This window comes from Asanoa sp. NPDC049475, assembly GCF_040676915.1.
GTDB lineage: Bacteria > Actinomycetota > Actinomycetes > Mycobacteriales > Micromonosporaceae > Asanoa.
Genome location: NZ_JBFAPY010000002.1, coordinates 221,943 through 277,140 on the forward strand (window position 1 = coordinate 221,943; position 55,198 = coordinate 277,140).

Consider the following 55,198-nt stretch of genomic DNA (forward strand, 5'->3'; position numbering starts at 1 on the left):
CCTCGCCGGCGCCTTCGCCGACTGAACGGGTTGCTTCGCCCGCGCCCTCGCCGACCGACTTGGTCGCCTCGCCGGCGCCGCCGCCGACTTCCTTGACCGCGCCGCCCGCGCCGCCGCCGACTTCCTTGACCGCCTCGCCCGTGCCGCCGCCGACATCGCGGACCGCGTCGCCCGCGCCGCCGCCGACGTCCTTGACCGCGTCGCCCGCGCCGCCGCCGACGTCCTTGACCGCTTCGCCGGCGCCGCCGCCGACGTCACGTACCGCGTCGCCCGCGCCGCCGCCGACGTCCTTGACCGCGCCGCCCGCGCCGCCGCCGATCTCCTTGACCGCCTCGCCGGCGCCCTTGCCCGTGTCCGTCACCGCCGACTCCACGCCGCGGCCGGTTCCTTCGAGGGCTTGGCCCGCGCCCTCCACCAGGGGCGTGATGATCTCCGGGTGGGCTTCGATCGTGCCGAGCACGCTGTCGATGATGTGCGCGACGTTCTCCAGCCTGACCTTCAGCTGCGCCTGCGCTCCCACGCCCTGGATCAGCACCTTCACCTCTTGGATCGAGGCTTCCACGCCGACGCTGAGCTTCAACAGGCTCAGCACCTCCGCGTTCAGCGAGACCCGCGCCCGCAGGTCCGCCACGGTGATCTCGATCTTGTCCACTTGGATCTGAGGTACGTCGAGGAAGACGTCCTCCTCGCTGCTGACGGGCACCTGGGGACGCCCACCGCCGTGGCCGTTCTGGTCATGGCCGTTGAGAGCAGACTGATTCGCCCCGTCTTCTGCCATGATTTCAGCATTCCACTCCCGGCTGCCTCCGCCCACCCCCGCCGCCAGCTAGAAACCGGTGATGCAGACGGGGCGCCACCTCGATTCAAATCTCGTGCGCTTCGAGGGCGTCGTACCCGTGGCGCCGTAGTCGGCCCGGCGATCGACCGCCATGTTGCCGCGCTCGCCGGCGGTCGCAATAGCTACGGCTGAGATGGCCGAGGCCGGCGAAGTCGGCCGCGCGACCGACCGCCATGTTGCCGCGGCGCCGGCGCTCGCAATAGCTACGGCAGAGATGTCCAAGGTCGGCGAAGTCGACCCTGCGGTCGCGTGCCTCGGCCAGAGGGCGATCGCGGTCGCGACCGAACCGGACGGCTTGATGTCGTCGCTGGCGGCGGCGTGCTTACGCATGACCCGCTTGTGCCGTCGAGCAGCGTGCGAACGTCCGGCGTCCAGTCTGCCCGTAGCTATTGCGACGCTGTCGCCTGAACGGCCCCATGCCGGCGACGCGACCGACGACGAGCAGCTTCAGGGCACCGGCGGCGGCCACCTACGTGGGGTTGCCCTTCAGCGAGGGTGCGCCGACCAGACGGGCCGCTTTCGCGAGAACGCGGCAGGGCGAGGGCAGCTCGAGATCGAGTGCCGCTCGCCCTGTCGCTGTGCTACCGGTGATCAGCTCTTGAAGGCATCCTTGATTTTCTCGCCGGCCTGCTTGACGTTGGCCTTCGCCTTGTCGACCCGGCCTTCAGTCTCGAGGTCTTTGTCGTCAGTGGCCTTGCCGGCTTCCTTCTTCACTTTGCCAACTACTTCTTCGGCCTTGTTGTTGATCTTGTCTTCGAGACCCATGTCTAGCCCTCCGATTCGTCGACGCCCCGCGGCCGAGTCGCCCAAGGCAGATGTCACAGCAATGGCTGGCAAGCCCGTGCGGGCTCGCCCTGGTGTTTGGTCGAAGGCTCGGTTGTGACCTCGAGGTGGCCGCGGATCCGGCACAGCAGGCGATCCGCCTCGACCGTGTGGGATATGTCGGAGCCGTTGCGATGGATGACCTCGGCCAACGCGAAGGCCTCTCGCTGAAGCTTGGCCGGCGCGGAATGCTCAGGAGCGGCAGGCCGATGGCGTACCGCGTCGCTGGGCTGGCCGAGCGGGTTGCTTGACGACGGCGGAACAACGGGTTGCATCCTGCGCCAACCTTCCGATGTGGATACGGCCTGCCCCTGTCCAATCGCTTCAAGCCCAGTATGACCGATATAATGCGTCATATGGTACGAAAGACGGCACACACTCCTAGCAACGGTCGTCGAACGCGTGCAGGGTGAAGCCGTACAACCCGCCCGAGCCGGCCACGTAGAGAAAGTCCCCGTCGACCGCACACGCGTTGAGCTGGCCGGCGGTCGGGAAGAGCCCGACGGCGGGGACCGTGGCGATCCAGGTCTCGTCGGGTGCGATGGCGAGGGTCTGGACCCGGTGTTCGTAACCGGTGTCCAGGGTGGTCAGCAGCCGCCCGGCGCACAGATCCCAGACCTGTACGGTCGGATCACCGGGCGCGCCCGTCGACAGCCATCCGCCACGCTCGGCGATCGCCGGGTCAGCCGGCGCCCAACCTGTGGCGGCCGCATTGATCCGCCCCCCCGGGCTTGCCGCTGACCGGATCCCAGACGGCCACCGCGAAGGTGCGTCGCGACCCGAAGCGAGTCGCCGGGTCGCCGTACGCGGCGGTGACGATCCACCCGTACCGCTGAACGGCTGCCGAAGGGGTGGTTCCCTGCCGGGCCAGGCTCGACAGTCCACGATCGGCTCACGTCTTGGCGGCCCAGGTGGCCTTGGCCAGGATCCGATGAGTGACCCGTCGGGACCGGGGTACCACCGAGGCATGCGCCTACCGACCTGGGTCAAGACCGCGGCCGTGGTGACGGTGGCGGCAGCCGCACCGACGGTGGCCACGGATCCGTCCTCCGCGTGGTACCGCGACCTGCGTAAGCCATCGTGGCAACCACCGCCGGCGGCGTTTCCGGCTGTGTGGACCCCGCTCTACGGCCTCATCGCCGTCGCCGGAGCCCGCGTGCTGGATCGAAGCGAGGGCGGGGCACGCAGGTCGTTCGCGTGGGCGTACGGCATCAATCTGACCCTCAACGCCGGTTGGAGCTTCGTGTTCTTCGGGGCGCGCAAGCCGGCCGCGGCCCTGGTGGAGATCGGTGCGCTCAACGTGTCCAACGCCCTGCTGCTGCGGTCGGCCTTCCGGACCGACCGTCTCGCCGGGGCCGCGCTGGCGCCGTACGCCGCCTGGACGCTGTTCGCCACTGCCCTCACCACCGCCATCGTCCGGCTCAACAAATGACCTCCGCGTGCATCCGTTGATCCCCCTTCCGGCGAAGTCATCAGTGACGTCGCGCGAAAGGGGTCCGAAGATGATCAGCGCTCAGGCAGGCATGGCAGTCATCGATGTCGACGGCGTCTTCATCGGCACCGTCGCCAAGATCGTCGGGGCCGCCGCTCCACAAGGGCTCGTCGTGACCGCGTGGCGCGGTGACCGGACGGGGTGGCGGTGGATTCCGCTCGGCGCGGCCCACCGCGTCCAGGACGAAGCGGTGCGGCTCAGCATTCAGGACCAGATGCTCAGTCCGTTCACCGAAAGCGGGCATGCGTTGGCGCCACCTGACCCTTCAGCGGTCGAGGGTGAGGACGCCGTTGTCGGTGATGTCCACGACGTCCGGGTCCGCGCGTAGCGCTCGAATCTGAGCGTCGGTCATCGCGGCGCCGAAGGTGCTGATGAAGTCGAAGACGTGGCTGGGGGATACCCCGGCTCGTGCGGCGACGGTGAGTGGATCACTGCTTGGCCGAACGCTGACGAGATACTCACCTTCGACGCGCTGAACACGAGGTAGTCGTGGCTGGTGTCGCGCTCGACGATCGTGCTCCGCCGGCCCGGCCGGGTGCGCGTTCACCGGTGAGGTATGGCAGCACGAGGGGCGTGGTGTCGCTCGGCAGCGCGGTGAGGATGCCGGCAAGCGTCGGGCTTACGCGCAACGTGCCCTGCGCCCAACTCATGGCACGTCCGACGTCGTTGACGGCTCCGCCGAGCAGTGAGCGGCGCGCGTCGACGCGGTAGTTCCACAGGCCGAAGGGCAGAGGATCGGCTGGGCCGTCGAGCAGCACCCGCAGCGCGCCGCTGGCGGCGGTCGCGGCGGTGAGGACGGTGGCGTCGGAGGCCCCGGCTCGACCGTCGACGGGACGTACGCTACCAAGGCCGACGCGATCGCGGGCGGTCGTACCCGCATCAGGGCGGCCGCGCCGTCGAGCAGCCGAAGCCAGAGTGGTGAACGAGCCGCTCAGCCGGTCCTTGTCGTGACCGGCGGGACATCGCATGCGACCCCGCGGGACGCGTCCACGCCGTCGGGCAGTTTGTAGAAGCCGGGTGAGACGTCGAGTTGGATGATTGCGGTGACCGGGCCGTAGCCCCTTGCCGGCGCTGTCCGGTCCGGTCACCCTGATCGGGTCGGCCGCTGCTACGGGAACCACGTCCCCGGGCGCCCGTGGCCGTCAGCAGGGGGCGAAGCGGTCGATGCTCCCGTCGTAGATGTCGACGCCGCCCTGACCGTCGGCGCAGTCGTCGGGTCCACTCGATCCACCGTGGAAGTCGTCGCCGTCGCCGCCAAGGCCGCCGAACATCGTGTCGTCGTTCACCCCGCCGTGGAGTTCGTCGGCGCCGTCCGACTGGTTGTTCGAGTTGGCCGGGTTGTCTCCCCACATCCAGTCCTCGCCGTCGCCGCCCCACAGCGTGTCCGCGCCGGCCTCGCCCCACAGGCTGTCGCCGTCGAGGCCGCCGAAGATCTCGTCGTCGCCGGCTCCGCTGTAGATCCAGTCGTTGCCACGCAGGCCGCAAATGACGTCCCCGAGCGCGGAGCCCTCAATGCGGTCGGAGAAAACGGTGCCGACCACGATCACGTCGGCTACCAGCGGCACCTGGTAACCCGACCCGCCCATGCCGAAGCTGCCCAGCGGGCCTGGGTCGCCGCTGTGGTCATCGAGCCGTGCTGCCTGGACCCAGGTGCCGGAGTAGCTGCCGCACCCCGGTGGGACCAGCACCAGCGCGTTGGCTGACGCCGGCGCGGCCGACAGGGCGATGGCCCCACCTAGAACGGCGGCTGCGGCCGCTCCTACCATCCGGCGCCAACGTACGGCGTGGAGATTGACTGCGGTCATGCGTCTCAAAGTGTTCTCCTTCGGATACGTGGGTGTGGAAAGGCCTCCCATCGATCAGACTGGCTGGCTGAGATTGGCCGAACGTGCAGAAATCGTTGAATCGGCCGGTCAGACGCCCATTACCGGTCGTGTCACCCTTCCGGCCTGAACCGATTGCTCAGCGACCGAGTCTGACGCGGATCTGGTCGGCGCCGGGGTGGTCGAGTTGATCCAGGATCCGCAAGGCCCGTCGCCAGGCGTGACGGGCGGCTTCGAGGTCACCCGCGGCGTGCTGGCAGTCGCCGAGGTGGGTGAGCACCTCGGCCTCAGCGTGGCGGCCTCCGAGGCCCCGGAACAGGTCCAGGGCCTTCTGGAAGCAGGTGACGGCCTCCTCGTGACGGCCGAGGTGGTGGTGCGCATAGCCGAGGCTGTCCCACGCCTCGGCTTCCCCGAAATGGTTGTCGAGCTCGCGGTAGACGGCCACCGCCTGCCGACAGCAGTCCAGCGTCCGCTCGTAGTCGCCGAGTTGGGCGTGGTACCAGCCGATGTTGTTCAGCGCGCTGGCCTGCCCGGACCGGTCCTCGGCGTGGACGTAGAGGTCGAGTGCCCGCAGGGCGTTGCTGAGCGCTTCGTCGAAGAGTCCCTGGCGTCCCAGCAACCAGCCGATGTTGATGCGCGTGTGGGCCTGGCCGGCGTGGTCGCCGAGATCGCAGAAGAGGCTCAGCGCGTGCCGCAGATGGGTGTGCGCGGCTTCGTACTCGCCCATCCGGGAGGACGCGATCGCGAGGCCGCGGTGCGCGATGGCCTGTCCCTTCCGGTGCGCCAGCCGCAGCGTGGCGTCGAGCGCGGCCCGTTGGGTGGCAACCTGCGTGTGCCAGTCTCCGCGCCGCTCCAGAAAGTTGGCGAGGCTCCAGGCCAGTTGCCAGGTGTGCGTGTCGAATCCGTTGTCCGAGGCCTGGTCGATGGCGGCGAGCAGGACGGGCTGTTCGTCGGTGAGCCAGGCCATCGACTGCTCCAGATCGGCGAGGCCCTCGGGTGCCACCCCATCCTCGGCCGGATCGGGGGTGATAACCAGTACCCGGTGCGGGTTGAGCAGCAACGCGGCGGCATGTGCGGTGTGCAGGTAATGGTCCAGCGCCCGCTGTATCGCGGCCCGCCGCTCCTCAGCCGTTTCGACTACGTGTGCCTGCTCGGCCGTGTAGAGGCGGACCAGGTCGTGCATCCTGTATCGCCCGGGGCTGTTTTCCTGCAACAGGTGCCTGGTGATGAGTTGCCGTAGGACCGTGCGGGTCCCCGCGACGGTGAGCGCGACCAAACTAGCCGCGGCGGGCAGGCTGATGTCCGGACCCGGGGCGAGAGCGAGCAGCCGGAGCGCGCGCGCCGCGGCGGCCGGCAATGCCTGGTACGAACAGTCCAGGACCGCGCGTACGTTGACCGCCAGTTCGCCGGCGTCCAACGCGTCCAGTCGGGTGGACGCGTCCCGCAGCTCGCCGGCCAGCGTGGCCAGCGACAGGTCCACGTGGATGGCGGCGCGGGCGGCGACGATGCCCAACGCCAGTGGGAGTCCCGCGCAACTGTCCAGGATGGCGGTCACCGCGTCCGGTTCGTCGGCCACCCGCGGCGTGCCGAGTTGCTCGGTGAGCACCATGCGGGCGTCGCCGTCGGGCAGCACGTCCAGTGCCAGTGGGCGGGCACCGTGCGCTGCGAGCAGGCCGGCAAGGTGGTGGCGGCTGGTGACAAGCACGGTGCAGGCGCCGCTGCCAGGCAGCAACCTAAGCACGTGGGTGCTGTCGCGTGCGTTGTCCAGCACGATCAGCATTCGCCGGTCGGCGACCAGACTGCGGTAGAGCGCGGCTTGGGCATCCGGATCGGCGGGGATCCGGGTGGACGGCACGCCGAGCGCGTCGAGGAACCCGCGCAGAGCCACAGCCGGGTCCACCACTTCACGGTCCGGGTCGAATCCGCCCAGGTTCACGTAGAGCTGCCCGTCGGGGAATCGGTGGAGGTTGTCGTGCGCCCATCGCAGGGCCAGCCAGGTCTTCCCCACGCCGGCGGCGCCCCCGATCGCCGAGATGGCCACAGTGCCGCCGGCGTCCGGCTGGGCTTCCAGCACAGCGCCGAGCGCGGCGAGCTCGCGGACCCGGCCGACGAACGAACGTGGTGGTGCGGGTAGCTGACGGGGCACCTGCGCCACCAATCGAGAATCGGACGCGGCGGCCGGCACGACCGGCTGGATCAGGGCCGGGTCGCCGGCGAGCAGCCGCTGATGCAGGTGCGCCAACGGCGGGCTCGGGTCCGCACCCAACTCCTCGGCCAACGTCAGACGCACCTGTCGGTAGGCGCCAAGGGCGTCAGCTTGCCGGCCGCAGCGGTACAGGGCAAGCATGAGCTGGCCCGCCAGGCGTTCATCCAGCGGATGTGCGGCGGCTCGAACGGACAGCTCATCCAGCAGCCGAGTGTGTTCACCACGGCTGAGCGCGAGATCGTTGCGATCCAGCTCGGCCTCTAGCCGTTGCCGTTTCAGAGCGTCGCGCTCGCTGTTCAACCACGGCGTGTCCAAGGTCGCGAACGGCTCGCCGCGCCACAGCCCGAGCGCCTCCTCGAAGAGCGCCACGCCAGTGTCACCGCCGGCCGCGCGCGCCTGAGCGACCAGACGGCGGAACCGGTGCATGTCTACCGCCATTGGGTCGACCGTCAGGACGTAGCCGCCTGGGCGCCTCGCGATGTCGACGTTGGCGGCGGCGGCAAGGACTCCCCGGAGCCGAGACAGATAGCTGCGCAGCGTGCCCACGGCCCGTTGCGGAGGACGGTCAGCCCAGACCCGATCCACCAGCTTGTCAATCGGCACGACGCCGTCGGGCTCCACCAGCAATGCCACCAGCACGCACTGCTGCCGAAGATGGCCAATGTCGACAAGGGCGCCGTCGACGCATACCTCGACATTTCCGAGCACCCGAAAACGCACCGTCATCTTCACCACCGCCTCGGCTCACGGTCGCGCGACAGCCACAGCGTCCACTTCGATCATGCGGCGGTGAGAAAGGACGCGTGGCGCATCAGATTACGGCAGCGTCGGCACTTAGGACCAGGCAAAGGACGGTGTCCAGTTCGCGAATCCCGTGGCCTGCTCCGCGTGCGCGGCGTAACCAAGGGTCAGGTGGGTTATGCGACGTCGCGGCGCACTCCGACCGTGAGGGCCAAGCCGACGAAGGCCGCGGCGTAGGTGGCCAGCACCACGGCCGCTGCCCACTGGCCCAGCCCGACCTCACCAGCCATCGGTACGCGCCCCAGCGCCCTGGCGGCGGTGAACGGCAGCCACCTTGCCGCCTCGTCCCCGATGAGCTGGCCGACGGCGGTCTCGACCAAGGCGATCCAGACGAGGGCCCCCGCTACCGCGGTGGCGAGGTTGCGGACCAGCGCGCCGATCCCGACGCCGATGGCGCCGAACGCCGCATTCCAGGCAACCGCGCCGGCGAGCGTGCGCCACAGCTCGTCATCGCCGATCCAGCCGGAGGTACCGCCGAGCAGCGCAGTCGTCGTGACCAGGGCGGTCACCGTGCCCACCACGCCGAAGGCCAGTCCGGCGAGGGTGTGGACGGCAAGCTTGGCGGTGAGGATCCGGCCGCGCTGGGGGGTCCCGAGGTACGTGTCGGTGATGGTCTTGTGCCGGTACTCGCCGGCCACCGCGACGATGCCCAGGACGAGCGGCAGGAGAGCGGCGAGGCCGACGTGGGCGGCGGCGGTGCTGACCAGCTCGGTCTCCTCGCCAGGATCGGCGGTGGCCAGCGGACCGGCGACGCCGACGACGACCAGGACCTGAGCGGTGAGCAGCAGGACCCAGGGGCCGCGGACCGTGCGCAGTTTCAACAGCTCGGTGGCGACGAGGCTCATGCGGGCGCTCCGGTCAGACGAAGGAAGGCGGCCTCGAGCCCGCCCGTCTCGTGGGCGAGATCGCTGATGGGGCCGTCGAACATCAGCTGGCCGTGGTGGGCGACCAGAACGTGGTCCACGGTTTGCGCGACCTCAGCCAGGACGTGGCTGGAGACCAGGACAGTGCGACCCTGCCCGGCGAGACCGCGCAGCAGCTCCCGCAGCCACGCCATGCCAGCCGGGTCCAGCCCGTTCGAGGGCTCGTCGAGAATCAGAACCGGCGGATCGCCGAGCAAGGCGGTCGCGAGTCCGAGGCGTTGCCGCATGCCGAGGGAGTAGCCGCCGACGCGGCGATCGGCGGCGTCGGTCAGGCCGGCTTGGTCGAGGACTTCGTCGACGCGGGCTGTGCGCAGCCCGGCGTCGCGTGCGGCCACGCGCAGGTGGTCGCGGCCCCGGCGGCCGGGGTGGAAGCCGGTGGATTCGAGGACGGCGCCGACCGTGCGGCGCGGGTGGCTGAGCTGCGCGTAAGCCTGACCCCGGATCAGCGGCTTCCCGGATGTCGGTGCGACAAGGCCGAGCAGCATTCGCAGGGTCGTTGTCTTGCCGGCGCCGTTGGGGCCGAGGAAGGCGGTCACCCGGCCCGGAGGCAGGTCGAAGGTCATGTCCCGGACGGCCTCGACGGCGCCGAATCGTTTGCCGAGGCCGCGTACGGAGATGTCAGGTGCTGTCACGTCCTCACAGTGGCGTCGCGCGGGTACCGGGCGCATCGCCCAGCCATGGCATCTTCGGCCTACCGCGAGCGCGGTACGCGGAGTAGGTCAGACGCATGACGCCGTGAACCGCGTCGGGTCATACCGTGTTGGCATGCGCGAACTCAGGATTCAGGGCGTCGGCGCATGGACACGGGCGGACGTCGCGGTAGCGGTTGTCGTCTACGTCGTCACGGTCGTCACCACCGTCGCAAGCGAAGGCCGCTGGGACGTGGGCACGGTGACCATCGCGGCGGTGGCCTGCGGAATGCTGGCGCTGCGCCGGGCGCACCCCTTCCTGACCCTGGTCATCACCGCGGTGGCCGCCGAGGCGTACCTCATCCTGATGCATGGTGGTGTGGGCGTCCTCGTTCTGGCGGCACCGCTGATCGCGCTCTACACGGTGGCCGAGTCGACCTCCAGCGGCCGTGCCTTGACGATCGGCATCCTCGGGGTCGCGGCGTTCCTCAGCGTCCACGAGCTGGTCAAGCCAACCGCCTGGCTCGGTGCCGAAAACCTCGCCCTCGCCGCGTTCGGAGGCGTCGCCCTCGCCGCCGGGCACGCCTCCCGCAGCCGCCGCGCCTACCTCGCGGAGCTAGAAGCGCGCGCCGCGCACGCTGAAGCGGATCGTGACGCCGAGGCCGCCCGCCGGGTCACCGAGGAACGGTTGCGGATCGCGCGAGACCTGCACGACGACATCGGTCAGTACCTCGCGCTCATCCATGTGCAGGCCAAGGTCGCCGACCACCTCCTGGACGCCGAACCCGGCCCGGCCCGAGAGGCGATCGGCCATGTACGCGAGGCCAGCCGAACCGCCCTGGCCGAGTTGAGCGACACCGTCGCCCTGCTCCGTCGCCCGGACGAACCAGCTGTCGCTCCCGCTGTGCTTCTCGACGATCTGTTGGCTCGGTTTCGCCGAGCCGGCCTCCGCATCACCGCGCGGCTGGACGGAGCGATCGAGCTCGTGCCGGCGGCAACGGGGCGCACGGCGTACCGGGTGCTCCAGGAGTCTCTGACGAACGTCTGCCGGCACGCGGGTCCGACCGACGTCGACGTTGCGGTCACCTGCTCGACCAGCCAACTGAGCATCACGGTCGAGAATCGGGCGGGACCATCCGCACCGACACGACTCACCGATGCGGGCCACGGACTGATCGGGATGCGAGAGCGGATCACCGCCGTCGGTGGCCGTTTTTCCGCCGGCCCGCTCAGCGATGGCGGCTTCCGGGTCAGCGCGGACCTTCCGATGGACATGGCATGACGATCCGGGTGCTGCTGGCTGACGACCAGCCCCTCGTACGGGCGGGCTTCGCCATGTTCATCAACGCGACGCCGGACATGACCATTGTCGGCGAGGCAGCCAACGGCCGGCACGCGGTCGCACTTGCCCGCTCGACACGTCCGGACGTTGTCGTGATGGACATCCAGATGCCCGAGCTCGACGGACTCGCGGCAACCGCGGAGATCACCGCCGACCCCGAACTGGGTGGCACCCACGTGCTGATCCTGACCACGTTCGACGTCGACCAGAACGTGTTCCAATCGCTGCGGGCCGGCGCCAGCGGATTCCTCGGCAAGACCGCGGAGACGACCGACCTCCTGCGCGCCATCCGCATCGTGCACCGCGGCGAGCAGCTGCTCTCGCCTGTCGCGACGCGTGCGCTCGTGAGTCGATTTCTTGGACAACCCGAACCCGCCACGGTCGTTGACCGCAGGTTGGATGCCTTGACCGACCGCGAGCGGGAGATCCTGACGATGGTGGGCCTCGGTCTATCCAACGAGGACATCGCCTCCCGGCTCGTCCTGAGTCATCACACCGTGAAGACACACGTCAACCGCGCGATGACCAAGCTCGGCGCGCACGACCGCGCGCAACTCGTCATCCACGCCTATGAAGCCGGCCTCGTGCGGCCGGCGAAAGGCCAGCCCCGCTAGGGAACCCCGCCGCTTTGCCGAGGGCGGATCGATCGAGGGACGACCGCCGGCGTGGTCAATGCCGGCCGGTGGTCGTCCCTCGACACGGTGTTGTCCGCGCCGCCGCACGGCCAAGCCCACAGCGCGGGTCGAAGGCGGCGGGCTTCACCGATGAGCGTCGGGAGCTAGGCACCCCGCTGTCCGGCGAGCCATTCGTCGAAGGTGGTCGGTGCGATGCGGGTCGGCTCGCCCGGGAGCAGGACGGTGCCCGCCATCGAGGGACCGAAGACGGCGGACCAGGTCGGCACGAGTCTCACCGTGTGGCCGCGTGCTTCGTAAGTGCGTCGGGCCATGTCGACGAGGTCCTGCGTTTCCGGGCCGGCGACGTCGGCGTAGCGGCCCCGCGGCTCGCCGACGGCGATCTCGGCGAGGATGTCGGCGACGTCGTCGGGTGCGATCGGCTGCACGAGCAGCGGCGCGATGGTCGCGACGCCGTCGTGTTCGGTCCAGCTCGCGACCGTCGCGGCGAAGTCGTGGAACTGTGTGGCCGGGACGATCGTCCACGGCAACGGACCCGCGGCCACGAGGCGCTCCTGCTCGCATTTGCCGGCGTAGTGCGCGTTGTCGTGGATCCGGTCGGCCCCGGCGATCGAGAGCAGCACGTGGTGCCGGACGCCGGCCCGCTTCCCGGCGGTGAGCAGGTTCCGGGTGGCGGTGCCGAGATAGGCCACCGTGTCGTCCCGGCCGGCGGCCGCCATGCTGGTGGCGTCGATGACCGCGTCGACGCCGGTGAGGGCCTCGTCCAGCCCGTCACCGGTCAACAGGTCCACGCCCAGGGAACGACTGATGCGCACGACCTCGTGCCCGCCTCGTTCGAGGGCGGCGACGGTGCGTGCGCCGATGTTCCCGGTCGCCCCGGCGACTGCGATTCGCATAATGATCTTTCCTCTCGCTCGCTACGGGCCGAAGGTATCTCGGACTTACTAGATCCGCAATATCTGCGATAGGATGGCCCGTGTGAAGCTGCCCGCGAGCACCGAATGGCTGTTGCACTGCGCCGCGACCCTGGCGCAGCTCGAACCGGGCGCTACCGCGTCGGCGGCGCAGCTCGCGCAGTACTACGACCTTCCGGCGGCCTATCTGGCCAAGCAGCTGCAGAACCTGGTCAAGGCCGGGGTGCTGATGGCGACGACCGGCCCGCGCGGCGGGTTCCGGCTCGGGCGACAGGCCTCCGAGATCACGCTGCTGCAGATCGTGGAGGCGGTCGACGGCGCCTCGCCGCCATACGAGTGCCGTGAGATCCGCCAGCAAGGACGCGGCGCGCTCGCGCCTGAGGACTGCCGGGACGCCTGTGTCCTGGCCCAGAAGATGGCCGAGGCCCACGACGCGTGGCGGCGCAGTCTGGCCGGCGTGTCGCTCGCGGACATCATCGCCACGCTTCCCCCGACCGCGCCGGCCCGCACGCGCTCCCGGCTCGCATCCACGCCGGGTCCGACGCGGGAGCACCGATCGTCCGAGCCGAAGGCCGCCGACCCGCCGCAAGCGCGATAGGCCGTCAAGCGCCGATCGCGTCGCACCGCCTTCACAGTGTGCGCAGCGCGTCGGTGGGCGACAGGCGGGCCGCGCGCATGGCTGGATACAGGCCCGCGCATCCCCCGATCACCGCGGCGGCCAACAGACCCGCCGCGACGGCGTACGCGGGCACCAGCGTCTGCCATCCCCGTGCCGTCGCCATCGCGAAGGTGATCGCCGCGCCCAACGCGCTCCCGGCGACACCTCCGGCGGCTCCGAGCACCACCGACTCGACCAGGAACTGCGCGCCGACGTGGCCGCGGGTGGCGCCCAGAGCTCGGCGCAGGCCGATCTCGCGTCGCCGTTCCAGCACGGAGATGACCAGCACGTTGGCGACGCCGATGCCACCGACCAGCAGCGCCACGGCGCCGAGGCCGAGCAGCAGGACCGTCGCTCCGCCGGTCACCGCGAGGCGGGCGGTGAGCGCCTCAGAGGGCCGGCTCACCGCGACCTCCTCCGGATGCGCCGGGTGAGCGGCCCGGGCCAGCAGGCCGGCGACCTCGTCGGTGCGGTCGGTCTCGGCCCGTACGAAGATTCGCGTCGGACTGCCCTGGTAGCCGAACTCGGTGGTCGCCACGCCGGCCCCGATGAGCGCCGCGGTGTCGAGCTCGGGGGCCAGGTCGACCGGCGCGAGCACGCCGACCACCGTGAACCAACGGCCTCCGAGGTAGACCTGCGGACGGTCGGTGACGTCGGCGATGCCGAGCACCGTCGCCGCGTAGTTGCCGAGCACGACGGCCGGATAGCGGCTCACCGCCGAATCCAGGAAACGACCGTGCAGCAGCCTGCCATCCAAAGTGGAGAGCAAGGCAGGGTCGGCGACCCGGACCGACAAGCCGCCGGTGCGTCCACCGGGGATCCGGTCGGTGCGATAGACCCGCACCGGCAGCGTCGCGGTCGCGGCAGCGGACAGCACCCCGTCGGTGCGCGCCACCCCCGCCCCGGCGGTGACCGGCAGCGAGGCTTCCGCACCGCTGGTGGTCTTGCCGGTGGCGACGGTGAGCAGGTTGGTGCCGACCCGGTCGATCTCCGCGAGCACGTCGGCCTGGCTGGACCGGGTCACGCCGAGCACCGCGACCATGGCCGCGATGCCGATGGCGATGCCCAGCACCGACAGCGCCGCCCGGCCGGGTCGCGACCGCAGGCCCACCGTGCTGACCGGCAGGAGGTCGGCCAGCCGCAAGCGAGATTTCACAACGCGCTCCCCGTGTCCAGGACGACCAGGCCGTCGCGCAGCTCGACGCGGCGGGTCATGGCCGCCGCGACCTGCTCGTCGTGGGTGATCACCACGATCGTGACGCCGTCGGCGTTGAGCTCCCGGAGCAGGTCGATCACACCCTTGCCGGCGACCGAGTCGAGGTTGCCGGTCGGCTCGTCGGCCAGCACCACCGCGGGCCGGCCGACCAGGGCGCGGGCGATCGCGACCCGTTGCCGTTCGCCGCCGGACAGGTGCGCGACCGGGAAGTCCGCGCGGTGCGCCAGGCCGACCCGTTCCAGAGCGGTCCGGGCCGCGCGCCGCCGTTCGACGGCGCGTACACCCCGGTAGATCAGCCCGGTCGCCACGTTCTCGGTGGCGGTGAGTCGATCCAGCAGGACGAACTGCTGGAAGACCACACCCAGCTGGTGTGCGCGTACGCCGGAGAGCTGCCGGTCGCGGAGCTTCTCGACCGGGTGACCGGCGATCCGCACCGACCCGGTGGACGGACGGTCCAGCCCGGCGGCGAGGTTGAGCAGGGTCGTCTTGCCGGATCCGGACGGGCCGAGCACGGCGACGAGCTCGCCGCCGCGCACGGTGACGGTGACCCCGCGCAGCGACTCGACCGGCGGCGGACCCGGGTAGACCTTTCGCACGTCGATCAGCTCGAGGACCGCGGTCATGAGGCCGGCACCTCCACCGACTGGCCTTCGGTGAGACCGTCGGCGATCTCCACCTGCCCGGTCGTCTCGTCGAAGCTGCCGGGCTCGACCCGCACGGGCGTGCCGCCGGCCAGCCGAACCTGGTAACCGCCACCCGGGCGGGCGAGCAGGGCGGCGATCGGCAGGAGCAGCACGTCGGGCCGCGAGCTCGTCGTGATCTCCACCGTCACCGGCGCCTCGTCCAAGGTGAAGCCGCGGGGCACGCGAACGGAGACGGTGACCGGGACGGTGGCGGTGTCCGGATTCGGCTGCTGCGCAGGACCGTCGGGCTCGTTGTCGGACCCGGCCGCCGCGACCTGGCCGACCGCGGTCACCCGCCCGGGGATCGGGTCGGTGTCCGGCAGCGAGACGCGCACCTCGTCACCGACGCGTACCCGGCCGCGGGCGTCGGTGTCCACGTGGGCGACGACGGCGCGGTTCGTCGAGGTGCCGGCGAGCACCGTCGTGCCGGGTCCCACCGTTGCGCCGACCTGGGCCTGGAGCGTCGTCACCCGCAGCGGTGCCGGCAGGAAGACGATCTGCGCCTGGCTGAGCCGGCCCGTGCGCTCCCACGACCTGCGCCCCCAGGAGCCCTCCCAGCGCCTGATCGCCGCGGCGGTGGCGGCGCTGAAATGCCGATCGACGGTCATCCGGTGGTCCGGGTCGAAACCCAGAGCGACCAGATTCGCCTCGAGCTGCCGTACGTCGGGACCGTCGCTCATGCCGGACCGGAAGTCCCGGTAGACGGGCACCCCGCCGAGCAGCAGTCGCACGGGCGCGTCGGAGACCCGGTAGAGGATGCCACCGCGGCCGATCGTGCGACCCGGCGCGGCTCCGGCCGTGAGCACTCCCGGGATGCCCTGGTAGCCCACCTGGTAGGTCCCGGTGTAGGAGAGCGTTCCGTCGACCTGGATGCTCTGGGTCAGCGTGCCCCGGGTGACCGTGGCGGTCCCGGTGGGAATCTCGGTCGTCGGCGTGCCCGTGGTCGTCGGTTCTGACCCTGCCGCGTACGCGACGCCGACGGCCAGCGACGCGGCCACCGCCACGGCCACGAACGTCCCGGCACCGCGCCGTCGGCTCACTTCTTTCCTCCGCCGGAACCGTCGCGGATCTTCACACTGCCGCTCCAGATGCTCCGGCACGCCTCGGTCGCCCTGTCCATCGCATCCCTGGGAGCACCGTCGGCCAGCGTGGTCTCCGAAAGGTCGAACGTGCCGTCGGAGTCCGGGTCCGGCCACGCCGGAAGGCCGTGGGTGCGGAGGCATTCGGCGTACTCGCGGAGTTTGCGGAGATCATCGGCCGAGAGTTGCTGCTTGGGACGGAACGCGTTCGGCGGATATCGGTCCTCGATCGGCTTGCACGCCTCGATGATGTCCGGATGGTTCGCCCCGTCCTCTTTCCAGTTGTAGCCGTCCGCCGGCGGGAAGCTGAGGTACCCGTCCTCGGTGAGCTGCGCGTCCGGCATCCGTGGCAAACCCTTGTCGCGCATGCACTGGACCCATTCCTGGCCGAGGGACAACAGCTGCTGCCGGCTCACGGACGGCGTGGCCGACGGCGTGCCGCCGGACGCCGGACCGGCCTCGCAGCCGGCGAGCCCGGCCGCGAGGAGCATCGCGATGAGCACTGTGGACTTCGTTCGCGTCATGGCCACAGCGTGGCCGCCCGGAGAGGCGAGTTCGTCCGACCGCGGTCCCGTCTCGGCCGTCGATGTAGTACCTGGGTCTGACGGCATCGGGGCCGGCCGTTCCTACGATGGAGCCGTGCCCAGGTCCGTGCCACGCCACCTGCTCAACGACGCCGCCCTCGCGCTGGCGCTGCTGGCCGTGACCCTTGGACCCGGGCTGGTGAAGGGGCTGCTGGCCGAGCAGAAGCCCGACGACACGAGCAGCCTGCTGGAGCGCTCCGGCCTGCCCCTCGACCGTCTCTGGTGGGTGTTCGCCGCGCTGGCGGTCGCCGGTGTGGCGGTCAGGCGGCAGAACGCCGCCGTCGCGCTCGTCCTCACGGGTGCGGGGACGTGTGGTCATCTGCTGCTGCACACCAAGTTCCAGCTGCTCGACCTGGCGCTCCCGCTGGTGCTGTACACGCTCGCCACCGTGGCGCTCAGGCGGCGCTTCGTGCTGGCCGCGCTCGGTCTGACGATGATCCTGACCTACCTCGCGATGCTCGGCAGCCGGCTCGACCTCGCGCACGACCAGAAGAAGGCCTTCGCGGAGAAGGAGGCCCAGGTCGCCCCGGTCGTCGACGAGACTCGGGTGACCCGGACCAGGACGGTGATGTTCACGCGGATCCCCGTCGAGGCGCTGGTCGACACCGGCCAGAGCGTGCTGGAGATGTGGTTGCTCCTGGTCGCCGCGTACGCCGTCGGTGACGGCATGCGCAGCCGTCGCGCGCACCTGGCCGCCGTCGAACAGCGCGCCGCCGACCTGGCCCGGGAGGAACGCCAGCGGGCCGCGCTCGCCGTGGCCGCCGAGCGTGCCCGCATCACCCGCGAACTGCACGACGTGGTGGCCCACGGCATGTCGGTCATGGTCGTGCAGGCACAGGGCGCCGCCGCGGCCCTGGACCGGCACCCGGACCGCACCGCCACGGCCCTGCGACATGTCATCGAGATCGGGCGCTCGTCGCTGGCCGAGATGCGGCTGCTGCTGGCCGCCGGACAGACCGACGCCGCCCGGCTCACGCCACTGCCGGGGATCGGCGCGATACCCGACCTGGTCGAACAGCTGCGCTCAGCGGGAATGGCGATCGACCTGCACATCGAAGGGGCGCCCGCCGTCGTCCCTCCGGTCGTGGACCTGTCCGCGTACCGCATCGTGCAGGAGGCCCTGACCAACACCCTCAAGCACGCGGGCGAGGGCGCGAGCGCACGGGTACGACTCGAGTTCGATCCCGAGTCGCTCCTGGTCGAGGTGTCCGACGACGGCCGCGGCCCGGCCGAGGGCGCCGACGACTGCGGCAACGGCCTGCGCGGCATCGCCGAACGGGCCGCCATGCTCGGCGGTGCGCTGGAGACGGGAGTGGCGCCCGACGGCGGATACCGGCTGGCGGCGACCCTCCCGCTCGCGGTGGGCCGATGACCATCAGGGTGGTCGTGGTCGACGACCAGACGCTGGTCCGCACGGGCTTCCGGCTCGTCCTCGACGAGACCGACGACATCGAGGTCGTCGGCGAGGCCGCGGACGGGTCGAGCGCACTGGGCGTGGTGGCGCTGACCCGCCCCGACATCGTGTTGATGGACGTGCGCATGCCCGGCCTCGACGGCATCGAGACGACGCGCCGCATCCGCTCCGGCCAGCATCCCGCCAAGGTCATCATCCTGACCACGTTCGACCTCGACGAGTACGTCCTCGCGGGGCTGCGCGCGGGGGCCAGCGGCTTCCTGCTCAAGGACGCTCTGGCCGCCGACCTGGTCTCGGCGGTGCGAGTCGTGGCCGCGGGCGAGTCGGTCGCGGCCCCGAGCGTCACCAGGCGCCTGATCGCCCACTATGTGAGCCGCACACCCGCCCCGCCCGTGGCCGACGGACGGCTCGCCGCCCTGACGAGCCGCGAGCGGGAGGTGCTGACCCTGGTCACCCGAGGCCTGTCCAACGCCGAGATCGCCACGACCCTGGTCCTGTCCGAGAGCACGGTCAAGACGCACCTCGGCCGCGTGTTGTCCAAACTGGACCTGCGCGACCGCGTCCAGGCGGTCATCCTCGGATACGAGTGCGGTCTCGCCGTCACCGACTGACCGGATCAGGCTCGTGTCAAGGAATCGCGCGATCCTCGCACCATGACGAGCACGGCGCCGGCGACGAAGACCAGACCGGCACACACCGCGGCCTTGACGTCGGAGGAGGGGCGGGCCGGCCACAGCACGGGTGTCGTCAGCGCCGGGCCGTGCCATTGCGTGTACAGGGCGTATACGCCGGCGACGAGGTAGGCGGTAGGGCCGGTCCACGCCAGTGAGCCGCCGAACGCGACCGCGCACAGCAGGCCGATGCCGGTCGACCCGACCGTGTTGCGCAGGACGCCGAGCGAACCGCCGGCCAGGTGAGCGCCGGTGGTGAGTGCCGTCAACGCGCCGACGGCGATCGCGGTCAGGGCCAGCACGGTCCCGAGCCGCAGGAGCGGCAGCCATCGGCCGGTCGCACGTTCCGGCTCGCCGAACGGGCTCGCGGTCGTGGCCGCGATGACGACGGCACAGCCGGTCTCGAAGAAGAGCGGGAGCTGGAGTGCACCATAGGCGTCCCAGGTGCGGTGCAGCGCGATCCGCAACACGAGGGCGCAGGTCAACAGCACCGCCACAGCCACCGGTACGCGCCGGCTGGCGAGATGCAGTGTCACCAGCCGCGAGCGGCCGGACAGGACGGTCACGGCAGCTCCGCCAAGGTGAGCTGACCGGCCCGCAGCGCGGGGAGGTGCGCCATGAGCCAGGCATGGCGGGTGGCGGCCGGCAGCGCCGTGAACCGCCGCGCGGCCTCGGCGACGGGACTCCCCGGCGGCAGGGTCGAGGTGCGGGCCATCGCCTCCGTGACCGCCTCCTGCGCGTCGTCCGCGCCGCGGCCTCCGCCGGTGAGGTTCTGGACGAGGTCACGGGCCATCCCCACGCGTACCTCCCCGGTGAGCTCTTCGGCGCTCAACCGGTGCGCCATCTGGGTGGGCAGCAGCACGTTGAACACGGGTGGTGTGCCACTGATCGCCGCGCCGGACCGAGCGATTCCCGCGTCGTTGTCCGATCCCTGCTCATAGGCCGCGGCGACCTGGTCGACCCGCACCGGCGCACCGGGCAGGCCCACCACCTCGGTCAGCACCGGCGCAAGCCCATCCACCACCGCGGGCAGGTAGCGGCTGTATGCCGGGTGCACGCAGACGGGGATCGGAGTCTGGCTGCACACCGGTGTATACGGCACCGGGCGGTCGTATGCGCTGTTGTGGAGCGTCGGGATGGCGATCATGCCGTTCTTGTCGAGGTGGCCGGTTCCGGCCAGTGCGACGGCGGTGCCGGCGCAGAGGGCACCGACGATGGTCAGGGCCGTCGCGGAGCGACGAAGCCACGACCCGCCGGCGCCCGCGGGCAGTCCGAGCAGGCCCATCAGCGCCGCGGTGAGGCCGGCGAGGAAGAGGATCTGGGCGATCGCGAGGTCGGGTAGGTAGCGGTAGAACGTCGCGATGCCCTCGTCGGCGCCCAGTGACCAGGGATTGGCGACCAGGGGTGAGACCTGCCAGTGCGAGTCGAAGCCCTGGATGAAGTTCGCGCTGATCTCCAGCGCGAGAAAGGCGGCGATCGCGACCACCGCGGGAGTGAACCGGCTCGGGCGCAGCGCACCGGCGGTGAATCCGAGGGCCGCGAAGGCGGGCAGGCTGGCCGCGCCCACCGCGACCGGCCACCACAACGGCCCACCCCACGCGGCCGTGCCGGCGGTGACCGCGTACAGGACGCCGACGCAGGTCAGATAGGCGATGATCGCCCAACAGGTGGTCGCCGCCCACGTGCCGAACTGGCGCGCCCACCGAGCGCGGGCGTTGCCGGCCAGCAGCTCGGTGACACCGTGCCGGCCTTCCCTCGATCCGGACCAGGCGGCGGCACCGACCACCAGCGGGACGAAGACGGCCAGCGACGAGGTCTGCATGGCCGTGGCACGCAGATTCCACATCGGTGGGTAGGCCAATCCCGGGCGGAAGGTCACGAACCAGAACAGCGGGCCAGCCACCGGCAGCAGCCACAGCATCACGTTGTTGCGCAGCTCCAGCCGCAGCAGCCGGCCCGCCGCGGTCACGACCGCACCTCCGCCAGCACGGCGCTGTAGCCACGCTCCAACGGGGCGTCGCCGGCCGCGGACGTTCCGGCGCCGCGGGCCGTCAACTCGTCCGGTGTGCCGTCGAACGCGATCCTGCCCTGGTCCATCAGCGCCACGCGCGTGCAGGCGGCTCCGACGTCCTCGACCAGGTGCGTGCTGACGACCACGGTGGCCCGCTCACCGAGTTCACGCAGCAGCGCACGGAACGCCACCCGCTGCTCGGGATCCAGCCCCGCCGTCGGCTCGTCCAGCAGCAGCAGGTCGGGCTCGTTGACGATCGCCTGCGCGATGCCGACGCGGCGCAGCATCCCGCCCGAGAGGGTACGCAGCTTCGCCGTCGCCTTGTCGCCCAGACCCACCCGCTCGACCGCGGCGGCCACCGCGCGCGGCACCCGTGCGGTCGGCACCTCCTTGAGGAGCGCGAAGTACTCGACGAACTCCAGGACCGTGAAGCGCGGGTAGAAGCCCAGGTTCTGCGGCACGTACCCGAGCCCGCGTCTGATCTGCCGTCGTGGTCCGTAGGCGCCCGGATCAGCGCCCAGCAGGCGGATCCGGCCCGACGACGGCGGGACAACGGTCGCCATCATCCGCAACAGCGAGGTCTTTCCGGCTCCGTTGGGGCCGAGCAGTCCGAACACCCCGGTGCCGATCTCCAGGCTCACGCCGTCGACCGCCTGGGTGCGGCCGAACCGTCGGGTCACGTCGCCGAGCTCGACGTTCATGAAGTTCCTCTCGATATCCGGGTCGCGTAGCCGACGATCAGCGCGCAACCCGCGGCGAACGTCAGGTAGGGAAGCCGAAGGGTGGTGTCGGTGACGGCGGCGGTGAGCCGTCCCGCGGCGACCTGTCCGGACAGGACAGTGATCGTCCAGCCGGCCAGGCCCGCCGCCACACCGACATTGGCTGAGCGGGCGACGGTCGCGGCGGCCAGGGCCAACCCGCACACCGCCGTCATCGGGACCAGCCAGCCGACCGTCACCGTCGTCGCCGTCCCCGACGCGGCCGAGGCGGCCAACCCGAGTGCCGCGTTCAGACCGAACACCGCGAGTGCCCGGACCAACAGCACCATCCGGTCGCTTACGGCCACGCTGCGGGAAAGCTCCCAGGCAGGGTCGACACCGGGCCCGTAGGCGTACGCGATGCCAGCCGCGGCGACGCCGGGCGCGCACAGGGCCACGAACGGCGTCCCGGTCCCGCGCGTGGCCAGCATCCCGGCGAGCAGCACCACGGCGGTCGCGACCACCCACCCGAGCAGCAGCGACGGCGTCGTCACGAGCGCCCGCGCCAGACCGGGGGAGCGCAGCACCGTGCGTGCGGCTCGCTCGACCGGTCCAGGCCGGCGACCCCACACCTGTGTGGCCACACCGATCCAGACCCGATCCAGGTCGACGTCGCCCGGTATGTCATCGACCCCGCTCATCGCCCACCTCCCCGGACAGCGGCTCGGATCGGCCGAGGGCGGCCCGCATCAGCCGGCGGACGTGGTACGCCCGGCTCTTCACCGTCCCGGCCGGGGTCGTGCGGCTCTGTGTCGCCGGCCATTGCGAGAGCTGACAGCAGCTGTTCGGGGTTGCGGCGGCGGCGGAGCCACAATGCCGCCTGGCGACGGGCGATGCCCCACAACCAGCCACCGGCGTTGTCGTGCCGGTAGCCGGCGGCGCCCCGCCAGACGGCGAGGAACGTCTCCTGCAACACGTCCTCGACGTCCGCCGCCGGCAGCACCGCCCGCAACCGGGCGGCCAACCACGGCGCGTGCCGCGTGAACAGCACCCGCAGCGCGGCGTCGTCGCCGCCGGCCACGGCAGCGATCAGCTCGTCGTCGTCCATCGCATCTCTGTTGCGTTCCCGCGCCGATCGGTTCACCGGTCCACGGACCTTTCTCGCGGCGCCAGCCTTTCGGCGCGGACCGCTCCGACGGGGATGGGTGGCCGGCCGCGGGCATATGTGATGTTCTACCTGGGTGGTGACGATCCGGGCGGCCGCAGCGGTCGTGTTGCTGGTCCTCTCCGGTTGCGCGGCGGACCCTGCGCAGCAGGCAGGTCCGTCCGCATCCTCCGCGCCGGCGTCGACGTCGTCCACACCCGCAGCGGGCGATGCCGTCGTGGTGCTGGTGGGCGCCGGTGACATCGCCTCCTGTGCCAGCACCGACGACACCCGCACCGCCGCGTTGCTCGACACCATTCCCGGTGAGGTGTTCACCCTCGGCGACAACGCGTACAACAACGGCACACCGCAGGAGTTCGCCGACTGTTACGGGCCGACCTGGGGGCGCCACCGCGGCCGCACCCACCCGGTGATCGGCAACCACGAGTACAACACCCCGGACGCCCGGGGCTACTTCGACTACTTCGGCGCCGCGGCGGGTCGGCCGGGCGAGGGCTGGTACTCGTACGACGCCGGCTCCTGGCACGTCGTCGTCCTCAACAGCAACTGCGACGCGGTCCAGGGTGGCTGCCGGGCCGGATCGCCGCAGGAGCGCTGGCTGCGCGCCGATCTCGCGGCCGCCGCGCGCCGCACGCGGTGCACCGTCGCGATGTGGCACCATCCGCTGTTCACCTCGAGCGCCGCGCACGGCCCCACCCCCGAGGTGCGTCCCCTCTTCCGGGCCCTGTACGACGCCGGCGTCGAGGCCCTGCTCACCGGTCACAACCACCAGTACGAGCGGTTCGCGCCCCAGACGCCGGCCGGTGCCCGGGACGACCGGCGCGGCGTCAGGCAGTTCGTCGTCGGCACCGGTGGCGGAGGCCCGTACGGCTTCCGGGAACCAGCGGCCAACAGCGAGGTCCGGCGCAGCGGCACACCGGGCGTCCTGCGCCTCACGTTGGGTGCCGACGCATACGAGTGGGAGTTCGTCCCTGTCACCCCGGCCGCCGCGGACAGTGGCCGGGGCACCTGTCGTTGAGCCTCGCGGGTCAGTAGGTCACGACGCCGCGGAAGCGGAGCTCGCCGTTGACCAGCCGTTGGTAGCCCTCGTTGACCTTCTCCTTCGGGAAGACGTCGACCATGGGCTTGACGTCGCCGCGCGCGACGATCTCCAACGCCTCGGCCAGGTACTCCGGGCTGTTGTGGGCCGAGCCGACGACCTGGTAGCTGTGGCTCGTCACCGCCAGGGCCGGCAGCGGGAAGGCGTCGTCGGCCGAGATGCCCATCAGGACGATCTTCGCCCACGGGCGCAGGCCCGAGATGGCGTCGACCGCGGTCTCGTGCCGCGGCGAGGTGTGCAGCAGGACGTCCGCGCCGCCGGCGGCCTTGAGCTCGTCCCCGTTCGCGACCACGTCGTCGGCGCCGAGCTCGCGTGCGAGGTCGTGCTTCTCGGGCGAGTGGGTGATCGCGATGGTGTGGTATCCGGCCGCCTTGGCGAACTGCACTCCGAGGTGCCCGACTCCACCGATACCGCCGACGGCGACGCGCGCGTCCGGTTTCGGGTCGGCGCGGCGCAGCGCGGCCCAGACGGTGTAGCCGGCGCACACCGTGGGGGCGGCCAGCTCGTACGGGATGGCGTCGGGCAGCAGCACGGTCCCGGACTCGTCCGCGGCGATGTACTCCGCCTGCCCGCCGTCGACGTTGACGCCGGTCAGCACGGGGTTCTCGCAGTTGTTGGCGGTGACGAAGCTGTACGGATGGTGCTCGCGGCAGAAAGCGCAGCGGCCGCACGGCTTCTGCATGATCGGCAGGCCGACCCGGTCACCCACCTTGCGCTCGGTGACGCCCGGCCCGACGGCCACGACCTCCCCGACGCCTTCGTGCCCCAGCACCAGCGGGAACGGCCGGTACGACAGCACACCCCGGGCCATCAGCGCGTCGGTGTAGCACAGGCCGCAAGCGTGGATCTTGACCAGCACCTGGTGCGGCCCGGCGGACGGCATCGGAACGTCCCGCAGCTCCCACGGCGCGTTCACCTCGGGCACGACGGCGGCTTTCATCTCCTGCATCTCCACGGCTCCTCTCCGTGTGCCGGGGGGCTCTTCCACGCAAACACGCGAGCTGTGCGGCGGGCAGGGTCGGCGTTGCCATGGGTTCAGCAGACCCACCCAGCGATCCGCGTACAATGGCGAAATGCCCGCAAATGAGGCTTTGCGTGAATTTCTGCGGGCTCGGCGGGCGCGGCTGACGCCGGAACAGGTCGGGATTCCGGACGGCAACGGGCGTCGGCGCGTCGCCGGGCTGCGCCGCGAAGAGGTGGCCCAGATCGTCGCGGTGAGCGTCGACTACTACACGCGACTCGAGCAGGGCCGCGTCACGCCGTCGCACGACATCCTGCGCAGGGTCGGGCAGGCGCTGCGGCTGAGCGACGACGAATGCGCCCACCTGGTCACCCTGGCCCACGGCCCGCACGAGGAGACGGTCGACAGCGGCGACGAGCCGCGTCCCGAGCTGCGGTGGGTGCTCGACGCGATCCGCACGCCGGCGTTCATCCTGGGCCGCTGCCTCGCCATCGTGGGTACGAACGAGGCGGCGCGGCGGCTCCTCGTCGACTTCGACGCCCGCCCGGCGCGCGAGCGCAACCACGCTCGCTGGGTGTTCCTCGACCCGCTCGCGCGCGAACGCTATGTGGACTGGGACCTGGTGGCCCGCGACAACGTGGCGTCGTTGCGCCGGCAGGCCGGCCGCTTCCCGGACGACGAGCGGCTGGCCGAACTGGTCGAGGAGCTCACCGCCGCGTCGCCGGAGTTCGCCGCGTGGTGGCCGGAGCACGACGTGGTCCAGCACCGCCGCGGTTCCAAGCGTTACCGCCACCCGGTCGTCGGCGACATCACGGTGTCGTACGAGGCGTTCCCCGTCTCCGGCACCGACGACCAGATCCTCTACGTGTACGGCACGGAGCCCGGTTCCCCCTCCGAGGCCGCGCTGGAGCGCCTGCTGCGATAAGCACGACCGGAGCGACACGGACGGACTTGCACGCCGTTTGATACACGCCATTCGCTGGACAATCGCAATTTCGTTCTTTCGGGTGAAGAATTGCGTCCGCGAGTCGTTGATCCGACTTCGACGTCGGCTGAACGTCGCCTTGACGGCGCCTTCGAAACGCCGCAACCATCTTTGAGGAAATGCTCTTTCGAATCTCGAAAAGAGGTGTACGTAAATGAGCTTGGCAGGAAACCGAAATGCGAGACGGCTTGCGCTTCGGCGAATACGCGCGGGGCTCGTGGCCGTCGCCGTGGCCGCGACGTGCCTGGTGGCCTGGGCCGCACCCGCGCAGGCGCTGCCGTTGAGCGTGACCGTCACGATTGTCAGAGTGGCGGAATGCTGTGACGGCGGCCCGATCGACCTGACGTCGGAAGCCGATTTCTACGGCCGCACGACCATCGCGGGCGCCTCGACCGATTTCGGGGAGATCGAAGATAAATCGATTATCACGCCGGACTGGAAGGCGACCGAAACGGTCGACCACAGCGAGGCGACCACCGACGTGAAGATCGAGATATTCGACGAGGACGACGGCCTGAATTTCCGGGACAACCAGATCGACCTCACGAACAACGATGCTGACCGGGCGGTGAACTTCTCGATCGACCTGCATCCGGAGGACTCCCGCTGTTACTTCACCGGTGACGTCAGCGGACCGTGCGGGGCCGAGGTCAGGACCAACGGCAACGCGGACGACGGCGACGTCGGCGACATCACCCTCATGGTCGAGGTCAACGAACCGCCGCAGGCGCCCGGACGGCACGTCAGGTGCCTGCACTCTCCACTGTGGCCGCAGCCCGGCGATACCGTCACCATCACCGCCGAGGCGTTCGGCGACCAGCCCGACGGCGCCGGCCTGCCTCCGCTGATCTCCGACCAGTTGGACGTCTTCTTCTCGACCGACGGCGGTGCGACCCGACAGAAGATCGGTGGCTCGGGACGCCAGACGACGCTGAGCGCCACGCGCACCGTCGGCGCGGCCGGCTCGACCTTCTCCTACAGCTGCCTCGCGATCGACAGGCTCGAAGCCGTCGACTCCGGATGGCACACGGTGCAGGTCGGGGACCCACCGCAGGGACGCGCCGTGCCGGTGCTGCTGACGGCTCCCCGGGAGCGGGCGCTCGACGTCGTGCTGTTCCCGGCGACCACCAACGTCCGGAGTCAACCGAACAACCCGGCGAACACCACCTTGCTGACCTATCCGGTCTACAGCGGGCCGAAGGACGTCAACTTCGTCAACCATGCCCACGCGGCCGTCGCCGAGCTGATGCGAGAGCAACTCCTCCTGGAGAACCAGCGCGCCGTCAACGTCTATATTGCCCTCGACGGTGCCGCCACGGGCGGCTTCCGGGATCTGCAGGGCGGCGACGGCGTCGACGACACCTGCCAGCACCAGATGCCGGCCAACCTCGGCACCGACTACGGGTTCGCCCACGTCCGCTCGATCCTGCATCCCGCGACTCCGCCGCCCGGCGACAGGAACACCTTGCGGGAATGCGCCTTCAACCGGGTGCAGAGCGCCGAGGCCGGCGAGACCGGGGTGTTCATCCACGAGACCGGCCACTCCGCTTTCGAGCTGGCCGACGAATACTGCTGCAACGGTGGCTACTTCCAGACCCCCGACGTTCCCAACGTCTACAAGAGCCGGGACGCCTGCGTCGCTGACGTCGGCAACCTCGGCGGAGTCGCCAGCGACTGCCGCGGCATGGACTCGGTCTACGACCCCGACACCAACCCGGACTTCTGGGTCTCCGATCCGGCGTCCAACGACCTGATGAACGACAACACCTTCGCCCGGCGAGCCGATCGGCGACGCATCAACTTCGTTTTCGATCAATGCGACCAGGCGAATTGCTGAGGGGTCCCACGATGCCGAACCGCACTTCGTCCCGCCGGATGCGGCGGGCCCGCGTACCCATGCTGATAGTCGGTGCCGTCGGCCTGATGATCGGCGCGCTCCACGCGACCGCACAGGCGGTCCCCACCGTCGCGAACCCACTGAGCGATCCGGTTCCGCGGCCTGAATACGTCGACGACGCGCGCAGCTTCGTCGCCGAGATCGATTTCCAGTCCGCACAGTCCGGCACGTCGGCCGGCGTCGTGGTCGCGCACGTCGCCACGCCGGGGACCGCGTTCCTCCGGCCGGACCTGACGGTGTCCAGCATCGCCGACGCCGCGGTGCTGCGGTCGACCACGATGCCGAACCCGGCTCTCGCGTCCGCGGAGGGTGCGGGTCTCGTCAGCCAGGCGGGCCGCGGCCAGGTGCTCGTGCCCTATGACAGCCGGGTCGAGCAGATCAAGCTGGCCGACGAGGCCGGTGCCACCGTGGCCACGGTCGACACCACCGCGGCCGTCCGTGACTACTGCGTCGCGAACCCGAACGACCCGGACTGCCGCGAGAGTGACCTCTCGGTCGACGCCGTCGCGGCACCCGGTCCGCTGTTCGGCGTGATCGGCCGGCCGGTGACCATCACCGTGGCCAGCACGGTCGCCAACGCCGGGCCGGACGGCCCGACCGAGGCCAAGGTGGAGCGCGAGGTCGTGGCCGGCGCCGGCATCACCGTCAGCCCGGACGCTCCGGCCACCACGCCGGCCACCCTCGCGGTCGGCACGCCGCAGCGGCTGGAGAAGACGTACACGGTGACCTGTGCCCAGCCGGGACCGCGCACGCTCGACTTCACGACGACCGTGACTCCGCGGCGGGCGTTCGTCGTCGACGCGAATGCCGACAACAACCAGCGGACGGCGCGGCTCACGCTGGACTGCGCGGTCCCGGTGACCATCAACATCCACCCCGGCAGCGCACGGAACCCGGTCAACCTGAACGCCGCCAACGTGCCGACCGCGGTGCTCACCACGCGTGCGGGCGAGTACGGCAACCCGCTGGCGTTCGACGCGACGACCATCGTCGTCAGCGCGACCCGCTTCGGCTCGCCGGGCCTCCTGCTGCGCGGCCTCGGCGTGCCGGAGCTCCACGACAAGGTTCACAAGGAGGACTCGGTGGAGCGCGACGAGCGCACGCGCGACGGCGACCTCGACGCGATGCTCCACTTCGGACCGCCACGGGACGCACTCACGCCGACCGACACGACGGGTTGTGTCTTCGGCAAGTTCACCAGCGGCCCGTCGACCCAGACGAGCTTCTACGGCTGCGACACGGTCGACATCGTCCCCTAGTCGCCTGCGGTCGGCTGTCAGGTCGAACCTGACAGCCGACCGCCGACCCGGCTACCGTGCCGGTGGCGGTGCGGTGGTGTTGCGGACGACCAGGCTGGGGGAGAGCTTGACCTGGGCCGAGCGGCGTGAACGGTCGGCGATGCGTTCCAGCAGCAGCCGGGCCGCGTCGGCGCCGATCTGCCAGCCGGCCTGGTCGACGCTGGTCAGCGAGACCTGGCTGAACGAGGCGAACGTGGTGTTGTCGTAGCCGGCGACGGAGATGTCCTCCGGCACGGAAAGGCCCGCCTCGGCCACCGCGTCGAGCACACCCATCGCCGCGATGTCCGCCCCGGCGAAGATGGCCGTCGGCCGTTGCGGCCGCCCGAGCAACTCGCGGGCGCCCGTGTAACCGCCCTCGCGGGTGTAGGTCCGCGAGACCACGTCGATCTCGGACTCGAGACCGCGGTGGCGCATCGCGATCCGGTAGCCCTCGGCGCGGATCATGTTGGGCATCTCCTCGATGCACGACGGCTCGGTCTCTAGGTGTTCGATGTGCGCGATCCGGCGGTGTCCGAGCTCGACCAGGTGGTCGACGACCAGGGCGGCACCGGCGATGTCGTCGTCGGCGACCGTGTCGAAGATGGCGCTGCGGGCGTGCCGGCCGACGATGACCGTGGGGATGATGCCGGCGATGTGCTCCAGGTGAGCCCGCGGTGATACCGGTGCGATGAGGATGATGCCGTCCATGCTGCGGTCGATCATCGAGTCGATCGTCCTGGCCTCGGCCTGCTCGCCGGCGCATCCCGGCGCCAGCAGCACCTGGTAGTCGGTGCTGTCCAGCGACGCGGTCACTCCGTTGAGGACCTCCGGAAAGAACGGGTTGGCGATGTCCGGGACCATCACGCCCAGTGTGTACGTCTGGCCGCGCAACCCCCGCGCCGCGGCCGAGGGACGGTAGCCGAGGTCGGCGATCGCCTGGTGCACCTTCTGGCGCATGGCCGGGCTGGTGCCGTACGCGTTGCGCAGGACCTTCGAGACGGCGGTGGTGGACACCTGGGCGTGCCGGGCGACGTCGACGATCGTGACCCGTCGCTGTTGTACCGGGCGTGCCATGACCCCCACCTTTGTGGAAAACGTTTGCCGATGGCAAGCGGATCGCCGGCCGTCCGCGTGAGGCTACGTACCAAGGCACTGCTCGACAAGACCCTTGACGTCGATCCGGTGAACTTCTAGGGTCGGGCGAAACATTTGGGCAACGTTACCCACGACAGTGGTTGATCCTTACGCCCCCCGCTGGAGCCGCGTACCAAGGGATTGGCTGGCCTTCCGTATGAAACGTTCCAATGCGCCGTGGTGGTTCGTGATACCCGCGATGGTGCTGTTCGCCTTCGTCGTGCTGATGCCCAGCGTCCGCGGCGTCTACTACGCCTTCACCGACTGGGACGGCCTCGACCCGAGCTTCTCCTTCGTCGGCCTCGACAACTTCGTCGAGATGTTCCGGGACCCGGACGCGAAGCAGGCGATCTGGCACACCCTGCTGATCGCGGTCTCGATCACGGTCATCCAGAACGGGTTCGGCCTCGCCCTCGCGCTCGGCGTCAATACGATGATCAAGTCGCGCAACGTCCTGCGGGTGTTCCTGTTCGCGCCCGCCGTGATCACGCCGATCGTCACCGCGTACCTGTGGCGCAACCTGCTGGCCCCGGACGGCGCGGTCAACAGCCTGTTCGGCGCGCTGGGGCTGCACTCCTGGCAGCAGAACTGGCTCGGGGATCCCGAACTCGCGCTCTGGTCGATCGTCGGCGTGATCGTCTGGCAGTTCGGCGGCTACTCGATGGTCATCTTCCTGGCCGGCATGCAGTCGATCCCCAAGGACATCTACGACGCCGCGGCGATCGACGGCACAGGACCCGTGCGCCGCTTCTGGTCGATCACCCGGCCGTTGCTGGCGCCGGCGTTCACGATCAACCTGATGCTCTCGATCATCGGCGGCATCAAGCTGTTCGACCAGGTGTACGCGCTGACCGGCGGCGGACCCGGCCACGCCACCGACACGCTGTCCACCCTCATCTACAAGGACGCGTTCACTCTCGGCGAGTTCGGCTACAGCATCGCCCTCGCCGTCATCCTCACCGTCATCGTCGCGGTCGCCTCCACCGGCCAGTACCTGGTGCTGGCGCGCAACGAAAGGGCGGCCTCATGAACCGCTACAGCCGGCGGACCTTCGGCCTCGAACTGCTGATGATCGGCGTCGCGCTCGTCGTCGCCTTCCCGATCTACGTCCTGGTCAACCTCGCCGTGCGGCCGCCGTCGGACACCTCCTCGCCCCTGCGCCCGACCCTCGCGCCGACGTTGGACAACTTCACCCAGGCCTGGCAGCAGGGCGCGCTCGGGGGCGCCCTGGCCAACAGCGCCCTGGTCACCGTCGTCAGCGTGCTCGTCGTCATCGCGATCTCGGCGCTGGCCGCGTACCCCCTCGCCAGGGTCACGGCGCGATGGTCGCGCGGCGTGTTCCTGCTGATCATGCTCGGGCTGATGCTGCCGTTCCAGCTCGCCGCGCTCCCGCTCTACCAGACGATGCGCGACCTGCACCTGCTCGGCAGCGCGTGGGCGCTGATCCTGTTCTACGCGGGCCTCCAGGTGCCGTTCACGACGTTCCTCTACATCGGGTTCCTGCGCGCGCTGCCCCGCGACTTCGAGGATGCGGCGTTCATCGACGGCTGCACCTCGTGGGAGGCGTTCCGGCACGTCGTGTTCCCGATGCTCAAGCCCATCACCGTCACGGCGATCGTGCTGAACGCGGTCAGTATCTGGAACGACTTCTTCACGCCGCTGCTGTACCTGTCCGGCAGTACGCAGCAGACCGTACCGGTCGCCATCTCCGGCTTCGTCGGTCAGTACGTGTCCGACTGGAACCTGATCTTCGCCGCACTGCTGATCAGCATGATCCCGATCCTGGTCGTCTATTTCGCGCTGCAACGCAGCATCATCAACGGCTTCGCCGGAGGGCTGAAGGGATGACGCATCCGTACGGTCTGCGGACCGAGCAACGAGTCGAACCGCTCGGGCTGGACGCCACCCGGCCGCGGCTGTCCTGGCGGCTGCGCTCCGACCGGCGCGGCGCCGCCCAGAGCGCCTACCGACTCACCGTCGCCGCGCACGCGGCCGACCTCGACGACCCGCGTCGCCTGCTCTGGGACAGCGGACACCGCCCCACCGGGGACATCGAGGTGACCTGGGACGGTCCGGCGCTGCAATCGTCGACCCGCTACCACTGGCGGGTCGAGGTCTGGGACGAGCGCGGCGAGGGCCCGTCGGTCGGGCACAGCTGGTTCGAGACGGGTCTGTTGCACCGCGCGGACTGGTCGGCGGTGTGGATCACCCGCGATCCGGCCGGCCTGCCACTGGTCGACCCCCCGACCGACGACGACGAGCCCGGCCGGCCGGCGCTCCAGCTACGCCGCACCTTCGAGCTGGACCGCATCCCCGTCCGCGGCCGCCTGTACGCCACCGCCCGCGGCGTCTACGAACCCCGGCTCAACGGGCAGCGGGTCGGCGACCGGGAGCTCTCGCCCGGCTGGACCGACTATCGCCACCGGATCCAGTACCAGGCCTACGACGTCACCGACCTGCTGCGCGACGGCCGCAACGTGCTCGGCGCGGTGGTGGCCGACGGCTGGTGGTCCGGGTACCTGGGGTTCGACCCGCGCCGTCCCGCCCAGCACTACGGGGACCACCCGAGCTTCCTGGCGCAGCTGGTCGTCGACTTCTCGGACGGTTCCCGGCAGGTGGTCGCCACCGACGCCCACTGGACGGAGCGGCCTGGCGCCATCCGCTCGGCGGACCTGCTGATGGGGGAGCACGTCGACGCCCGCCTGGCGGTGCCCGATTGGGACGCGCCGCACGGCTCGGACGCCGGCTTCACGCGGGTGGCCGTCGACGACACCGACCCTGGCCCGCCGGTCGCCGAACCCGACCAGCCGATCCGCGTCATCCGCGACGTCACGCCGGTCGCGCTGCACCGGCGCGCGCCGGGCCGCACGATCGTCGACTTCGGACAGAACCTGGTCGGCCGGGTACGGCTCACCCTGCGCGGCGCGGCAACAGGCCGGCGGATCACCGTCCGGCACGCCGAGGTGCTCGACGACGGCGAGCTCTACCTGGACAACCTGCGCCGCGCCGACGCGACCGACACGTACGTGGCGGCCGGCACGGGAAGCGAGGTCTTCGAACCCCGGTTCACCGTCCACGGCTTCCGCTACGCCGAGGTCGACAACCATCCCGGCGAGCTGGAGATCGTCGCCCGGGTGCTGCACAACGACACCCCGTTCGACGGGACGTTCGAGTGCTCGGACCCGATGGTCAACCAGCTCCAGTCCAACATCACGTGGAGCCAGCGAGGCAACTTCGTCGCCGTCCCGACCGACTGCCCGCAACGCGACGAGCGGCTCGGCTGGCTCGCCGACGCGCAGATCTTCACCCCGACCGCCAGCCGCAACGCCGACGTATCGGCGTTCCTCGCCCGCTGGCTGCGTGACGTCGTCGACGGGCAGGACGCGGACGGCGCCTTCCGCGACGTCGCACCGGCCGTCTGGATCGACCGCGAGGCCGCACCCGCGTGGGGCGACGCTGGCGTGATCATCCCGTGGCACCTGTGGCGCACCTACGGCGACCGCGTGACGCTGGAACGCTCCTTCCCGTCGATGGTGGCTTGGGTCGACCACGTCCGCCGACACAACCCGGACCTGCGCTGGCGTCACCGCACCGGCAACTCCTACGGCGACTGGCTCCAGGTCGACGCCGTCACGCCGAGAGACGTGCTGTCGACCGCGTACTTCGCCCGCAGCGCCGAGATCGTCGCGGCCGCGGCCGAGGTGCTCGGACACCACGACGTCGCGATCGAGTACCAGGGACTGCACGGTGCGATCCGGGCCGCGTTCATCGACTCGTACGTCGGTGACAACGGGACGGTCGAGGGCGGCACCCAGACCGGCTACCTGCTCGCCCTCGCCTTCGGGCTGCTGCCGCCCAACCTCGTGCGCGCCGCGGCCGACCACCTGGCCGCCGACATCGAGAAACGCGACAACCGGCTGACCACCGGGTTCCTGGGCGTCGCGCTGCTGTGTCCGGTGCTGACCCAGCACGGCCGGGCGGACCTGGCGTACGCCCTCCTGCACCAGGCGGAGTTCCCCAGCTGGGGCTACTCCATCCGGCACGGCGCGACGACGATCTGGGAGCGCTGGGACGGCTGGACCGAGCACGGCGGGTTCCAGTCGCCGGCGATGAACTCCTTCAACCACTACAGCCTCGGCAGCGTCGGTGACTGGCTCTACAGCCGCGTCGCCGGCATCGACCAGACGCCGACCTCTGTCGGTTACCGCGAGCTGTCGCTGCGGCCGGTTCCCGGCGGCCGGCTGACCTGGGCTCGCGCCCAGCAGGAGACCGTACGCGGCACGGTGGCGTGCGGCTGGTCGATCAAGAACGAGCGGATCACCGTGACCGTCACGGTCCCGCCCGGCAGCACAGCCACTCTCGAGATTCCCACCTCCGACCCGGCCAGCGTCAAGGAAGGCGGCCGGCCGGCCGCCGACCAACCGGGCGTACGCACAGTCCAGCCGTCAGCCGCCGGAGCCACGGTCGGGCTGGCGTCGGGGCGCTACACCTTCAGCGCCGCGTATCAGGGCGCCTAGTCCCTCAAGACTCAGTGGGAGAGCAGATGAAGAGATCGAAATTGGCGGCCCTGATCGCGGCGACGGCCACCGTCACGCTGGCCGCCGCCTGCGGCGGCGGCACCAACGCGGCCTCGGGCGACAAGGCCCAGGACAACACCCTCACCCTCGCGTCGGTCGACCAGGGCTCCGTCGAAGAGGTCGTCAAGGCCTTCGAGGCGAAGAACCCCGGCGTCAAGGTCAACTTCACGACGAGCGGCGCCGACCAGTACCAGCAGCAGATCCGCACCCAGCTCGCCTCGGGAACCGCGCCGGACGTCATGTCGGTGTGGCCCGGCAACGGCAACCCCGGCGCCACCTACGTGCTGGCCAAGCCCGGCTACCTGCTCGACCTGTCCGACCAGGCATGGGCGGCGAAGTATCCCGAGGCGGTCAAGAGCGTCGCACAGTACGAGGGCAAGACGTACAACGCGATCTTCGGCCTCAACGGCATCGGCGCGGTCTACAACGAGGACGCGTTGGCCAAGGCCGGGCTCACCGCGCCCGAGACCTGGACGCAGCTGCTGGACTTCTGCCGGGCCGCGGTGGGCAAGGGCACGCCGGCGTTCGCGCTCGGCATCCAGGACAACTGGGTCACCCAGCTGGTCCTGTACGCCCTGGTCGCCACGACCGTCTACGCCGACGACCGTGACTTCGACAAGAAGATGCAGGCCGGACAGGCGACCTTCGCCAACTCGCCGTGGACGGCCGCGATGGCCAAGTACCAGGACATGGACAAGGCCGGCTGCTTCCAGAAGAACCCGCTCGGCACGAGCTACGAGGCCAGCCAGCAGCTCGCCGCGACCGGCAGGACGCTGGGGTTGGTGCAGGGCAACTGGGTGATCGCGCTGCTCAAGAAGCAGAACCCGAGCGGCAGGTTCACCATCAGGCCGCTGCCGGCCACCGACAATCCGGCCAGCTTCGTGATGCCGGCCGCGGCCGGCGCCGGGTACGGCGTCAACGCCAAGGCCAAGAACAAGGACCTGGCGCTCAAGTTCGTCAACTTCGTCATGTCGCCGGAGGGCATGAACCTCTACGTCAAGCAGCAGGGCGGCGTGCCGGCCCTGGCCGACACCGGCTACGACCTTGACCCGTCGCTGACCGAGCTCGCCGACTTCATCAACCAGAACCGCACGGTGCCGTTCATGGACCAGCTCTGGCCCAACGCCAAGGTCCAGCAGACGATGCTCAGCGGCCTGCAGGAGATCTTCAGCAAGCAGTCCACACCGGACAAGGTGCTGGCCGCGATGGACAAGGACTATGCGGCCGGCACGTGACGTGATTGCCCATTGCTTTCCACCCGACTTCATCTGGGGCGCCGCGACCGCGGCGCACCAGGTGGAGGGCATCGACGACCACGCCGGCAAGCGGACCGGGTTGCCGCTGTTCGTCTCCGAGAACGGCATCGGCACCACCGAGGACCGGGAGCGGGTCGACTACCTCGACGGTCACCTCACCGCCGTGGCCACCTCTGGACGGCTCGCCGCCCTGCGCGAGCCGAGCACCACCTGACTGCGAGGAAGGGAGAACCGGTGCAAACCAACAGACGCACGGCGACCGCGATGATAGGCGGGTTCCTGGCCTTGACCCTCGTGGCGCCCCAGTTCACGACGGGAGCGTCCGCGCACGCGAATTCCGGAGGCGACGTCGAGGTCGTCAACCTCGCCGTCGACGGCCGCTACGACTCACCGATGGGGCTGGACCACCAAGCGCCGACCCTGAGCTGGCAGATCATGCAGACCCGCCGTGCCGCCGCGCACCCCTGCTACCGCCCCCACGCGAAGGTCGCCTGTCCCGGCGACCGGCAGACCGCCTACGAGATCCAGGCCGCTGCGGACGCCGGCAAGCTCGAGGACGGCAAGCTGATCTGGTCCTCCGGCAAGGTCGCCAGCGCCGACCAGCGCGCGGTCTTCGACAAGACCCTGCGCTCGCGCGACACCGTGGCCTGGCGTGTGCGGGTCTGGGACGCGGGCAAGCGGCCGTCGGACTGGTCGCAGCCGGCCACCTGGTCGGCGGGCCTGCTCCACCAGAGCGACTGGGGCGACGCGCGGTGGATCGACTACCCCGGCCGGGCCGAGAGCCAGCCGCTGCCGATCTTCGCCCGCCAGTTCTCCGTCCCGCGCGGCAAGAAGATCGCCGACGCGCGGCTCTACCTCTCCGGAGTCGGCCTGCACCATGCGACGGTCAACGGCCGGGAGGTGACCGACGAGGTCCTGGCCCCCGGCAACTCCAACTACCAGCTCTCCAGCGAGTACCGCACCTACGACGTCACCAGGGCGCTGCGGGACGGCGCCAACACGATCGGCGTCGAGCTCGGCAACGGCACCGCGTACGTGCGGCGCAACGTGACCAACCCTGCGGTGGGGCGCACGTCGCCGTACTCGTGGTGGCAGAGCCAGCTCAAGGGCAACGGTCTGCTCGTCGCCGACGCCCCGTCCGGCGCGACCACCGTCCAGGTCGACAGCGTCACCGGCTATCACGTCGGGGGAACGGTCAACATCGACACCGGTGACGGCGGTGACCGGCTGGAGTCGCGCACGATAACCGCGATCGGGCCCGCCGGCATCACCTTCACCCCCGCGCTCGCGACCGCACACGCTGCCGGCGCGAAGGTGACCGGGTCGGGCAACAACATCGCCGCGAGCGACGCATCGGCCGGCGCGGCCGTCACGCCGCGGTTCATCGGCCGGCTGGAGGTCACGTACCGCGACGGCAGCCGTTCGGAGATCATCACCGACCGGTCGTGGCGGACGGCGCTCGGTCCGTTGGTCACCGACGCCTGGTACTCCGGTGCCGACTACGACGCCCGTCGCGAACAGCCGGGCTGGAACCAGGCCGGGTCGAACCTCGGCCCGACCGCCAAGCGCCGCGACGGCACGGCGACCGAGTGGGTCAGTGCGGGCATCGCCCCGCCCCCGAACCTGGCGACGCGGCTGGTCGCCCGGGCCGGCGAACCGGTCGTGGAACAGGAACGGTTCAGGCCGGTCTCGGTGACCAACCCGGTGCCCGGCACCTGGGTCTTCGACTTCGGTCAGAACATCGTCGGCTGGCCCGAGCTGCACCTGCGGGACCTGCCGGCGGGCACCACCGTCAAGGTGGCACCGGCGGAGTCGTTGAACCCCGACGGCACGGTCAACCAAAACTCGCTAGGTCCCGGCGGCCGTGGTGCCGACCTGTTCAACACCTACACCACCCACGGCGCGCGTAAGGGCGAGTCGTGGCATCCGCTGTTCAACTACTTCGGCATGCAGTGGGTCCAGGTCACTGGTCTGCCCGAGGGCTACGTGCCGACCCGCGACCTGGTCACCGGCGTGCGGCTGCAGGCTGACACGCCGGTCGCGAGCGAGTTCACCACGTCCAACGCGCGGATCAACCGGATCCACAAGATGGCTCGCTACTCGTTCGCCGGCAATATGATGTCGGTCTTCACCGACTGCCCGGGCCGGGAGAAGCTGTCATACCCGGCCGACTACACGATGCCGATGGGCTCCATCCACCGCGACTACGAGCTCGGCGCCTTCCTGCGCACGTCGATGCACCACCTCGTCGAGGGCCAGTCGGTCGCCGACACCCCGATGGCCGGCAACGTGGCCTTGAAGACCCCCGTGTACGACTGGGGCTACACGGGGCGGTTCGGCGACGAGATCAACTGGGGCAACGCCATCATTCTCGTCCCGGCGATGCTGTACGAGTTGTACGGCGACACCCAGACGATGGCGACCTACTACGACCGGATGACGAGGTTCGTCGACTACATCCAGCGGCAGAAGGTCGGCACCGGCGAGAACGCGCACATCGTCGACGCGGCCCTGACCGACTGGGTGTCGGCGGAGGACACCTCGGGCCGGATCACCGGCACGTGGGGCTACTACGTGATGATCTCCAAGATGGCGATGATGGCCGGACTCACCGGACACGCCGCCGACGCGGCGGAGTACACGGCGCTGGCCGGGCAGATCAAGGACGCCTTCAACCGCGCCTTCTTCAACGACACGCTGGGCTACTACACCGCGGCCGGCAACGCCGGGACCGCCGGTGCGACCCAGTCGGCTCAGGCACTCGCGCTCGACGCGGGCCTGGTTCCGCAGGACAAGCGGCAGGGCGTCGTCGACCAACTCGTGTCCAATGTGTACTCGTTCCACCCCGAGGGTGACGGCCCGCACTTCAGCGGTGGCACCATCGGGATGTCGCCGACCGTGCGCAGCCTCGCCGCGGCCGGTCGCGACGACGTGCTCTGGGACCTGCTCCAGGAGGACGACTACCCGAGCTACGGCTACTTCATGGCGTCCACGTCAGAGAACCCGGGCGGTTTCACCACCATCGGGGAACGTTGGACGCGCGGCAGCTCGAAGAACCACATGATCCTCGCCCAGATCGAGGAGTGGTTCCAGAGCGGGGTGATCGGCATCCGCTCGGCGCCGGACACGGTCGCCTACGACAAGCTGGTGATCCAGCCGAAGGCGGTCGGGGACCTCACGTACGCCAAGGGCAGCTACAGGACCCCCAAGGGTTTCGCGCGGAGCGCGTGGACGAAGTCCGACGGGCGCTTCGAGCTGAAGGTCACGGTGCCGACGAACACAACGGCGCAGGTGTGGGTGCCGACCGATGACGGGCAGTCCGTCCGCACACCGGCGCGGGCCACGTTCGAGCGGGTCGAGGGCGGCTACACCGTCTTCACCGTCCCTTCCGGACAGTTCACGTTCACGGCCGTCCAGGACGGGCCGTGACGTCGTAGGCGGGGCCAGGGGGTTTCCTCGGAACCCCCTGGCCCTTGTCAGCCGAATACCGCCTACCGCTCGGCCGCCAGGAGGACGGCGAGCGCGGCGAACCCGTACGTGAGGCCGGCGACCGCGGCGATCCCACCGACCAGCAACGGCCCGCCCATGGTCTTGCCCAGGCGCTCCTGCGGGGTGTTCGCGGCCAGCGCCGCGAAGCCGAGCGAGGTGATCAGGCCGGTGCCGACCCCGATCAGCGCGGCCGCGACGAGCACGCCGGCCAGGCAGGGCAGGGTGGCCGCCGCCACCCCGGCGGCGGTAACTCCCGGGCGCGCGCTCAGGCCGGTGCGTGCGGTGAAGTCACCCGTCGTCGAAAGCCCGCCCCGTGCGGGGCTGCACGAAGGCCGCGCAGAGCGCCAGGACGGACACGGCGGCCCCGGTGGCGATGGTCCCGAGGCCGGCGGCGCGACCCGACACGGGGAGGAGCCCGACTCCCACGGAGAGGGCCGCGGTCGCGGCGGCCAATGCGGCAGCAGGGCCGAGGAAAGCCGGGGCGGTCAGAACCGACCTCAGCGCGGGCCGCGCCAACCGCCAAAACGCCGCCTACAGTAGGAAACGTGGCCAGGCAGCTGAAGACGGAACGCCTGAACCTGCGGCCGTGGCGGCTCGATGACGCGGAGGCGGCGCTGCCCATCTATGGCGCGTCGAACGTCGCCCGGTGGCTGAGCCCCGCCATGGACACCGTCGCCGACGTCGACGCGATGCGGCTCCTCCTGCAGCAGTGGATGGCCGAGGACCAGCGGCTGCCGGCGCCGGCCGGCCGTTGGGCCATCGAGCTCACCGCTGACCGCACGCTCGTCGGCGGGGCCATTCTGCTGCCGCTGCCGCCGGACGGCCTGGACCTCGAGATGGGGTGGCAGCTACACCCCGACCATTGGGGCCAGGGGTACGCGTCAGAGGCCGGGCGGGCGGTCGCGCGGTGGGCCTTCGACGAGGGGTACGACGAAGTTGTCGCGGTGGCCCGACCGGCGAACACCCGGGCGCAGGCGACGGCCCGGCGCATCGGCATGGAGTGGGTCGGCGAGACCGAGAAGTACTACGGGTTGCGGCTACAGGTCTTCCGTCTGCGCCCGTCGGACCTCGGCTAGCCAGCGATCCGGCTTGGCTTCCCGGGGAGCGGGTCTTGCGGGTCAGTGTCCGAAGGCCCACGCCACCATCAGCGGAAACTCGTTCTTCCAGAAAGCGTCGCCGTGCGAGCCGGTCCGCTCGGTCATGACGACGTCGCCGTCCGCCTCGTGCAACGCGTCCGCCCACCGCTTCGCGTTGGTCAGGAAGAACGGCTCCTCGGTGCCGGCGACGAGGTACGTGCGCGGGAGCCGGGCGGGCAGCGCGGCGGGCGGCGGGTAACCCGCCCCGGGCGAAGCGCAGAGGACCGCGCCGTAGATGTCGGGATGGCGCAGCCCCATGGCCAGCGCGAGTTCCGCGCCGGCCGAGACCCCGAACACCGCGGTCCGACCGGCCGGCAGCCTGACGGACAGGCGGTTCGCCGCCCATCGCCGGACGTCTTCGACGAAGAACTTCTCGTGGGCCTCGAACCGTCGCGGGTCGAAGGCGAACGCAGCCGTGCTGCGGCCCGGTGAGTACTCGTGCAACCGCAGCGTCTCGTCCTCGACCCGGTGCGCGCCGACGATCATCGTCGGTGGCAGCTCCGCGGCCTCCAGAGACGGTCCCCACGACGCGATCAGTTGCCCATCGCAGGCGAAGACGATCGCTTCTGCCGCGGCCTCCGGGACGTAGGCGGTGACCTGCCGCCCTCCGTCGTACGCCAACGTCTCGGTAATGAACATAGGCGTGGCCTCCCGCACCACCTTGAGCCGTGCGGGCCCCGATAATCAAGGATGGGCCAGACGCGGATGATCACCCTTGCTGACGGCAGACGGCTGAGCTGGCACGAGTTCGGAGACCCGGACGGGTCCCCGGTCGTCTACACGGCGGGGACACCGGTGTCGGGTCTGGGCGGCGCCAGCTACGACGAGACGGCCCGCGCAGCCGGCCTGCGTTGGATCTCGCCGGACAAACCCGGCTACGGCGACTCCAGTTACCAGCGCGAGCGGACCGTTGCCAGCTGGGGTGACGACCTGGCCACGCTGACCGGTCATCTGCGCCTGGACCGGTTCGCGCTGGCGGGTGAGTCCGGCGGCGCCCCGTTCACCCTGGCCGCCGCGCACCAACTCGACAAGCGGGTCAGCGTGGTCGCCCTGATCGCGGCGGGCGGGCCGATGAGCCCGGCCGACCGGGCGGGCATGAAGCCAAGCGCCAGGCTCATGAACTGGCTGGCCAGGAACGCGCCGGCACTCAACAGGGTCCGCGTCGCGGCGATGCGCCGGGAGCTGGTCAGCGCTGAGCGGCGCGAGCGCTCTCTGCGCCACGCGATGGCGGAGGACCCCGAGCATGCCGCCGCCTTGCGCGTCGAGTTCGAGGCCGTCGCTGACGCGCTGCGGCAGGGCTCACGCGCCACGGCGCAGGAGCTCGCCCTGATCAAGCGCCCGTGGACGTTCCCGCTAGGCGAGGTCAGGACGCCGGTGCACTTGTGGCACGGCGCTCTTGACCGCAACGCGCCGGTCGCCTTCGCCCGCAGCCTCGCCCGCCAGCTGCCCGACGCCACCCTGCACCTCAGCGAATCATCGGGACACGACGTCGGCGTCGATCGCAGCGCCGAGATCATGTCCGTGCTCGTCTCTCGCATGACATAGAGGTTGTCCGCGCCGGCTGCGCCATACCCCAGCGGTGTGCGGGTGGGCGGGGACGACCCCGCCCACCCGCTGGATGGCCTACGTCCCGCCGACGACGACCACGGCGCCCGTTGCCGCCTCGATGCGGTGAATGGGCTCGACGTCGACGAATTCGTACCTGTCGCTGCAGCTGACGATCCCGACAGCGACCATGTCGTTCGTCGCCGCCGTGCCGGTGTTCCACCGGGTGACCGGCCCGCCCGAGTCGCCGCCCACCACCGAGCCGTCGTTCGTGTTGCCGGCTGATGGGACTCGGGCTGGTTGGCGCCCAGCACGTCGTGCCCGACTCGGCGACGCTCGCCGACATCACACCGGTCGCCCGGCTCGTCGAGGAACCCGAGGCGTTCGTCGTGCGCCGGGACTCCCCGCTGCGCACCATGGCCGACCTCACCGCGGCCTGGCTGAAGGCGCCGGTGGACCTGGCTGTCGGCGGCGGCTCGACCACGGGCGGCCCCGACCACCTGGCTCCGATGCTGGTCGCCCAGGCACTCGGCGTGCCGCCGCGATCGGTGAAGTACGTCCGCTACGACGGCGGTGGAACCCTGTTGGCCGCGGCGCTCGCCGGACGGGTCGCCGTCGCGGTATCCAGCCTCGGCGAGTACGCGCAGCAGATCGTCTCCGGCCAGCTCCGGGTCCTCGCGGTGACCGGCGCGGCCCGGACGCCGGGCGTGGACGCCCCCACCCTGCGCGAGGCCGGCATCGACGTCGTCTTCCTCAACTGGCGCGGGCTCGTCGCACCGCCCGGCCTGAGCGCGAACGACGAGCGACGGCTGTCGGGCATCGCCGAGCAGTTGCATGCCTCGCGGGCCTGGCAGGACACGGTGGCCCGCAACCCGTGGGCCGACGCGTACCTGCCAGGAGCGGCATTCGGGACGTTCCTGCGCGACGCCGACGCCTTGCGCTCGCGCACGTTGGCCTCTCTCGGGCTGGCGGCCGGCTAGTTGGCGGCCTGCGCCGCCGACCGCCGCGACCAGGTTGGCGTCGGCGGGACCGCCCACGGCCGCGGTGTTCGGCGCCTTCCGGGGAGCGGCCACGGCACGAAGCCGGTAGCAAGCCCGGCGTTGACCCTCCGGCCGATCGAGGAGAAGCTGACCCATGACCTCGCGCCCCGTCGTGGCGCCCACGTGGGCTGACCTCGAACTCGCCTGGACCGTCGTCAACGCGACGCTGCCGCCGACCCCGCTCCTGGACCCGGAAGGCGCCGGGCCGGCACTCAAGCTCGAAAGTCTCCAACCGACGGGGTCCTTCAAGGTACGCGGCGCGTTGGCCGCACTGTCCACGCTGGCGCTCGACACCCCTGTCGTCACCGCCTCCGCGGGCAACCACGGACTCGGCATCGCATGGGCGGCGCGGCGCCTCGGGCACACGGCCACTATCGTCACGGCCGAGACCGCTTCGCCCGCCAAGGTTGCCGCGTTGCGCGCGCTCGGCGTCCGCCTGGTCCAGGTCGGCACCTCGTTCGACAACGCCGAGCGGCACGCGCTTCGCCTGGCCGAGGAGGGGGCGCACTACGTGTCTGCGTACAACGACCCCGCCGTCATCGCCGGCCAGGCGAGCATCGGTTTCGAACTGGCCACCCAGATGCCCGGCCCCGTGACCGTGGTCTGCGGGGTCGGCGGCGGCGGCTTGGCCTCCGGCCTCGGCCTGTGGGCAGCCAGGCAGCCCGGGGTGCGGATCGTCGGCGTCGAGGCCGCCGGGTCACGGGCCTTGTCCGCGGCCGTGGCAGCAGGGCGCCAGGTCACGGTCGATGTCGGACCGACGCTGGCCGACGGGATGGCCGGCAACATCGAGCCCGGCTCCGTCACCGTCGACCTGGTCGCCCGCCACGTCGACGAACTGGTCTCGGTCACGGAAGAGCAGATCCGGCATGGCGTACGCCATCTCGCGTTCGACCGGGGCATCGTCGCGGAGGGATCCGGCGCGGTGGCCGTCGCCGCCGTGCTGGCCGGCCTCGTTCCGTCGGAAGCCCCGGTCGTCGCGGTCGTCTCAGGACGGAACATCACCGCGTCAGCGCTCACCGCCGTGTTGGAGACGACAAGCGTGCGTCCCTGAGCCCTGGGGGTCGAATACCCCCGAAATCGGATCACAGCCGACAGATGCGAGGTACGTTCACGAAACCAGGGTTCACCGTCTCTCCTGCAAGGGCGGCTGTCCATGAGTGTTGCGAGTCGACGTTGGCCGTCCGCGATCCTTCTCGCCGTCCTCGCGCTGGGGCTGGTCACCGCCGGAGACCACCGCGTCGCGACAGTGGGCGCCGGCGACGGCGGCCCGGCGGCGCCGGCCGGCGATCCGGACAGCCAGAAGATCGCCGATATCGTCGCGCGGAAGATGAAAGAGCGGGACCTCACCGGCGCCGTGTACGGAGTGTGGCGCGGCGACGAGGTGATCGCCCTGGGCGCGGCGGGCGACTCGCCGATCGGCCTGCCGGCGACCGCCGACATGCTCGTGCGGATCGGGCAGCCGATGGAGCCGATGCTCTCCACCGTGCTGCTGCAACTCGACGGCGAAGGTGTGCTCAGCCAGGACGAGCCGATCGCCAAGTGGCTGCCCGACTTCCCCCGGGCTGACACGATCACGCCCAGAATGCTCGCCAGCAGCACGTCCGGCGTGTCGGACTACGTGACGAACCCCACCTTCCTGCAGCAGTTCTACGCGAACCCCTTCACCGGGTTCACCAGCGAGCAGCTGCTCGCCCTCGCCAACGAGCGTCCGCCGCTGTTCGCGCCGGGGACCAGCTTCGCGTACGCCCACAGCGATCTGGTCCTGCTGGGTGACGTGCTGGAGAGGGCGACCGGCGAGCCGCTCGCCGACCTGCTGCGGGAGCGGATCCTCGAGCCGCTGGGCATGCGTGAGAGCGAGGTCGTGCTCACCTCGCGGATCAGCGAGCCGTTCCTGCACGCGTACACCAACGAACGCGGCGTCTTCGAGGACTCGACCTTCTGGAACCCCACCGCGTTCCTCCACAGTGGAAATATGACGACCACCGTGGCCGACATCGCCACCTGGATCCGGGCGCTCGCCGACGGCCGGCTCCTGACTCCGCAGCAGCACGAGGAGATGATGGCGCCGTCGACCGCCGGGCTGGCGGGCCTCACGGACACCAAGTTCTTCGCCTACGGGGTGGCGCACGACGGCGACTGGTTCTTCATGAACCCGGCCTACGCGGGCTACGACGGGGTCGTGTACTACGACACGAAGACACAGACGCTGGTCATCGCGTACGTGACACTGGGCCCGAAGTCCAACGCGAACACCGACAACGCGCTCTCACCGGGCAAGGAGATCGCCACGCTGCTCGTCCCGGACCGGCCGCCGGGGGTCTGACCGATCTCCCTCGCACGGGGGAGCGGGATGGCTCGCGGAGGTGAGTTCGGACCCGCCTCGGCCACCTAGCGTCGATCGCATGGCAATCGCTGTCACGGCGACGTCAGGCGCCGCCCCGTCCGAAGCCGGTCCACACAGGAAGGTCGGGCGCGGGTGGGCCGTCCTGCGGCTGACCCGGCCGTGGTTCTGGCCGCTCGGCCTGGCGGGCGCGGTCTTCGGCGCGGTGATGGCCACCGGCGACTGGTCGCCCACCCGCGGCGCCGTGCCGGCAAGTGTCGCCGCCGTCCTCGTGCTCGGTCCGCTGCTGTGGACCTGGGTGTTCGCCCTCAACGACCTGCACGACCTGCCCAGCGACCGACGCAACCCGCGCAAGGCCACCGCTCCGCTGGTGACCGGTCAGCTCACCCCGGCTGACCTGTATCGCTGCGCCCGCTGGTCCGCCGTCGCAGCCGTCGTGGTGGCGACCGTCGCGGGACCCACGTTCCTCGTAGGCACGGTGGTCGTGCTCCTGCTCGGCTGGCTCTACAGCGTCCCGCCGGTCCGGCTGAAGACCCGCCCCGGTGCGGACGTGGCCGTCAACGCCGTCGCGGTCGGGGTGCTCGGCCCCCTCGGCGGATGGTCCCTGCACCGCCCGGTCCTCGACTACCCGCCCGTCCTGGTCGCCCTCGGCCTGCTCGTCGCCGCCGCGCTGTACCTGCCCACGACCGTGATCGACCACGCCGCCGACCGGGCCGCCGGCTACACGACGACCGCCGTGCGGTGGAGCGTGCCGGCGTGCTATCACGCGGGCCTCGTCTCGTGGGTCGCGGCCAACGCGCTCTGGCTGGCCTGCTGCCACCTCGACGTGTTCGTCGAGCGCGACTCGTGGCTGCTCCAGACCGTCGCGGCGCCACTGCTGGTCGGGGTCTACGCCGTCGTGTCCCGGCGACCGTCGATCCCACGGCTCGCGGTCGTCGCCGCCGCGTTCGCCGTCCCCGCGGCGGACTTCCTCCTCGCCTACGGCAACGCCCGATGATCGCAGCCAGCCAAGATCGTCTCGGTGACGGACGTTTCGCCGCGTCCCAGGTGGTTAAACCCCTGGTCATCGAGTTTTGGAGTGCTGTGACCCACGACCGGCGTCGAGCTGACTATGCGCTGCTGCTCGCCGTCGGGTTCGACGCGGCCACGTTGGTCACCGTCAGGCACATCGTGATGACGATGGCGGGCCGGTACCACCTGACCCGCGACGAGCTCGACGACTTCGTCGTCGCCGTCAACGAGATCATGACCAATGCGGTACGCCACGGCGGTGGGGGCGGCGAGCTGCGGCTCTGGCACGGCGGCGACCTCCTCTGCGAGGTCTCCGACCACGGTCAAGGGTTCGACCCCGCCTCCTACCTCGACGGCGGCCCGGCTCCTCGGCCGTCACCGTCCGGAGGCATGGGCCTGTGGCTGGCTCAGCAGACCAGCGACGAACTGACCATCGAGAGCGGACCGGCGGGTACGAGAATCGGCGTCCACCGTGTCCTCGTGCCGACCGACCCGCCGATCTCCGAAGAGCGACCCGCGCCGCCCGGGTTCGCCGGCTGACGGACGGCGCAGTGCGTACGCGGACAATCGCTCACCGTAGCGATCGGAACGTGGTGCGGACGTCCTCCGAGAGGAGCTGCGGCTGCTCCCACGCGGCGAAGTGGCCGCCCCTGTCGTGCTGTTGGTAGTTGACGAGGTTGGGGTAGGCCAGCTCGGCCCAGCTGCGCGGCACCCGGTAGATCTCGTCGGGGAAGATGCTGACGCCGACCGGCACCCGCACGCCCTTGGTGGCGAAGAACGGCAGCTTGCTCTCCCAGTACAGACGTGCCGAGGAAACCCCGGTGTTGGTCAGCCAGAACAGCGTGATGTTGTCGAGGATGTCGTCGCGGGTCAGGTCGCTCGGCCGCTCCAGCCGGTCCTCGAGGACCTGCTGCACCAGCCCGGGCTGGCCGCTGCCGTCTCCGTGGTCGAGCATGAACGCGGCGAGGTCGATCGGCGAGTCCGCAAGGCCGTAGAGCGTCTGCGGACGCGTCCCCATGATCAGCCCGTACGCCACATGCGGTCCGAAGAAGCCGAGCAGCTGCTCGTACGTGGCCCGCTGCTCGTCGGAGAGACCGTCCGGCGCGGGAGCACCGGCGAACGACGCGGCGAACAGGTCCGGCGGGACCGCGCCCGGCATGTTGGTGTGGATGCCGACCAGCCCCTGCGGCGGTGGCTCGGCGACCAACGGGTCGGCGCGGCCGCCGGCCAGCGCGTCGACGACGATCGCACCCCAGTCGCCGCCCTGAGCCCCGAAGCGGGTGTAGCCGAGGCGCATCATCAGCTCGACGTAGGCCTTGCCGATGTGCACGGGGTCCCAGCCGGTCGAGGTCGGCTTGCCGGAGAACCCGTATCCCGGCATGGACGGGATCACGACGTGGAAGGCGTCCGACGCGCTCCCGCCGTACGCCGTCGGATCTGTCAGGGGGCCGATGATCTTCAGCTGTTCGACGATCGAACCCGGCCAGCCGTGGCAGACGACCAGCGGGAGAGCGTCCTCGTGCTTGGAGCGGACGTGGATGAAGTGGATGTCGAGCCCGTCGATCTCGGTGACGAAGTTCGGCAGCGCGTTCAGCCGCGCCTCGCACGGCCGCCAGTCGTAGTCGGCCTCCCAGTAGCGGGCGAGGTCCTGCATGAGGCCGAGGGGCACGCCCTGCGTGTCGTCGTCGACGGTCTCCTTCTCTGGCCATCGCGTGGCACTGATGCGGGCGCGCAGATCCTCGAGGTCCGCGTCGGGGAAATCGATCTCGAGTGGCCGGATCTCTGCTGTGCGCGATGGCGCTTCGGTCCTGACAGCCACGAGGCTCTCCTAATCTGCGATGAGCTCCTTGGAGGTCGAGCGGGTAGCTTCCGCCTCTACCGCAGATGACGCGCCGGCTCATGTGTCGCGAGGGGGCGTCCTCGGGTCAAGGCGCTTGTCCATACCTTTTTGCCAGTTCGGCAGCGAAACCCGGCCCCACGGGGCCTGTGGCCCCATCCTCCCGATCGTAGGCGTCTGGGTTCGTGGCGCAGGCGAACGCGCGATCTGCTAGGAGCTTTCCGGACGTCCGCGCCGCCGACCGGTGGCGCGGCCGGGCATGATGGCCAGGGTCGTAACCACCGCGAGCCCGGCGACGCCGGCGCCGAGGAGCTGCGTGGTGCTGTAGTCGGCACCCAGGCCGACCATGGTCAGGTAGACGGCGATGGAGACGGCGCCACCGACATGGGTGGTCGACTCGAACAGCGCCGACGCCATCCCGCGGTCCTCGGGCGCGGCGTCGCCGACGCACTCGCGGGTCAGTCCGACGTAGATCGGTCCCGCGGTCAGGCCCCAGACGGCCAGCCACACCACGAGCGTGCCGAGCGGACCGCCGGAGCGCAGTGCCACCACCGCCAGCGCGGCCGCGCCCAGCAGAAGTGCCCACGCCACGACCCGGCGGGCTCCGTAGCGTCGCACGAGGCTGCTCGCGAGCGCCGCGCTCGCGAGGGCGCCGAGCAGCACCGGCGCCATCACCAGACCGGCCTGCGCCGCCGAGAGCCCGTAGATGTCCTGCAGCTGAAGGCTTCCGATCACCACGACGGCCGCGTACGCCGCGGAATGGGCCGCGAAGGCCACACAGCTGCCGATCAGCCGCCGCGACCGCACGACCGACGCCTTGACCAGCGGCCAGGGTACGCGGCGTTCCCAGCCGACGAACGCGGTCACCATCAGCAGCCCGACCACGGTCGGTACGACCGCGGACGCGCGCGGCCCGTGCTCACCGATCGTGCTGGCGCCGTAGATCAGCGTGATGAGGCCGCCGGTGACCAGCACCGCTCCGACCAGGTCCAGCCGTTCCCGTCGACCGTCGGGACGCTCGTCGGCCGGCAACGCGAGCAGGGCCGCGACCGCGGCGACCGCCGCGACCGGCACGACGAGGAAGACCCAGCGCCACCCGAGATATGAGGTGATCAGGCCGCCTCCGACAGCGCCGGCCATGCCGGCGGTGTTCGCCGCGGCCGCCACGATGGCGAAGACCCGGCTGCGCCACGGCTCGTCCGGGAACAGCGTGCCGGCCGCGGCGAGCGTCGCCGGGATCGCGAACGCGGCGCCCAGACCCTGGAGCACCCGGCCCGTCAACAGGACCACCAGGCTCGGTGCGACCCCGGCCGACAGCAGCCCGACGCCGGTCAGGACGAGGCTTCCCACGATCAACCGGCGGCGGCCGGCCAGGTCGCACAGCCGGCCGCCCAGCACGAGGAAGCCGCCGATGGTCAGCGAGTAGAGGGTGATGACCCACTGCAACCGCGCCGGCCCGATGCCGAACTCGGCGCCGATGGCCGGCAGCGCGGTCGCCACCGCCAGGCTGTCGAAGAGCACCAGGAACATCGCGCCCGCGAGCACGAACGCGGCCGGCCAACCGTGCCGTGTCGTCCTGACCGGCGGTGCGGTCGTCCGCGTCGTCATCCGGCCTCCGAGAACCGCGTGGTTGAGTCTCTAGTCACCGACGCGGCGCACCTCAAACGCCCCGACGGCCGGCGCTGGCAGGATGGGCGACCGTGCCGGATGCCGTCGTGCTGTCAGAGGAGAGAGCCACGCGGTCGTGGTGGTCGCGGTCGGTGCGGGTGATCGTCGCCGTCGGTGTCGTGGCCGGCCTGGCTGTGCTGGGTCTGCACGGTCGCCTCCCCACGTGGGCCGACACCCGCCACGCGATCGCCACCGTCGACCCGCGCTGGATCCTCGTCGCCGCGGCGTTGCAAGCCGCGTCACTGAGCGCGTTCTCGTTGCAACAGCACGGCCTGTTGTCCGCCCTGGGCGCGCGACTCAGCCGCCGGCACACCGTCGCGATCGTCCTGGCCAGCACCGCGATGTCCATCAGCCTGCCGGCCGGCCCGGCGGTCTCGGCGGCGTTCGCGGTCCGCCGCTACCAGCGGGCCGGCGCGCCACCCGAGGTGGCCGCGGCCGTCATGGTCATCTCCGGGCTGGCGTCGATCGGCGGAATCGTCGCCGTGTACGTCGGCGCGGCGAGCTGGGGCGGCGCGGGGGAGTCGTTCAACTGGCGGCCCTTGATCGTCGTCGCGGTCCTGGTCGCCGTCCTCGCGGGGGTGATCGGGGTCGGCCGCCGTCGCTGGGGCAGGGCACCGACAAGGGCCGAGGAGGCCGGCAGAGCACGCCGGTACGCGCTGATCGCCCTGAACTGGCTGCGCTCGACGTGGCATGCGGCGACCGCGGTGACCGCGACCGACTGGACCGTCGCGCTGCTGTGGTCCATCGCCAAATGGGTCACCGACCTGCTGTGCTTCCTCGCCGTGGCGCAGGCGTTCGCGTTGCCGATCGGTCCGGCGACGCTGACCGCGGTCTACCTCAGTGTCCAGGTCGTACGCCAGGTGCCGTTGACCCCTGGTGGCATCGGGGTCGTCGAGCTCGCGTTGACCGCGGGCCTGACCGCCGCGGGCGCCGTTCCGGCCAGCGCCGCTGCCGCGGTCCTCAGCTACCGCGTGCTTTCGTGCTGGCTCATCGTCCCGATCGGTGGCCTGGCCGGTTGGTTCCTCGTGCGCTCACCACGCCGCCCGGCCGAGGTCAACTGACGACGTGCCGCGGCTCCGCGCCGAGCAGTCTGCTCAGCACCGGGCGGTCCCGCATCGACCCGATCACCCTGGTGGCCGGGCGCGTCAGGAACGTCACCAACACGGCGGTGACCACGACGCCGATCACGAATCCGGCCGCCACGTCGTGCGGGTAGTGCACGCCGACGAAGACCCGGGAGAACGCGACCAGGAGCCCGATCGGCAGCGCCAGCAGACCGAGCCGCCACGACACCGCGACGATCGCGGCCACCAACGCGCCCGCCAGGGTCGCATGATTGCTGGGAAACGACCAGTCACCCGGCGGCGGGCAGCGGTGCGCGATGATCCGCAGGTCGGAGAAGGTTCGGCAGGGACGTTCGGCGTCCAGGAAGGTCTTCGTCGACTCGCTGATCCCGTACGAGACGACCACGCCGACGCCACCGACCAACGCGGCGGCCATCGTGCGGTCGGGTGCGCGGCGCGTACGCCAGAAGACGAGCGCCCACAACACCGCCAGCACGAGGATGCCGAGCTCGGTGAAGTGCGCCATGAACACGTGCACCGACGCCGGGGTGCCGTCGGCGAACTGGACGACGTCGCGGTACCAGTCGCCGTCGACACCCGGAACAGCGGCGGCGACATGCGAGTTCGTCATATCCACCCTCCGGTACAAGGCTCTGCCCTGTTCGTACCACTTTGGACGGGTGAAAGAGGCCGATATCGGTGCTGACCTACGGGGACCCGGCGCCGAGCCGGCGCAACAGCGAGCGGGCCGCGGCGACCACCCGGCGGCGGTCGTGGGTGACTCCGAACTCGTACTCGTCGACGCTGCCCGGCACCTGCCGCGCCAGCAGCGCCGACGCCGTGCCGGGGCTCAGGGTCAGCGTGGCCCAGTGGCCGTCGAGCGCGTGGTCGTGGCGGCGGGCTCCGCGTACCCCCGCCGCGGGTGGATCCGGCATGCCCGGCCCGAGGACACCCGTGACGACGCCGCGCTGGGCCTGCAGGGCCAGCCGGATGCGGTCGGCTCGGGTCAGCAGGTGCGGGTCGGGCAGCAGCAGCAGCGACAGCGCCGGGGCGACCAGTTCCGCCGCGCGCTCGGTGAGGTGGTGGCTGAGCGCGGTGACGTACGTCAGGTCGGCGCGGCTCGTCGTCCGCCCTTCGAGCGCGTCGAACGGCGTGGCGAGCCTGGCGATCTGCTCCGAGTTGACGCTCAGGGGCACCTCCGCCGCCCGGAAGGCGGTGGGCAGCGGCGCGGGTGGTCCCAGGTAGAGGCCCTGCGCGAGGGCGGCCCCGACGGACTCGGCGAAGACGGCGTGGCCCGGCGTCTCCACGCCCTCGGCGAGGATCGTCGCGCCCGTGCGCTCCGCCTCCTCGTACGCGATGTCCATGATCTGCATGACCGCGGGCGTCGGTCCTGACTGGGTGACCGACTGGTCGAGCTTGATCACGTCGGCCGCGAGGACCGGCAGCATCGACAGCGTGGCACCGTTGCCGCCGAGGTCGTCCATGGCGATCCCGGCCACGTCCGGCCGCTGGTGGTCGATCCCCTCCAGCAGCGATCGGGGATCGCGGTCCAGCGACCGTTCGGTCACCTCGAGCACCACCTGGAACCGCTCGAACGCCGTCTTGATGTCGGGCCACAGGTCGGGCGGGCAGTCGGTGCCGAACGCCAACGGCTCGATGTTGAGGAACAGCAGCTGGTCGTGGGTGAGCTGCGCGGCCATGGCCGCCCGGCACGCCGCCGCGCGGGCCGCCCAGTCGAACTCGACGACGAGATCGGTGTGGTACGCGTGACGCAGCAACATCAGCGCGTCGGTGAACGACGATCCGGCCGGCCCGCGCACCAACGCCTCGTAGCCGATCGTGGCCCGGCTGGCCAGGTGCACGATCGGCTGGAACACGCTTTCGAGCCGTCGGTCCCGAAGAATCCGGACAAACTCCTCATCAAGGCGCTCATCCACGGACGGTGACACATTTGCCACAAGTCAACGATAGTTCGTCCGGCGCGCGACAGCAGGCCTGATGGTCAGCCCGGTAGGTCCTCCGGGCGCTTGGCCGCGTGCTGGCCGTGCAGCAACCCGGTCGCCTGGCCGACCTCGATGAGGTAGCCGTCGGGGTCACGCATGTAGCAGCGGATCTCCGCGACGCGGTCGATCGGCGGCGTCAGGAACTCCGCGCCCTTCGCCTTCCAGTCCTCGTAACAGGCCTGGGCGTCGGCGACCCGCAGGTTCAGGAAGATCGAGGTCGTGTCGCCGGGCTCGTAGTCGGCAACCGTGATGCCTGGCTTGTCGGGCGTTGGTGGGCCGCCGGGGTTCATGAGAATCCACGTGTTCGACAGCTTGACGATGCACGGGTTCTCCTCCACGACGACGGTGCCGCCCAGCACGCGCGAGTAGAAGTCGCGAGAGCGCGCCACGCTACGCACGGTGATGAACAACGTCGCCAGAATGCCCTCGGAAGGGGCCGGGAAGTCCGTCACGCACGCCGACTTTCCGTTGCGGCCGCGCGCAAACGCCTGATGGCCGGTCCGGAACGAATCCGGAACTTCTGCTGCGGGCGCGGCTGGACCTCCGTCGAAGCGCCGACGCGATCGCCGCGCTCGAGATCCACCTGGCGGCCGGGCTGGCCAGGTGTGCCTGCCTCTCGTAGCGAAGACCGACGCGCGCGCCAGGTTTCCGGAACATTTCCGAAACTCATTGACAGTCGTGCACCGGAAATCTTAGCGTCGCCATCGACGGGGCTCAATGACCGTCGATCGCCCTCCGGTCGTCGATTTTGGCCGACGACGACCCGTCGGGTCGCGCCCGCTGCTGGCCCCCGCCAGCGTCACGAGGAGGAAGCCAGAGACATGAACGACACGTCCACCAAACCGAGGAGACGCGGCCGCCTCCGGCTGCTGCTCGGCGCCACGTCCGCCGCGGCGCTCGCGGTCAGCCTCGGCGTCGGCGTGCTGGCGCCGAGCGCCTACGCCGAGGCAGACCGCACCGTCAGCTCCAACACCACCGGCACGCACAACGGGTACTTCTTCTCGTTCTGGAAAGACAGCGGCAGCGCCAGCATGACGCTGCGCGCCGACGGCCGGTACTCCAGCAGCTGGAACAACAGCACGAACAACTGGGTCGGCGGCAAGGGCTGGGCCACCGGAAGCCGACGGACGATCACCTACTCGGGCAGTTACAACCCGAGCGGCAACAGCTACCTCGCCCTGTACGGATGGACGCGCAACCCGCTGATCGAGTACTACGTCGTCGAGAACTTCGGCACCTACAACCCGAGCAGCGGCGCCCAGCGGATGGGCTCGGTGACCACCGACGGCGGCACGTACGACATCTACCGCAGCCAGCGGGTCAACCAGCCGTCCATCGACGGCACGGCCACGTTCTACCAGTTCTGGAGCGTGCGCCAGCAGAAGCGCACGGGCGGCACCATCACCACCGCGAACCACTTCGACGCCTGGGCGCGCTCCGGCCTGCAGCTCGGCAGCAACCACAGCTATCAGATCATGGCCACCGAGGGCTACCAGAGCAGCGGAAGCTCCGACATCACGGTCCGCGAAGGCAGCGGTGGCGGTGGCGGCAACCCGACCACCCCGCCGCCCGGCGGCGGAGGCAACTGCACCGCGACCCTGTCGGCCGGCCAGCAGTTCGGCGACCGGTTCAACCTCAACGTCGCCGTCAGCGGCACGAGCAACTGGATCGTCTCGCTCGGCCTCAACGGCGGCCAGTCGCTGCAGAACAGCTGGAACGCCTCGGTCAGCGGCACGACCGGCACGATCACGGCTCGCCCGAACGGCAACGGCAACAACTTCGGTGTGACCATCATGGCCAACGGCAACTGGACCTGGCCGACGGTGACCTGCCGCACCGGCTGACCCGCGACTCCTGACAGCGCACCTGTGGCGCGGCGGCCCTCGAGCCGCCGCGCCACGCTGCTTGCCTCACCCCGGTGCTCCTCGAGGCGAAATACGTTGGCGTCAGGTGTCGATTCGCGGGCCGCTCGGTCGACGCGTTGACGCGGAAGTCAGCACACCCGACAGGAGCACGCGATGCAGAAGATCACACCGTATCTCTGGTTCGACGGTCAGGCCGAGGAAGCCGCCGCGTTCTACGTGTCCGTCTTCAAGAACGCGCGCGTCGTCGACGTGGCGCGGATGGGACCGGACGGACCCGCGATCACCGTGACGTTCGAGGTCGACGGCCAGCGGTTCGTCGGCCTCAACGGCGGCCCGCAGTTCAGGTTCACCGAAGCCGTCTCGCTGTACGTCAGCTGCGCCGACCAGGCCGAGGTCGACGAGCTGTGGGAGC

At 70.6% G+C, this 55,198-nt stretch carries 56 protein-coding genes (2 of these 56 only partly in view); 27 read left to right on the forward strand and 29 right to left on the reverse strand.

Features of this window, described 5'->3' with window-relative positions; all coding sequences use genetic code 11:
• The 5 genes from AB0J88_RS07100 to AB0J88_RS07120 form a co-directional block, all read right to left on the reverse strand.
• A protein-coding gene (locus AB0J88_RS07100) for a hypothetical protein (RefSeq protein ID WP_364356066.1) crosses the window boundary here: on the reverse strand, positions 1–778 show its 5' portion. It extends 515 nt beyond the left edge of the window; 778 of the gene's 1,293 nt are visible here — the first part of the coding sequence; the start codon lies at positions 776–778; the stop codon falls past the left edge of the window.
• A gap of 48 nt (positions 779–826) precedes the next feature.
• Positions 827–1,168, reverse strand: a complete 342-nt coding sequence (locus tag AB0J88_RS07105) for a hypothetical protein (RefSeq protein ID WP_364356063.1) — start codon at positions 1,166–1,168, stop codon at positions 827–829.
• Between the two features lie 261 nt (positions 1,169–1,429).
• Positions 1,430–1,603 (reverse strand): CsbD family protein, encoded by a 174-nt coding sequence (locus AB0J88_RS07110; protein ID WP_364356060.1) that lies wholly within the window; start codon positions 1,601–1,603, stop codon positions 1,430–1,432.
• 53 nt (positions 1,604–1,656) lie between these two features.
• Positions 1,657–1,935: a hypothetical protein gene (locus AB0J88_RS07115; RefSeq protein ID WP_364356057.1), complete on the reverse strand. Its 279-nt coding sequence runs from the start codon at positions 1,933–1,935 to the stop codon at positions 1,657–1,659.
• Between the two features lie 106 nt (positions 1,936–2,041).
• A complete protein-coding gene (locus AB0J88_RS07120) occupies positions 2,042–2,545 on the reverse strand; it encodes a hypothetical protein (protein ID WP_364356054.1) in 504 nt (167 codons plus the stop codon).
• Positions 2,546–2,627: 82 nt separating this feature from the next.
• Here AB0J88_RS07120 and AB0J88_RS07125 point away from each other — a divergent pair, with 82 nt between their 5' ends.
• Together AB0J88_RS07125 and AB0J88_RS07130 are read left to right on the forward strand one after the other, a co-directional pair.
• On the forward strand, positions 2,628–3,092 hold the full coding sequence (locus AB0J88_RS07125) for a TspO/MBR family protein (RefSeq protein WP_364356051.1): 465 nt from the start codon (positions 2,628–2,630) through the stop codon (positions 3,090–3,092).
• Between the two features lie 7 nt (positions 3,093–3,099).
• Positions 3,100–3,480, forward strand: coding sequence for a hypothetical protein (locus AB0J88_RS07130; RefSeq protein WP_364356048.1), 381 nt, complete (start codon positions 3,100–3,102; stop codon positions 3,478–3,480).
• An 814-nt stretch (positions 3,481–4,294) separates the two neighbouring features.
• Here AB0J88_RS07130 and AB0J88_RS07135 read toward each other — a convergent pair.
• The 4 genes from AB0J88_RS07135 to AB0J88_RS07150 all read right to left on the reverse strand — a co-directional run bounded on the left by AB0J88_RS07135 (position 4,295) and on the right by AB0J88_RS07150 (position 9,468).
• Entirely contained in the window at positions 4,295–4,957 is a 663-nt protein-coding gene (locus tag AB0J88_RS07135) for a calcium-binding protein (RefSeq protein ID WP_364356045.1), read from the reverse strand.
• Between the two features lie 157 nt (positions 4,958–5,114).
• Positions 5,115–7,907: a BTAD domain-containing putative transcriptional regulator gene (locus AB0J88_RS07140; RefSeq protein WP_364356042.1), complete on the reverse strand. Its 2,793-nt coding sequence runs from the start codon at positions 7,905–7,907 to the stop codon at positions 5,115–5,117.
• A 191-nt stretch (positions 7,908–8,098) separates the two neighbouring features.
• Positions 8,099–8,827, reverse strand: a complete 729-nt coding sequence (locus AB0J88_RS07145; RefSeq protein ID WP_364356039.1) for an ABC transporter permease — start codon at positions 8,825–8,827, stop codon at positions 8,099–8,101.
• Complete coding sequence (locus AB0J88_RS07150) at positions 8,824–9,468, reverse strand: ATP-binding cassette domain-containing protein (protein ID WP_364356036.1); 645 nt, start codon at positions 9,466–9,468, stop codon at positions 8,824–8,826. Before AB0J88_RS07150 ends, AB0J88_RS07145 begins: the two co-directional genes overlap by 4 nt.
• A gap of 202 nt (positions 9,469–9,670) precedes the next feature.
• On the opposite strand from AB0J88_RS07150, the gene AB0J88_RS07155 reads away from it, so the two are divergent.
• A complete protein-coding gene (locus AB0J88_RS07155; RefSeq protein WP_364356034.1) occupies positions 9,671–10,816 on the forward strand; it encodes a histidine kinase in 1,146 nt (381 codons plus the stop codon).
• A complete protein-coding gene (locus AB0J88_RS07160; RefSeq protein WP_364356031.1) occupies positions 10,813–11,490 on the forward strand; it encodes a response regulator transcription factor in 678 nt (225 codons plus the stop codon). Before AB0J88_RS07155 ends, AB0J88_RS07160 begins: the two co-directional genes overlap by 4 nt.
• A gap of 164 nt (positions 11,491–11,654) precedes the next feature.
• Here AB0J88_RS07160 and AB0J88_RS07165 read toward each other — a convergent pair whose 3' ends face one another.
• Entirely contained in the window at positions 11,655–12,404 is a 750-nt protein-coding gene (locus tag AB0J88_RS07165) for an NAD(P)H-binding protein (RefSeq protein WP_364356028.1), read from the reverse strand.
• Positions 12,405–12,486: 82 nt separating this feature from the next.
• Here AB0J88_RS07165 and AB0J88_RS07170 point away from each other — a divergent pair, with 82 nt between their 5' ends.
• Complete coding sequence (locus tag AB0J88_RS07170; protein WP_364356025.1) at positions 12,487–13,020, forward strand: Rrf2 family transcriptional regulator; 534 nt, start codon at positions 12,487–12,489, stop codon at positions 13,018–13,020.
• Between the two features lie 31 nt (positions 13,021–13,051).
• On the opposite strand, the gene AB0J88_RS07175 is transcribed toward AB0J88_RS07170, so the two are convergent.
• The 4 genes from AB0J88_RS07175 to AB0J88_RS07190 are packed head-to-tail and all read right to left on the reverse strand — an operon-like array spanning position 13,052 to position 16,582.
• A complete protein-coding gene (locus tag AB0J88_RS07175; RefSeq protein WP_364356022.1) occupies positions 13,052–14,236 on the reverse strand; it encodes an ABC transporter permease in 1,185 nt (394 codons plus the stop codon).
• Complete coding sequence (locus tag AB0J88_RS07180) at positions 14,233–14,919, reverse strand: ABC transporter ATP-binding protein (RefSeq protein ID WP_364356019.1); 687 nt, start codon at positions 14,917–14,919, stop codon at positions 14,233–14,235. Before AB0J88_RS07180 ends, AB0J88_RS07175 begins: the two co-directional genes overlap by 4 nt.
• Positions 14,916–16,019 carry a peptidoglycan-binding protein gene (locus AB0J88_RS07185; protein WP_364356016.1) on the reverse strand — a complete coding sequence of 368 codons (1,104 nt, stop codon included), beginning with the start codon at positions 16,017–16,019 and terminating at the stop codon, positions 14,916–14,918. Before AB0J88_RS07185 ends, AB0J88_RS07180 begins: the two co-directional genes overlap by 4 nt.
• A complete protein-coding gene (locus AB0J88_RS07190; RefSeq protein ID WP_364356013.1) occupies positions 16,016–16,582 on the reverse strand; it encodes a hypothetical protein in 567 nt (188 codons plus the stop codon). The genes AB0J88_RS07185 and AB0J88_RS07190 overlap by 4 nt, the downstream gene beginning before the upstream one ends.
• A 115-nt stretch (positions 16,583–16,697) precedes the next feature.
• On the opposite strand from AB0J88_RS07190, the gene AB0J88_RS07195 reads away from it, so the two are divergent.
• Together AB0J88_RS07195 and AB0J88_RS07200 are read left to right on the forward strand one after the other, a co-directional pair.
• Positions 16,698–18,014, forward strand: a complete 1,317-nt coding sequence (locus AB0J88_RS07195; protein ID WP_364356010.1) for a histidine kinase — start codon at positions 16,698–16,700, stop codon at positions 18,012–18,014.
• A complete protein-coding gene (locus AB0J88_RS07200) occupies positions 18,011–18,667 on the forward strand; it encodes a response regulator transcription factor (protein ID WP_364356008.1) in 657 nt (218 codons plus the stop codon). The genes AB0J88_RS07195 and AB0J88_RS07200 overlap by 4 nt, the downstream gene beginning before the upstream one ends.
• A 5-nt stretch (positions 18,668–18,672) precedes the next feature.
• Here the strand turns inward: AB0J88_RS07200 and AB0J88_RS07205 are convergent, their stop codons facing one another.
• From AB0J88_RS07205 to AB0J88_RS07225, 5 genes are read right to left on the reverse strand one after another with little or no spacing between them, the layout of a single operon-like run.
• The gene (locus tag AB0J88_RS07205; RefSeq protein ID WP_364356005.1) at positions 18,673–19,293 is read right to left on the reverse strand and encodes a hypothetical protein; all 621 of its coding nucleotides are present in this window, start codon (positions 19,291–19,293) and stop codon (positions 18,673–18,675) included.
• Positions 19,290–20,696, reverse strand: a complete 1,407-nt coding sequence (locus AB0J88_RS07210) for a hypothetical protein (RefSeq protein ID WP_364356002.1) — start codon at positions 20,694–20,696, stop codon at positions 19,290–19,292. Before AB0J88_RS07210 ends, AB0J88_RS07205 begins: the two co-directional genes overlap by 4 nt.
• On the reverse strand, positions 20,693–21,439 hold the full coding sequence (locus tag AB0J88_RS07215) for an ATP-binding cassette domain-containing protein (RefSeq protein ID WP_364355999.1): 747 nt from the start codon (positions 21,437–21,439) through the stop codon (positions 20,693–20,695). Before AB0J88_RS07215 ends, AB0J88_RS07210 begins: the two co-directional genes overlap by 4 nt.
• Complete coding sequence (locus AB0J88_RS07220) at positions 21,436–22,137, reverse strand: hypothetical protein (protein WP_364355996.1); 702 nt, start codon at positions 22,135–22,137, stop codon at positions 21,436–21,438. Before AB0J88_RS07220 ends, AB0J88_RS07215 begins: the two co-directional genes overlap by 4 nt.
• Positions 22,134–22,544, reverse strand: coding sequence for a sigma factor (locus AB0J88_RS07225; RefSeq protein ID WP_364355993.1), 411 nt, complete (start codon positions 22,542–22,544; stop codon positions 22,134–22,136). The genes AB0J88_RS07220 and AB0J88_RS07225 overlap by 4 nt, the downstream gene beginning before the upstream one ends.
• A 133-nt stretch (positions 22,545–22,677) precedes the next feature.
• Here AB0J88_RS07225 and AB0J88_RS07230 point away from each other — a divergent pair, with 133 nt between their 5' ends.
• Positions 22,678–23,619: a metallophosphoesterase gene (locus AB0J88_RS07230; RefSeq protein ID WP_364355990.1), complete on the forward strand. Its 942-nt coding sequence runs from the start codon at positions 22,678–22,680 to the stop codon at positions 23,617–23,619.
• Between the two features lie 10 nt (positions 23,620–23,629).
• Here the strand turns inward: AB0J88_RS07230 and AB0J88_RS07235 are convergent, their stop codons facing one another.
• Positions 23,630–24,649, reverse strand: coding sequence for an alcohol dehydrogenase catalytic domain-containing protein (locus AB0J88_RS07235; protein ID WP_364355987.1), 1,020 nt, complete (start codon positions 24,647–24,649; stop codon positions 23,630–23,632).
• Between the two features lie 124 nt (positions 24,650–24,773).
• On the opposite strand from AB0J88_RS07235, the gene AB0J88_RS07240 reads away from it, so the two are divergent.
• The 3 genes from AB0J88_RS07240 (at position 24,774) to AB0J88_RS07250 (ending at position 28,802) form a co-directional block, all read left to right on the forward strand.
• Positions 24,774–25,586 (forward strand): helix-turn-helix transcriptional regulator, encoded by an 813-nt coding sequence (locus AB0J88_RS07240; protein ID WP_364355985.1) that lies wholly within the window; start codon positions 24,774–24,776, stop codon positions 25,584–25,586.
• Positions 25,587–25,863: 277 nt separating this feature from the next.
• The gene (locus AB0J88_RS07245) at positions 25,864–27,483 is read left to right on the forward strand and encodes a hypothetical protein (protein ID WP_364355982.1); all 1,620 of its coding nucleotides are present in this window, start codon (positions 25,864–25,866) and stop codon (positions 27,481–27,483) included.
• A gap of 11 nt (positions 27,484–27,494) precedes the next feature.
• Complete coding sequence (locus AB0J88_RS07250; protein WP_364355979.1) at positions 27,495–28,802, forward strand: hypothetical protein; 1,308 nt, start codon at positions 27,495–27,497, stop codon at positions 28,800–28,802.
• 51 nt (positions 28,803–28,853) lie between these two features.
• Here the strand turns inward: AB0J88_RS07250 and AB0J88_RS07255 are convergent, their stop codons facing one another.
• Entirely contained in the window at positions 28,854–29,894 is a 1,041-nt protein-coding gene (locus tag AB0J88_RS07255) for a LacI family DNA-binding transcriptional regulator (protein WP_364362127.1), read from the reverse strand.
• Between the two features lie 217 nt (positions 29,895–30,111).
• On the opposite strand from AB0J88_RS07255, the gene AB0J88_RS07260 reads away from it, so the two are divergent.
• From AB0J88_RS07260 to AB0J88_RS07285, 6 genes are read left to right on the forward strand one after another with little or no spacing between them, the layout of a single operon-like run.
• Positions 30,112–30,984 (forward strand): sugar ABC transporter permease, encoded by an 873-nt coding sequence (locus AB0J88_RS07260; protein ID WP_364362126.1) that lies wholly within the window; start codon positions 30,112–30,114, stop codon positions 30,982–30,984.
• A complete protein-coding gene (locus AB0J88_RS07265; RefSeq protein WP_364362125.1) occupies positions 30,981–31,802 on the forward strand; it encodes a carbohydrate ABC transporter permease in 822 nt (273 codons plus the stop codon). Before AB0J88_RS07260 ends, AB0J88_RS07265 begins: the two co-directional genes overlap by 4 nt.
• Positions 31,799–34,471 carry a family 78 glycoside hydrolase catalytic domain gene (locus tag AB0J88_RS07270; protein ID WP_364362124.1) on the forward strand — a complete coding sequence of 891 codons (2,673 nt, stop codon included), beginning with the start codon at positions 31,799–31,801 and terminating at the stop codon, positions 34,469–34,471. Before AB0J88_RS07265 ends, AB0J88_RS07270 begins: the two co-directional genes overlap by 4 nt.
• 26 nt (positions 34,472–34,497) lie before the next feature.
• Complete coding sequence (locus AB0J88_RS07275; protein WP_364362123.1) at positions 34,498–35,766, forward strand: extracellular solute-binding protein; 1,269 nt, start codon at positions 34,498–34,500, stop codon at positions 35,764–35,766.
• The gene (locus AB0J88_RS07280) at positions 35,750–36,001 is read left to right on the forward strand and encodes a family 1 glycosylhydrolase (RefSeq protein ID WP_364362122.1); all 252 of its coding nucleotides are present in this window, start codon (positions 35,750–35,752) and stop codon (positions 35,999–36,001) included. The genes AB0J88_RS07275 and AB0J88_RS07280 overlap by 17 nt, the downstream gene beginning before the upstream one ends.
• 50 nt (positions 36,002–36,051) lie before the next feature.
• Complete coding sequence (locus AB0J88_RS07285; protein ID WP_364362121.1) at positions 36,052–39,216, forward strand: family 78 glycoside hydrolase catalytic domain; 3,165 nt, start codon at positions 36,052–36,054, stop codon at positions 39,214–39,216.
• 62 nt (positions 39,217–39,278) lie between these two features.
• On the opposite strand, the gene AB0J88_RS07290 is transcribed toward AB0J88_RS07285, so the two are convergent.
• Positions 39,279–39,512, reverse strand: a complete 234-nt coding sequence (locus tag AB0J88_RS07290) for a hypothetical protein (protein WP_364362120.1) — start codon at positions 39,510–39,512, stop codon at positions 39,279–39,281.
• A gap of 309 nt (positions 39,513–39,821) precedes the next feature.
• Between AB0J88_RS07290 and AB0J88_RS07295 the strand changes: the two genes are divergently transcribed.
• Positions 39,822–40,352 (forward strand): GNAT family N-acetyltransferase, encoded by a 531-nt coding sequence (locus AB0J88_RS07295; RefSeq protein ID WP_364362119.1) that lies wholly within the window; start codon positions 39,822–39,824, stop codon positions 40,350–40,352.
• Between the two features lie 42 nt (positions 40,353–40,394).
• On the opposite strand, the gene AB0J88_RS07300 is transcribed toward AB0J88_RS07295, so the two are convergent.
• Positions 40,395–41,051 carry an alpha/beta hydrolase-fold protein gene (locus tag AB0J88_RS07300; protein ID WP_364362118.1) on the reverse strand — a complete coding sequence of 219 codons (657 nt, stop codon included), beginning with the start codon at positions 41,049–41,051 and terminating at the stop codon, positions 40,395–40,397.
• A 66-nt stretch (positions 41,052–41,117) separates the two neighbouring features.
• Here AB0J88_RS07300 and AB0J88_RS07305 point away from each other — a divergent pair, with 66 nt between their 5' ends.
• Entirely contained in the window at positions 41,118–41,957 is an 840-nt protein-coding gene (locus tag AB0J88_RS07305) for an alpha/beta hydrolase (RefSeq protein WP_364362117.1), read from the forward strand.
• A gap of 78 nt (positions 41,958–42,035) precedes the next feature.
• Here AB0J88_RS07305 and AB0J88_RS07310 read toward each other — a convergent pair whose 3' ends face one another.
• A complete protein-coding gene (locus AB0J88_RS07310) occupies positions 42,036–42,215 on the reverse strand; it encodes a hypothetical protein (protein ID WP_364362116.1) in 180 nt (59 codons plus the stop codon).
• A 26-nt stretch (positions 42,216–42,241) separates the two neighbouring features.
• Between AB0J88_RS07310 and AB0J88_RS07315 the strand changes: the two genes are divergently transcribed.
• The 5 genes from AB0J88_RS07315 (at position 42,242) to AB0J88_RS07335 (ending at position 46,889) form a co-directional block, all read left to right on the forward strand.
• On the forward strand, positions 42,242–42,937 hold the full coding sequence (locus AB0J88_RS07315; protein WP_364362115.1) for a tripartite tricarboxylate transporter substrate-binding protein: 696 nt from the start codon (positions 42,242–42,244) through the stop codon (positions 42,935–42,937).
• Between the two features lie 154 nt (positions 42,938–43,091).
• Positions 43,092–44,048: a pyridoxal-phosphate dependent enzyme gene (locus tag AB0J88_RS07320; RefSeq protein ID WP_364362114.1), complete on the forward strand. Its 957-nt coding sequence runs from the start codon at positions 43,092–43,094 to the stop codon at positions 44,046–44,048.
• Between the two features lie 102 nt (positions 44,049–44,150).
• Positions 44,151–45,320 (forward strand): serine hydrolase domain-containing protein, encoded by a 1,170-nt coding sequence (locus AB0J88_RS07325; protein ID WP_364362113.1) that lies wholly within the window; start codon positions 44,151–44,153, stop codon positions 45,318–45,320.
• Between the two features lie 79 nt (positions 45,321–45,399).
• Entirely contained in the window at positions 45,400–46,335 is a 936-nt protein-coding gene (locus AB0J88_RS07330) for a UbiA family prenyltransferase (RefSeq protein WP_364362112.1), read from the forward strand.
• 86 nt (positions 46,336–46,421) lie between these two features.
• Entirely contained in the window at positions 46,422–46,889 is a 468-nt protein-coding gene (locus AB0J88_RS07335) for an ATP-binding protein (RefSeq protein WP_364362111.1), read from the forward strand.
• A 31-nt stretch (positions 46,890–46,920) separates the two neighbouring features.
• On the opposite strand, the gene AB0J88_RS07340 is transcribed toward AB0J88_RS07335, so the two are convergent.
• Together AB0J88_RS07340 and AB0J88_RS07345 are read right to left on the reverse strand one after the other, a co-directional pair.
• Positions 46,921–48,168, reverse strand: a complete 1,248-nt coding sequence (locus AB0J88_RS07340; protein ID WP_364362110.1) for an epoxide hydrolase — start codon at positions 48,166–48,168, stop codon at positions 46,921–46,923.
• A gap of 228 nt (positions 48,169–48,396) precedes the next feature.
• Positions 48,397–49,794 (reverse strand): MFS transporter, encoded by a 1,398-nt coding sequence (locus AB0J88_RS07345; RefSeq protein WP_364362109.1) that lies wholly within the window; start codon positions 49,792–49,794, stop codon positions 48,397–48,399.
• Positions 49,795–49,886: 92 nt separating this feature from the next.
• Here AB0J88_RS07345 and AB0J88_RS07350 point away from each other — a divergent pair, with 92 nt between their 5' ends.
• Complete coding sequence (locus AB0J88_RS07350) at positions 49,887–50,915, forward strand: YbhN family protein (RefSeq protein WP_364362108.1); 1,029 nt, start codon at positions 49,887–49,889, stop codon at positions 50,913–50,915.
• Here the strand turns inward: AB0J88_RS07350 and AB0J88_RS07355 are convergent.
• The 3 genes from AB0J88_RS07355 to AB0J88_RS07365 form a co-directional block, all read right to left on the reverse strand.
• Entirely contained in the window at positions 50,908–51,549 is a 642-nt protein-coding gene (locus AB0J88_RS07355) for a phosphatase PAP2 family protein (RefSeq protein WP_364362107.1), read from the reverse strand. The two genes, AB0J88_RS07350 and AB0J88_RS07355, sit on opposite strands and share 8 nt — an antisense overlap.
• Positions 51,550–51,625: 76 nt before the next feature.
• The gene (locus tag AB0J88_RS07360) at positions 51,626–52,876 is read right to left on the reverse strand and encodes an EAL domain-containing protein (RefSeq protein WP_364737830.1); all 1,251 of its coding nucleotides are present in this window, start codon (positions 52,874–52,876) and stop codon (positions 51,626–51,628) included.
• Between the two features lie 44 nt (positions 52,877–52,920).
• Positions 52,921–53,373, reverse strand: a complete 453-nt coding sequence (locus tag AB0J88_RS07365) for a VOC family protein (RefSeq protein ID WP_364362105.1) — start codon at positions 53,371–53,373, stop codon at positions 52,921–52,923.
• Positions 53,374–53,742: 369 nt separating this feature from the next.
• On the opposite strand from AB0J88_RS07365, the gene AB0J88_RS07370 reads away from it, so the two are divergent.
• Positions 53,743–54,765, forward strand: coding sequence for a glycoside hydrolase family 11 protein (locus AB0J88_RS07370; protein WP_364362104.1), 1,023 nt, complete (start codon positions 53,743–53,745; stop codon positions 54,763–54,765).
• A gap of 174 nt (positions 54,766–54,939) precedes the next feature.
• Positions 54,940–55,198 carry the 5' portion of a VOC family protein gene (locus AB0J88_RS07375; protein WP_364347497.1) on the forward strand. The gene runs 203 nt beyond the window's last position, so 259 of the gene's 462 nt are visible here — the first part of the coding sequence; it begins with the start codon at positions 54,940–54,942; its stop codon lies beyond the right edge, outside the window.

What these genes read in the sequence shown, in the direction of transcription:
- AB0J88_RS07105 (WP_364356063.1), bottom strand. Translation starts at nt 1,168, where the DNA reads ATGCGTAAGCACGCCGCCGCCAGCGACGACATCAAGCCGTCCGGTTCG.
- AB0J88_RS07110 (WP_364356060.1), bottom strand. Translation starts at nt 1,603, where the DNA reads ATGGGTCTCGAAGACAAGATCAACAACAAGGCCGAAGAAGTAGTTGGC.
- AB0J88_RS07115 (WP_364356057.1), bottom strand. Translation starts at nt 1,935, where the DNA reads ATGCAACCCGTTGTTCCGCCGTCGTCAAGCAACCCGCTCGGCCAGCCC.
- AB0J88_RS07125 (WP_364356051.1), top strand. Translation starts at nt 2,628, where the DNA reads ATGCGCCTACCGACCTGGGTCAAGACCGCGGCCGTGGTGACGGTGGCG.
- AB0J88_RS07135 (WP_364356045.1), bottom strand. Translation starts at nt 4,957, where the DNA reads ATGACCGCAGTCAATCTCCACGCCGTACGTTGGCGCCGGATGGTAGGA.
- AB0J88_RS07140 (WP_364356042.1), bottom strand. Translation starts at nt 7,907, where the DNA reads ATGACGGTGCGTTTTCGGGTGCTCGGAAATGTCGAGGTATGCGTCGAC.
- AB0J88_RS07145 (WP_364356039.1), bottom strand. Translation starts at nt 8,827, where the DNA reads ATGAGCCTCGTCGCCACCGAGCTGTTGAAACTGCGCACGGTCCGCGGC.
- AB0J88_RS07150 (WP_364356036.1), bottom strand. Translation starts at nt 9,468, where the DNA reads ATGACCTTCGACCTGCCTCCGGGCCGGGTGACCGCCTTCCTCGGCCCC.
- AB0J88_RS07155 (WP_364356034.1), top strand. Translation starts at nt 9,671, where the DNA reads ATGCGCGAACTCAGGATTCAGGGCGTCGGCGCATGGACACGGGCGGAC.
- AB0J88_RS07160 (WP_364356031.1), top strand. Translation starts at nt 10,813, where the DNA reads ATGACGATCCGGGTGCTGCTGGCTGACGACCAGCCCCTCGTACGGGCG.
- AB0J88_RS07165 (WP_364356028.1), bottom strand. Translation starts at nt 12,404, where the DNA reads ATGCGAATCGCAGTCGCCGGGGCGACCGGGAACATCGGCGCACGCACC.
- AB0J88_RS07180 (WP_364356019.1), bottom strand. Translation starts at nt 14,919, where the DNA reads ATGACCGCGGTCCTCGAGCTGATCGACGTGCGAAAGGTCTACCCGGGT.
- AB0J88_RS07190 (WP_364356013.1), bottom strand. Translation starts at nt 16,582, where the DNA reads ATGACGCGAACGAAGTCCACAGTGCTCATCGCGATGCTCCTCGCGGCC.
- AB0J88_RS07200 (WP_364356008.1), top strand. Translation starts at nt 18,011, where the DNA reads ATGACCATCAGGGTGGTCGTGGTCGACGACCAGACGCTGGTCCGCACG.
- AB0J88_RS07215 (WP_364355999.1), bottom strand. Translation starts at nt 21,439, where the DNA reads ATGAACGTCGAGCTCGGCGACGTGACCCGACGGTTCGGCCGCACCCAG.
- AB0J88_RS07220 (WP_364355996.1), bottom strand. Translation starts at nt 22,137, where the DNA reads ATGAGCGGGGTCGATGACATACCGGGCGACGTCGACCTGGATCGGGTC.
- AB0J88_RS07225 (WP_364355993.1), bottom strand. Translation starts at nt 22,544, where the DNA reads ATGGACGACGACGAGCTGATCGCTGCCGTGGCCGGCGGCGACGACGCC.
- AB0J88_RS07235 (WP_364355987.1), bottom strand. Translation starts at nt 24,649, where the DNA reads ATGCAGGAGATGAAAGCCGCCGTCGTGCCCGAGGTGAACGCGCCGTGG.
- AB0J88_RS07240 (WP_364355985.1), top strand. Translation starts at nt 24,774, where the DNA reads ATGCCCGCAAATGAGGCTTTGCGTGAATTTCTGCGGGCTCGGCGGGCG.
- AB0J88_RS07250 (WP_364355979.1), top strand. Translation starts at nt 27,495, where the DNA reads ATGCCGAACCGCACTTCGTCCCGCCGGATGCGGCGGGCCCGCGTACCC.
- AB0J88_RS07255 (WP_364362127.1), bottom strand. Translation starts at nt 29,894, where the DNA reads ATGGCACGCCCGGTACAACAGCGACGGGTCACGATCGTCGACGTCGCC.
- AB0J88_RS07260 (WP_364362126.1), top strand. Translation starts at nt 30,112, where the DNA reads ATGAAACGTTCCAATGCGCCGTGGTGGTTCGTGATACCCGCGATGGTG.
- AB0J88_RS07265 (WP_364362125.1), top strand. Translation starts at nt 30,981, where the DNA reads ATGAACCGCTACAGCCGGCGGACCTTCGGCCTCGAACTGCTGATGATC.
- AB0J88_RS07270 (WP_364362124.1), top strand. Translation starts at nt 31,799, where the DNA reads ATGACGCATCCGTACGGTCTGCGGACCGAGCAACGAGTCGAACCGCTC.
- AB0J88_RS07275 (WP_364362123.1), top strand. Translation starts at nt 34,498, where the DNA reads ATGAAGAGATCGAAATTGGCGGCCCTGATCGCGGCGACGGCCACCGTC.
- AB0J88_RS07280 (WP_364362122.1), top strand. Translation starts at nt 35,750, where the DNA reads ATGCGGCCGGCACGTGACGTGATTGCCCATTGCTTTCCACCCGACTTC.
- AB0J88_RS07285 (WP_364362121.1), top strand. Translation starts at nt 36,052, where the DNA reads ATGATAGGCGGGTTCCTGGCCTTGACCCTCGTGGCGCCCCAGTTCACG.
- AB0J88_RS07300 (WP_364362118.1), bottom strand. Translation starts at nt 41,051, where the DNA reads ATGTTCATTACCGAGACGTTGGCGTACGACGGAGGGCGGCAGGTCACC.
- AB0J88_RS07305 (WP_364362117.1), top strand. Translation starts at nt 41,118, where the DNA reads ATGATCACCCTTGCTGACGGCAGACGGCTGAGCTGGCACGAGTTCGGA.
- AB0J88_RS07315 (WP_364362115.1), top strand. Translation starts at nt 42,242, where the DNA reads ATGGGACTCGGGCTGGTTGGCGCCCAGCACGTCGTGCCCGACTCGGCG.
- AB0J88_RS07320 (WP_364362114.1), top strand. Translation starts at nt 43,092, where the DNA reads ATGACCTCGCGCCCCGTCGTGGCGCCCACGTGGGCTGACCTCGAACTC.
- AB0J88_RS07325 (WP_364362113.1), top strand. Translation starts at nt 44,151, where the DNA reads ATGAGTGTTGCGAGTCGACGTTGGCCGTCCGCGATCCTTCTCGCCGTC.
- AB0J88_RS07330 (WP_364362112.1), top strand. Translation starts at nt 45,400, where the DNA reads ATGGCAATCGCTGTCACGGCGACGTCAGGCGCCGCCCCGTCCGAAGCC.
- AB0J88_RS07345 (WP_364362109.1), bottom strand. Translation starts at nt 49,794, where the DNA reads ATGACGACGCGGACGACCGCACCGCCGGTCAGGACGACACGGCACGGT.
- AB0J88_RS07355 (WP_364362107.1), bottom strand. Translation starts at nt 51,549, where the DNA reads ATGACGAACTCGCATGTCGCCGCCGCTGTTCCGGGTGTCGACGGCGAC.
- AB0J88_RS07370 (WP_364362104.1), top strand. Translation starts at nt 53,743, where the DNA reads ATGAACGACACGTCCACCAAACCGAGGAGACGCGGCCGCCTCCGGCTG.